Raw genomic sequence first — 57,671 nt, forward strand, 5'->3', positions numbered from 1 at the left:
CCCCATCCCCCTCCACCGCCACCAACTTCACCCCAGGACTCACCCGCTCCCCCTGCAAAAAACTCCTCGGCGGCCCGTCGTTCAAACTCAAAATCGCCACCGCCCCACGACTCCCCGCCATCACGCCACTGACCTTGATCTCCACCGGCGCCGTGCGGTTGGAAAACCACTGCAACGCCGGGTTATCGCTGCGCGCCGCGAGCAGTTGCGGGGTGGCGGCCGGGGTGTGGGATTCGGCGGTGGTCAGGAGCAGGGATGACCAGGTGGCGATGCCGACCAGGGCGGCCAGCAGTGCGGCGGCCTGGATGATTTGGGGGGGTGAAAAGCGTGCGGTGTATCTCATGGGCTGAATCTCCTTTTAGTCCCGGTGACCAGACTACGCGGCAATTCTCACGGTTTTATTTCACACGCCTTACATGTTGGCCGTGCAGGATGGTTTTTTGGGACGGGCTGGACGCAAGGGAGTGCGCATTCGATGAACCGGAGCAGGCAGCAGGGTTTTACGCTGATCGAGTTGATGGTGGTGCTGGTGATCATCGGGATCGCCAGTGCGGCAATCAGTTTGAGTATCAAGCCCGATCCGTTGCAGTTGCTGCGCAAGGACGCCGAGCGCGTGGCGCAGTTGCTGCAGATTGCTCAGGCTGAGGCGCGTGCTGATGGGCGGCCGATTGCGTGGTTGAGCGATGGCAAGGGGTTTCGGTTCAGTCGGCGCAGTGACAGTGGCAAGGGTTTTGATCATTTCGAGCGGGACCCGCAGTTGCGGCCGCGTCCCTGGCAGAGTCCGAAGCTTGAGGTGCGGGTGGAGCCGAAGCAGAAAGTGGTGCTGAACGCGGAGTGGATCAATCCGCCGCTGCAGTTGACGCTGTCTGACGGGCTCAATCGGTTGAGTGTGCTGCGCGATGCTTCGGGCCGGATCAGCGTGCAATGAACAGACAACAAGGTTTTACGCTGATCGAGGTGATGGTCGCGATTCTGTTGATGGCGGTGGTCAGTCTGATTGCCTGGAAGGGGCTGGACAGTGTCACCCGCGCCGACAGCCATTTGCAGGCCAGTGGTGAGCAGAGCGACAGCCTGTTGCGGGCGCTGAATCAGATGCAGCGGGATGTGGAGATGCGTGCCGGGATCGAGCTGACGGAGCCGAAGAAGGTCGGCACCGAGGATGAACCGGCGACGGCGCCGCCTGCGCTTACGGTGCGCAGCAGTGACAGCAAGGGGTTTCGGCTGGACATCATTCGGAGCGCGGCGGATCAGCCGGGGGCTTTGCAGCGGGTTCGGTGGTGGCTCAAGGGGGACACGTTATATCGCGCGGTGGCGCCGGCGCGCAGTCGGTATCCGTTGCCGGCGCCTACGGCTGGGGTGGCGGTTTTGAGTGAGGTGAGTGATTTGCAGGTGCGGGTTTGGGAGATGGACAAGGGGTGGCGGCAGTTGAGCGGGAATCGGCGGGAGGATCCGTTGGGGTTGGAGGTGCGGTTGACTCGGGAGACGGCGCAGGGGGTGGAGAAGTATCGGCAGGTGATGGGGCCGCTCCAATAACTGGGTTCTATGTGGTCCCTGTGGGAGCGAGCTTGCTCTGGGCGGCGATCCGACGAAGGGGGCTTCACATCCGACATCTCATTGCCTGAACTACCGCTTTCGCGAGCAAGCTCGCTCCCACAGGTTCTATGGCGTTTATGGGGGTTGTGTTAGTTAGCTGAGGACTACGACGCCGCCCGGCAGTTCGGTGCATTTGACGCCGTAGGCATCGCGGATCAATGCGCCTACGCCGGCCAGTTGATCGAGGGAGAAACGTGCTTGTACGCGGCGCTGGCCGAGTTCGCGGTTGAGCAGCAGCAACATGCCTGGGCGGTAGCGGTTGATCTCGTCGATCATCTGGCTGAGGGTCGTGCCGTTGAACACCAGCACCTGTTGACGCCAGTTGCTTACTGCGGCGGTGTCGACGCTTTGTACGCTGCCGACCCGTTGTGCGTCGTAGGTCAACTGCTGGCCCGGTTCCAGTCGCAGACTTCGGCCTTCGACTTCCACGTCCACCGCGCCATCGAGGCACGTCACGCACACCTGTTGATCGAGGTTGCGCAGGTTGAACCGCGCCCTGCTCGCCCGCAACCAGCCGCCACCGGCCTGCATCGCCATCGGCAGGCGTGCGGTCCGCACTTCGACTTCGCCGCTGACCAGTTCAAAACCCTGCACGCCCTCATCCACCGAACGCTGGTTGATGCGGGTCTGGGTGTTCAATTCCAGGCTCAAGCCATCGGCCGGTTCGACCCGACGTTGCTGGCCGACTTCGGTGATGTAATCGGCGCCAAGGCCGGAGAATCCGCCGGGTATCGTGCCGCGCACCAGCAAGAACGCCGCCGACGCGGCAATGGCGCCGCCGAGAAAGGCCCGTCGCCCGAACCGTCGTGGTGCCTGCAATTCTTCCGCCGCCGGTTGCAGCAGATGCCACAACGCCTTGCACTCTTCGAAGGCGCGGGCGTGTTCGGGGCTTTGCGCGCACCACTGGCGCAGCGCTCGGGCGTCGGCGACCGTGGCGCGGCCGGAGGTCAGCAGGATCAGCCAGTCGCGGGCTTCGCTTTGCAGACGCTCGGCAGGCGTGGGCTCGGCAGGTGTCAGACGGAAGATGTTCAAACGCACAGGTACTCGACGGGTTGATCGGGAGCTTCATTCACTAGACGGTTTTCCGGCCCCGCGACCGAACCGCTGAAACACTTTTCTTTCCAGTTTGGCCGCGCAGTGTCCGAGGGCTGCCTTGATTTCCTTCTCGACCATGCGTGTGGAGATGCCGAAACGCTGGGAGATTTCCAGGTGCGGCGCTTCTTCCAGCCTTGCGGCGATGAAGATTCGGCGCCGCCGCGCGGGCAGTTCGTAGAGGGCGCTGAGCAAGGACTGGATTTCCTTCTGGCCGCCGACCACGCGCATCGGGTCCAGCGCTTCGTCGCTGACTTGCAGCAGTTCTTCGACTTCGCTGCCGGTGAGCAACCGCGCATCAGCCTGGCGGCGGTCGGCGGCGATGTTCAGGGCCATGCGATAGAGGTAGGCGTTGGGCCGCAGCAGGTTCGGCGGCGCTTCCATGCGGTCGACCCGCAGGTAGGTTTCGTGCAGCACGTCGTTGGCCAGGTCCTCCGAGCCGAGACGGCGTCGCAGACGCACCCGAAAGTCCTCGTAGGACGTCAGGAACAGCTGGACCATCGAACTTTGTCCGGCGTCTTTCATCCCCCGGAAACTCCTTCCCATTGTGTGCATTCCATGCGCTTTCCTGACGATTCGGGTAACAACAGCAACGTGACTGGCTGGCGCAATGCGCCGGGTGTGGGCCGGTCGATCTTGAGCGTGTGAAAACTGTCTACCAGCGCGGCATCGCGCCGAACATCGCCGGTCGATGTCACCAACCGGTTGTGCTGCACCACGCCGTCGCGACCGATCCACAACTGCAACACCGCGCGAAAACTGCCGGGCCGGGTCAGCGGCGAGCGGCACAGGTTGCGCTCAATCGCGGCCTGCACCGCCGTGGCGTAGCTGCGGTTGACGGCTGCGCTGGCGGGGGTCGGTTTCTCCGCCGGCAACGGCACATCCTCGACTTGCGCGACCTGCAAGGTGAACGCGTCGTCGCGGCTGTACTTGGCCATCAAGCCGCTGCCGCCGAGCATCCGGCGCAACGCTTCGGCAGCGGTGAATTCGCCATCCACCGCCAGGGAGCGGCGACCGCGACTCAACTGGCTGTCGACCAGCACCGCCATGCCCGTGGCGCGGCTGAACTGATCGAGGGCACGGGCCAGTTCCTGGGCCGGGATGTGCAGCGTCATGCGCATCGTCGCCGGCACCGGGTCGGCGCTGGCGCGGCTCAAAAACAAGCCAAGCAGCAGCCCCAGACAGAGCTGGCGCATGAGCGCTGAGCGCGCAAATTCCTCCCTGGCACGGCCTCGCTGCACGGCTGATGCACCCCTGAAAACCGTCATCCTGAGGGCTGTTTATGAATCTGGTGTGACGGCCACTGCAAAAAAACCATCACGGGATCGGCGCCGCCGTTGCACTAGACTCTTGAGTCAGAGCGGCCCCTTCGGGCCGGCCAGGAGGCAGGCATGAAATCAGTCTGGAAAGTCGCCCTCGGCGGATTGTTGCTGACGGTATTTAGCGCTGCACACGCGGAGGAGCCGCTGGGCTGCGTCGAGGTGACGGTGGGTGGCTACAAGGCGCCGAATTACGACTGCCTGAGCCAGCAGATGGGCAACAACCCCGACGGCGCGGCGGCTGCGCAGAAGAATCAGGAAGCGATGAATGTGCCGGTCAACAAGCGCCCGCCGAATCAGGTGGGACTGGCGACGCCAGCGGCCACCAGTACGCGGATGGGCAATACGTTTGGCACGTCGGTGAAACCGCAGCGCCCGCCGAATTAGCTTTGATCGTTCCCACGCTCCCGCGTGGGAATGCAGCCTGTGACGCTCTGCGTCACTGGACGCGGAGCGTCCCTAGAGGCATTCCCACGCGGAGCATGGGAATGATCAAAACCACAGCTACCGAACCAGATTTCACCTGATCATTCCCACGCTCCTGCGTGGGAATGCAGCCCGTGACGCTCCGCGTCACTGGACGCGGAGCGTCCCTAGAGGCATTCCCACGCGGAGCATGGGAACGATCAAAACCACAGCCACCGAACCAGCTTTCACCTGATCATTCCCACGCTCCCGCGTGGGAATGCAGCCCATGACGCTCTGCGTCACTGGACGCGGAGCGTCCCCAGAGGCATTCCCACGCGGAGCATGGGAACGATCAGCGTGTAGGGGGCGCAGCGATGGATGGCTTGTGATCAATCGCTGGGAATCTGACGGAAGCTCACCGCCAACCGATTCCAGCTGTTGATGGTGCTGACGGCCATGGTCAGATCCACCAGTTCGGTCTCGTTGAACTGTTCCCGCGCCTGCTGGTAAACATCGTCAGGCACCCGGCTATCGGCCAGCAGCGTGACAGCCTCGGTCCAGGCCAGCGCCGCACGCTCGCGCAGGTTGAAGAAGCCGCTGTCGCGCCAGACCGCAATGGCGTAAAGCCGTCGATCCGTCTCCCCTGCCCGCCGTGCTTCCACGGAGTGCATGTCGGTGCAGAAGGCGCAGCCGTTGAGCTGCGAGGCGCGGATCTTGATCAGGTGCAGCAACGGCGGTTCGATGCTCAGGCTGCTGGTCAGCGCTTCCAGGGCAATCATGGCTTTCATGGCTTTGGGTGAAGCGCTGTAGTAATCCAGACGCGGGGACATGGTCGGGCCTCGGGCAGCATAAGAGTGATTTCACGGTAAGCGCTGATGCGCCAGCGTTACAGCCCCAATTGCACGGAAAACCGGCAGACCACTGATCCAGGCAAAACACGAAACCTGTGGGAGCGAGCTTGCTCGCGAAAGCGGTGTGTCATTCACCTTTGACAAGGGCTGAACTGACGCCATCGCGAGCAAGCTCGCTCCCACAGGGTTTTGCGCCAATTTGGGGGATTTGCACTACGCAACTTCTGCCGATACCGCATTCGGGGGTAATCTGGCCGACACTTCAGTCGCCCCCGGGAGCCCCGTCGGTATGGAACTTCATGTCGTGATCAACGGCCGCAAGGATCTGGCCGGTCAGTTGTACCAGCAACTGCGCGGCGCCATTGAGTCCGGGCGTCTGGCTGCCGGCACGCAACTGCCGCCGAGCCGTCTGCTCGCCGAGCAATTGGGGATCTCGCGCAAGACCATTTCCGACACTTACGCGCAGCTGACTTACGAGAATTTCCTCACTGGCGTCATCGGCAAAGGCACTTACGTCAACGCCCGCTCGACGCCGGTGCAGCGCAAGCAAAGCCATTCCGAGCTGGCCAGTTCCGAGGTGATCGAGAGCTGGCGCAATCTGCCGGTGTTCCTGCGCCATCCGACGCTCGAAGGCTCGCTGCGTTACGACTTCATCGGCGGCGCCACCAGCAAGGGCCAGTTTCCCCAGGATGACTGGCGCCGCTGCGTCTCTCATGCCCTGCGGCAGATGGCCAATTCCAAGGGTTTCTACAGCGTGCCGGAAGGCCTGCCGGCGCTGCGCAATGCGATTGCCCGGCACATCGCGTTTTCCCGTGGCGTGAACTGTCAGGACGAAGACATCGTGGTGTGCAACGGCGCACAACAGGCGCTGGATCTGATCACCCGCGTGTTGATTCGCCCCGGCAGTCTGGTGGCGATGGAAGATCCCGGCTATCCGCCGGCGCGGCTGCTGTTCGGCACTCACGGGGCGACGGTGGTCGGCGTGCCGGTGGATGCCGAAGGCATTCAGGTTGAACGGATTCCCGAGGGCACGCGGTTGATCTACGTGACGCCATCGCACCAGTTCCCGCTGGGCATGCCGATGAGCCAGGCGCGGCGCGAAGCCCTGCTCGAACGGGCCTATGAACTCGGCGCGATCATCATCGAGGACGACTATGACAGCGAGTTCCGCTACGAGGGCCGGCCCACCGACTCGCTACACAACCTCGATCAGCGCGGTATCGTTGCCTACGTCGGCACCTTCTCGAAAACCCTGTTGCCGGAGCTGCGCCTCGGCTACGCCATCCTGCCGCCGGCAATTCTCGAAGCGGTGATCCGCGCCAAGCAACTCACCGATTTGCATGCCTCCACCCTGCCCCAATGGGCGCTGGCCAAGTTCATCGCCGAAGGCTGTCTGCTCAAGCACATCCGCCGCTGCCACACGATTTATGCCCAGCGCCGTGAACGGATTCTCGCGCGCATGGCCACTGACCTGTCGCCGTGGCTGGAGGCCGTGCCGCCCAGTGCGGGGTTTCACATGGCGGTGTTCTGCAAGGTGCCGATCGACTTGCCGCTGGTGATCGAACTGGCGAAAAAGGTCGAAGTCGGGCTGTACGCCATCAATGGCTTCTATCACCAGCAACCGGCAAAAAACGGGATGTACTTCGGCTTCGGTGCTATCGAAACGCTGGACATCGACATCGCGCTCGACCGCCTGCGCGACATTCTGCAACAGGTTGTTGGTTAGATTGGACTAAATGATTAACCGCCGATTGGTTATTGGTGATCCGGCGGCGCAGGCCTATTCTGCACAAGCGTTATCCCTCAATGAGCAGGATTCGTCCGGCCTGATTCAGGAGTGTGAGCAATGTCCAACGAAGTGATCAACACCGTACAGGTGCAGGCTGCCGCCGGCCGATCGGAGGAGCTGGGCAAGCAGTTGCAGAAGATCGTCGAAACCCTGCGCGAAACGCCGGGCTGCGACTCCTACCTGGTCGACCGCTGCCCCGAGGACAGCCACCGCTGGACGGTCAGCGCCCGCTGGCAGTCGGAAGCGGCAATGCAGGCGCATTTCAATCGCCCGGAAGCCCAAGGCTTCATCGACCTGATCGACAGTCGTCTGGCCAATAGCGTGGATTTCAACAGCTTTCCTATCGTCTGATCCGACGCCTTCGTCGGAACGCCGCCCGGAGCAAGCTCGCTCCCACAGGGTTTCGTGCAGTTCACTAATAATATGAACGACACAGAACACTGTGGGAGCGAGCTTGCTCGCGAAGGCGTCATGGAAAGCACTGACATTCTTGAATCGAGCCCCCTGATATTGGTCACCTGAACTTCCCGAATATTGGCGGTGTGAATGGCCCGGATCGGGGACTACTGTGAAAGCCGACTCCCCCACTTCACTGGTGACCCGCCATGAAACTCCTGCACATTTTCGCCGCCGCTCTCGCCCTGTCTGTTTCTGCCGCCGCCATGGCCCACGACGCCTCCGAGAAAATCTCGGTCCTCCAGGACCAGATGCTGAAAGACGTCCCCGGCAAAAAAGCCATGATGATCGAAGTCGATTACAAACCGGGCCAGTCTTCCATCGCCCACAAACACGACGGCACGGCGATGGCCTATGTGCTCGAAGGCGAAGTGACTTCTCAGGTCAAGGGCGAACAACCGATCACCTACAAGAAGGGCCAGTACTGGTACGAGCCGGCCGGTTCCGAACATCTGGTGTCGAAAAACGCCAGCAAAACCAAACCTGCCAAGTTGCTGGTGTTCATGGTGTTGTCGCCAGACGAGCAAGTGCTGATCCCATTGAAAAACTGATGGTTGTTCAAGCAGCCATAAATAAAAGGCGCAAATGATTGATTTGCGCCTTTTTTATTACTCGCGGCAATTAATCAAAAACGCTTACAGCCAATAAAACTATTGCATGACAGTCATTCAGCAAATTGTCAGGTTGTTTTCAGTTTGGCGGGAGTAGTCTGAGGCAACTGTCGCCGGTTGCATTTAATCAACCCCGACATCTCTGACTTTCCGACTGAAGTTGCTTCACGGGAGACTCACCATGAAACTTGCCTTTGCCAGTACCTTGGCGATATCGGTTTTAGCGTTGTCAGCCTGTTCTGTTCCTACCGCCCCGAAAGCGGTTTCCTCCCTCGACACCCTGTTCACCCAACCGGTGGGTCGCAGCAGCGCCACCCAGGTCAAAAGCGGCCCCGGTGTCTCGCTGGGCGTCGTCTACAGCCCGAGCACCCAGACCAACCGCGAATACCTGCGCGACTACCAGGCCAACGCCGGCACCGGTTTTGGTCAGAGTCTGCTGGTGCAGCCGATTCATGACGCCTACGTCGCCACTTCAAAACCGGACATGGCGGTGGATTGGGTGAAAGCCTCGCTGCAACGCCAGTTCGGCTCAGTCACGGTGTACCCGGACATGCAGAGCCTGCGTGCGGCGAATCCGGATGTGGTGGCGATCGTCGATACTCACAGCCAGTTGATTACTTCACGCAGTTCGGACATCAAGGCCGATGTGAGTGCGGATTTCTATGACGGCAAGTTCAACTATATCGGGACGGCGAAAGGCTCCGAGGCGAAAGAGTTGACGCCGATTTGGGCGGACTTCAAGCGTTCGGAGGAGATTGTTGCGGATATTAATCAGCAACAGGAAGTTCAGGTTCGGGCGTTGCAGAAGTTTGACCAGTCGCTCAGCAATTTACTGACCAGACCGGCAGATAAAGTGTCGATGCTTGATAACAAACAAACACATAACTTGCAGTGAAAAACAGGGCCTAATCGACTTGCCAGCGATGAGGCCGGATCAAACAACACAAATCCAGCCGCCATGAAAAAGCCCCGGCATCTCTCGATGCCGGGGCTTTTTCATTCAACGGTTACTCAAGCAAGCTCAAGCTCCGCAGTCGCCGCAGCAGGCACAACCGCCTGACCGCTCAGCGCCACGTCGTTCAGCTCACGGTTGGCCACCGCGTACATGGCGTAATCGGTGCCGCTGGCGGCACGGATTTCCACCAGCATGGCGCGCCAGCGTTCAATCATGGCGTCGTTTTGCTTCATCCACAGTGCCAGACGGGTTTCCACGTCCGAATCACCGCCGCCGGCTTGCAGAACGGCGATGGTGATCGCGCGTTGCTGCCAGTCGACGTCGTCGCGGAACGCTTCGCGGGCCAGGGCTTGCCAGTTGTTTTCAACCGGCAAGGCGCTGATCTGCGAAATGTACCAGGTGATGTCCAGCGCGCTGCCCACGGCGAAGTACGCCTTGGCCACTTCGGCTGGATCCTGACCGGTGACATCGGCCGCTTCGATGATCGGCAGCAGCGTGTAGAGGTGGGTCGTACCCGCCACCATACGCGCCAGCAGTTCCGGTACACCGGCAGCCACGTAAGCCTGATAACGCTGTTGCCAGTTCTCGCGGATTTCGCCGCTCAGCAGCTCGTCCAGCTTCAGGCCCAGCTCTTTCAGGTGCGGACCGAAATGCGCGACGTCACGGGCAGCGTTCTGCTCGTTGCGGCGGGCACGCAGGAACCAGCGCGTAGCGCGGCGGCCCAGACGCATCAGCTCGTCCATCAGCTCCAGTTGCACGTCAGCGGAGACCTGATAGTCCAGCGCTTCGATCTGACGGAACCAGTGCGGGAGGTGGAAGATGTCGCGCACGATCACGTAAGCGCCCGCCACGTTCGCCGGGGTCATGCCGGTGGACTCTTTGAGTCGCTGAACGAAGGTGATGCCCATGTGGTTGACCAGATCGTTGGCGATCTGGGTGCTGACGATCTCGCGCTTCAGGCGGTGACGACGCATGGCTTCGGAGAACTTGCTGACCAGGGTCGGCGGGAACGCCGTTTCCATGTCGCGGGTCAAGTAGTCGTCGTCCGGCACCAGGGAGCCCAGCAGCTGCTCCTTGAGGTCGATTTTGCTGTACGAGATCAGTACCGACAGTTCAGGACGGGTCAGACCGTGGCCTTCGGCAACGCGTTCGGCCAGTTGCTCTTCGGTCGGCAGGAACTCGATGGCGCGATCCAGCTTGCCACGGGCTTCCAGGTCGCCCATCAGACGTTTGTACTCGGCGATGCGTGCGTAGGCACGACGGGCCGCCAGGGACAGGGCCTGAGTCTGCTTGTAGTTGTTGCCCAGCACCAGACCACCGACTTCGTCGGTCATGCTCGCCAGCAACTGGTTGCGTTGCTTGTCGGTCATGTCGCCGGCCTGAACCACTTCGTTCAGCAGGATCTTGATGTTGACTTCGTGGTCGGAGCAGTCCACGCCACCGGCGTTGTCGATGAAGTCGGTGTTGGAACCGCCGCCATTGAGACCGAACTCCACACGACCCAGTTGGGTCATGCCGAGGTTACCGCCCTCGCCCACCACTTTGCAGCGCAGTTCGTTGCCGTTCACGCGCAGCGCATCGTTGGCCTTGTCGCCGACATCGGCGTGGCTTTCGGTGCTGGCTTTCACGTAAGTACCGATACCGCCGTTCCACAGCAGATCCACCGGCGCCTTGAGCAAGGCGTTCAGCAGCTCGGTCGGGGTCAGCTTGTCGGCCTGGATGTCGAAGCGCTCTTTCATCTGTGGCGAGATGGCGATGCTCTTCGCGCTGCGCGAGAAGATGCCGCCGCCTTCGGACATGATGCTGGTGTCGTAGTCGGACCAGGCCGAACGCGGCAGGTCGAACATGCGCTTGCGCTCGACGAAGCTGGTGGCCGGGTTCGGGTTCGGGTCGATGAAGATGTGCATGTGGTTGAACGCAGCAACCAGTTGCAACTTGTCGGACATCAACAGGCCGTTACCGAATACGTCGCCGGCCATGTCACCCACGCCGACCACAGTGATGCTGTCTTCCTGGACATTGATGCCGCGTTCGCGGAAGTGACGCTGAACGCCAACCCACGCGCCCTTGGCGGTGATGCCCATTTTCTTGTGGTCGTAACCGGCCGAACCACCGGACGCGAACGCGTCACCCAGCCAGAAGCCGTAGTCGATGGCGATGCCGTTGGCGATGTCGGAGAAAGTTGCAGTGCCCTTGTCCGCCGCGACCACCAGGTACGGGTCATCGTCGTCATGACGCACGACGTTGACTGGCGGTACCAGTTTGCCGTCCTTCAGGTTGTCGGTGATGTCCAACAGGCCCGAGATGAAAATGCGGTAGCAGGCGATGCCCTCGGCCGCGATCTCGTCACGGCTGCCGCCCAGTGGCAGGCGACGCGGCAGGAAGCCGCCCTTCGCGCCCACCGGCACGATGACCGAGTTCTTCACTTGCTGGGCTTTTACCAGGCCCAGGACTTCGGTACGGAAGTCTTCTTCACGGTCGGACCAGCGCAAGCCGCCGCGAGCAACGTTGCCGAAACGCAGGTGCACGCCTTCGACGCGTGGCGAGTAAACGAAGATTTCGAACTTCGGAACCGGTTTCGGCAGTTCAGGGATCAAGTGCGGGTTGAACTTGAAGCTGAAGTACGACTTGTTCTGGCCGTTGGCGTCGGTCTGGTAGAAGTTGGTGCGCAGGGTCGCTTTGATCAGGTCAAGGTAACGACGCAGGATGCGGTCTTCGTTGAGGACTTGAACGTCGTCCAGCGCGGTCAGGATGGCCTGTTCCAGACGCTGTTGCTTGTCGTCCAGATCATCGCTGCCCAGCTTGCGGGCCAGATAGAAACGGGTCTTGAACAACCGGGTCAGTTCGCGAGCAATGTCGGTGTGGTTGTTCAGGGTGCTGGCGATGTAGCCGAGGTCGAAGCCCAGGCGGATCTGCTTCAGGTAGCGGGCGTAGGCACGCAGCAGCGCAACGTCGCGCCATGGCAGGCCGGCGGTCAGCACCAGACGGTTGAACGCATCGTTCTCGGCATCGCCACGGACGATGTGGACGAAAGCATCCTGCAGGGTGTCGTTGAGTTGCTGGATGTCCAGGTCCAGACCTTCGGCAGCGGTGAACGCGAAGTCGTGGATCCAGAACTCGCGGCCGTTGTTGTGGCGCAGGCGATACGGGAATTCACCGAGCACGCGCAGGCCGAGGTTTTCCAGAATCGGCAGCACGTCGGACAGTGCCAGCGGAGTATCGGCGTGATACAGCTTGCAGTGCAGCTCACGCGGGCCGGAGGCCAGCGGCTGGTAGAAGCTCATCGCCAGTGGCTTTTTCTCGCTCAGGTTCAGCAGGTGCTGCATGTCGACCACGGCCGAATGCGCAGCGAAACGCTCGCGGTAGCCGGCCGGGAAGCCTTTCGGGAAATCGGCCAGCACGTTGGTGCCGTTGGCTTCGCCGAAGGTTTCGACGGTCAGGGCGGCGTAGTCGTCCTGCCAGCTGCGGCAGGCCTGGATCACTTCGTTTTCCAGTTGCAGCGGGTCGATGTCGATGCGGTTTCTCGGGTCGACGCGCAGGATCAGTTGCACGCGGGCCAGCACGGACTCGGAGAAGAACGTCCAGAATTCGCAGTCGGAGGCTTTCAGACGCTCCATCAGCACTTGCTGGATCTTCTGGCGGACTTCGGTGGAGTAGATGTCGCGCGGCACGTAGGCCAGGCAGTAGCAGAAACGGCCGTACGGGTCTTTGCGCAGGAACACGCGGATCTTGTTGCGCTCCTGAATCTGCACGATCGACATCACGGTGCTGAACAGTTCGTCGACCGGGGTCTGGAACAGGTCGTCACGCGGCAGCACTTCCAGAACCTGTGCCAGTTCCTTGCCCAGGTGAGCCTTGGCCTGGAAGCCGGAGCGACGCTCGATCTCTTCGACCTTGCGGCGGATGAACGGGATGACACGCACGCTTTCGCCATACACCGACGAGGTGTACAGGCCCATGAAGCGGTGTTCCTTGATGACTTTGCCGTTGGCGTCGATTTCACGGATCGACACGTAGTCCGGGTAGGCCGGACGGTGTACGCGGCTCGGATGCGCGGCTTTGGCGAACGACAGCAGCGTCGGTTCACGCAGGTAGGCAACGGCGTAGTCTTCGATGTGGCGGTCTTCGTTGGTCAGACCGGTGCGCAGCATCTTGGTCAGGCCGAGGAAGGAGTTCTGGTCGTATTCGATGTGGCCGCCATCGGCCTGATCGACAACAGTGAATTCTTCGTAGCCGAGGAAGGTGAAGTGGTTGCCCACCAGCCATTCCAGGAAGCTTTTGATTTCGTTCTTTTCGTCGGCATCGACGGCGAATTCGCTGTTATCGAGCTTGGTGAGGATTTCCTGCACCTTGGCCTTCATCGGCTCGAAATCGGCGACCGCGACGCGGACTTCACCCAGGACCTGTTCCAGCTCCTTGGACAGCACATTCAATTCGGCCGCATTGGCGCAGCGGTCGATTTCCAGGTACATCAGCGACTCGTGCAGCACGCCTTCGCCGGTGGTGCCTTTTGGCAGGATTTCCAGCAATTCGCCCTTGTCGTTGCGACGCACGCTCAGCACGGTGGTCTGCAGGGTGTGGATGCTGTAGCCGCGACGGTTCAGCTCGGTACGCACCGAGTCCACCAGGAACGGCAAGTCATGGTGCAGCACTTCGACCGCGGTATGGGTCGACTGCCAGCCGTGACGTTCGTAATCGGGGTTGTAGACGCGCACTTGCGGTTGCGCGTGATCGAAGCGCTCAAGCAGGCGCCACGCAGAAAGAGTACAGCCAGCGAGGTCGGAGAGGCGACGTTGGGTCAGCTCGTCCAGGGAAATGATGCCGAAGAATTGTTCAGCGAACAGCGCCACTTGTGGCAGTGCCTGTTCACTGATGTGCTGCGCCAGTGCCGCTTGCAGTTGGTGCTGGAAGTCGGCTTTGCTGGCTGCGGTGAAGAACGCCATCTGTGGTACTCCGCTTGGGCTTGTTATTGATGGAAAGCGTCGCGTACAAAACCCCTTTCGGGGCGTTCCGTCGCCCTGTTCCTGAATCTCGGGCAGAGGAAACAGGGTGACAGGTGGGTGAAGCTGGACGAGACACTCAGGTCACATTCACCTTCCATGAATGGGCATCTGCAAAAACGACTGCCTGGCGCCGCTCGCGGGGCCATGGCAATGCCTTTACGGGTGCTCATCCGTTGCGCAGCTTAATGGGTGCGACAATGTGTCTGCTTGCGGTGCTGCGACATATTCGGTCATTGGCACGTAAACCAAGGCCTGCGCATCGGTAAACACTAGCATTCATGGGGCAGAACGCCGGTCTGAATGCCCGTTTTTACGGTACAGGCGTGCCCGGAATGACCATTGACCTGTGTCGCGTTCACGACACATCCTCTGACACTCTCACATGCAGAAATTCCCGAGGGCTGGCAGAATCGCGCCCAATTGCGACCAACAAACCCGCCGAGGCAGGAATTCCCCCATGCAAATGACCACCGCCCTTTTGATCGTCAACCCGTGCGACGACGAAGAAGACAACATGGCCATGCTCTGCTGCCACAGCGATAAGGGCGAAATGTTCCTGATGAGCCGCTACCCGGACGAGGACGAACTGGAGATCACGCTGGACGGCGAGCCGTCGACCCTCGACGGGGTCAAGGCCACCCTGAGCAAGACCCAGTTGAAGATCGAAATCGCGGCCGCGGATGCCGATGCGTTGAATGGCGATGATGTGCTTGAAATCACCTTCAACCCGGACATGGTGGACTTGGCTGAAGTCGAGGAAACCCTGAAGAACATTCTTGAGGGTACTGGCACCTTTATCAGCCAGATTTGAGGGTGTCCGCACTGGCCCCTTCGCGAGCAAGCTCGCTCCCACAGTGACCGCGCTCTGCCAGGAGAATATGGTCCATTGTGGGAGCGGGCTTGCCCGCGAAAGGGCCCGAAAGAACACTGCACTTCCCCCGCCCTACAAAATTCCAACAAATCCCCCGATCATTTCCCGCACTTTGCGCAAAATGCCGTTAGTCGCCACCCCCTGCGATGGATTAAAGTAACGCCCCCAGCCCCGGCGTTATCCGAACGCCTGTGGCCACCCTTTCCAGGAACAGTCATCGATGGAACATCGTGAAGCGCTGCTGGCGCTGCGAACCTTTCTTTCAACGCAGATTCTCGGCCAGGAAAAACTCATCGAGCGCTTGCTCATCGCCCTGCTCGCCGACGGCCACATGCTGGTCGAGGGCGCTCCGGGTCTGGCCAAGACCAAAGCGATCAAAGAGCTTGCCGAGGGCATCGAAGCCCAGTTCCATCGGATTCAGTTCACCCCCGACCTGCTGCCCGCCGACATCACCGGCACCGAAATCTACCGCCCGGAAACCGGCAGCTTTGTGTTCCAGCAAGGCCCGATCTTCCACAACCTGGTGCTGGCGGACGAAATCAACCGTGCCCCGGCCAAGGTGCAATCAGCCTTGCTCGAAGCAATGGCCGAGCGCCAGGTCAGCGTCGGACGCAGCACTTACGAGCTGTCGCCGCTGTTTCTGGTGATGGCCACGCAGAACCCGATCGAGCAGGAAGGCACCTATCCGCTGCCCGAAGCCCAGCTCGACCGGTTCCTGATGCACGTGAAAATCGGTTTCCCGGACGCTGCCGTCGAACGCCGGATTCTGCAACAGGCCCGGGGCGAAGCCCTGAACGGTGAAACCAAGCCCGAGCGCCGGGTCAGCCAGCAGGCGATCTTCGCCGCGCGCAAGGAAATTCTCGGTCTGTACATGGCGGACGCCGTGGAGGAATACCTCGTGCAACTGGTCATGGCCACGCGCAACCCGGCCAAATTCGATCCGGAAATGGCCGAGTGGATCGCCTACGGCGCCAGCCCGCGCGGCTCCATCGCCCTAGACCGCTGCGCTCGCGCCCATGCCTGGCTGGCCGGACGCGACTTCGTCAGCCCGGAAGACATCCAGGCCGTGCTGTTCGACGTGTTGCGTCACCGCATCATTCTGTCGTTCGAGGCCGAAGCCGCAGGCATCGACCAGGATCGGGTGGTGCAACGGATTCTCGACGTCGTAGCCGTCGCTTGACACCGATGAACGCCACCCTGCCTTCCGAACCGGGCATCCGCATCAGCCTCGCCGAGCTGATCGAGATGCGTCACCGCGTGCGCGAAGTGCAGCTGTTTTCCACGCCGAGCCAGCGCAGCCCGCTGATCGGCCTGCATCACTCGAAATTCCGTGGTCGTGGTGTCGACTTCGATCAGGTGCGGGTCTATCAGGCCGGTGACGACGTGCGCACCATCGACTGGCGCGTGACCGCGCGGACGCAGGAACCGCACACCAAACTGTTCCATGAAGAACGCGAACGGCCGATTTTCATCATGGTCGAGCAAAGCACGCGGCTGTTCTTTGGCTCCGGTCTGATGTTCAAGTCGGTGCTCGCGGCGCAGGCGGCGGCGCTGATCGGCTGGGCGGCGCTGGGTCACAACGATCGGGTTGGCGGGCTGGTGTTCGGCGACAACGAGCATTACGAAATCAAACCGCGCCGCAGCAAGCAGAGCCTGTTGCAGCTGCTCAACCGGTTGGTGAAGGTCAATCAATCGCTGCACAGCGAGCGGGAGCCGGATCGCGATGCGTTCGGCGTGGCGTTGCGCCGGGCCCGCGAAGTGCTGCGACCGGGCAGTCTGGTGATCGTGATCTGCGACGAACGCGCGCTGTCCGACAGCGCCGAGCAGCAATTGAGCCTGTTGTCGCGCCATTGCGACCTGCTGATGCTGCCGCTGTCCGATCCGCTGGATCACGCCCTGCCCGCTGCCGGGCTGCTGAGATTCGCCGAGCGCGGCGCGCAGCTGGAACTCGACACCCTGAATTTCGACCTGCGCCAGACCTACCGCGCCCAGGCCGAAGCGCGGATCGCCCGTTGGGAATTGCTCGCGCAGAAGCTGCGCGTGTTGTTGATGCCATTGAGCACCCAGAGCGAAATGGTCGAACAGATGCGCGAATTCCTTAACCCGCAACGTCCGGGGAAAGGTCGATGAACGGCCTCGAACAACTGCAACCGCTGATCTCCCCGCCACCGATTGCCTTCTGGCCGCCGGCGCCGGGCTGGTGGCTGCTGCTTTTGCTGGTGCCGGTGATCGGGTTTGCGGTCTGGCGTCTGCGGCGTTTCATTCCGATCAAGAAAAAACCGATCGTGCGCGCCGAACTGCCGCTCGACCCGGTGCGCATCGCCGCACTCGCCGAACTGGCGCAGATGCCCAAACCCTACGACGGCGCCCCGGCCGGGGCCTGGCTGCAGCAACTCAACGGCCTGCTCAAGCGCCTGTGCCGCAACCACTATCCCTATAGCCAGAGCCACACCCTCAACGGCCGTAAATGGCTGGCGTTTCTCGACAACCGTTGCCCCGCCGCCGGCCTGACCCGCTGGATGGTGCTCGTCGAAGGCGCCTACAAACCCGAGTGCAAACTCGACGACAAAGCCATCGCCGGCCTTACCCAGGCGGTCGAGACCTGGATTCGCAAACATGTTTGAGTTCGCCTGGCCGTGGATATTTTTGCTGTTGCCGCTGCCGTGGCTGATGCGCCTCGTGCTGCCGGTGGCCGACAGCGGCGAGCCGGCGCTCAAAGTGAGTTTCCTGGGCGACCTGGAAGGCCTCGCTCGTCGTCGCGCCCGGGCCAATCTGCCAGCGTGGCGCCAGCAGGCACCGTTCATGTTGCTGTGGTTGTTTCTGCTGATCGCCGCCGCCCGCCCGCAATGGCTCGGCGAACCGCTGCCGATTGCCGCCAGCGGTCGTGATCTGCTGGTGGCAGTGGACGTGTCCGGCTCGATGGATTTCCCGGACATGCAATGGAACGACGAAGACGTCAGTCGCCTGTCGCTGGTTCAGCATTTGCTCGGTGATTTTCTGGAAAGTCGCGACGGCGACCGGGTCGGTCTGATCCTGTTCGGCAGCCAGGCCTACCTGCAAGCGCCGCTGACATTTGACCGGCGCACCGTTCGGGTCTGGCTTGATGAAGCGCGGATCGGTATTGCCGGCAAGAACACCGCGATTGGCGACGCCATCGGTCTGGCCCTCAAGCGCCTGCGCATGCGTCCGGCCCAGAGCCGGGTGCTGATTCTGGTCACCGACGGCGCGAACAATGGCGGCGAAATCGACCCGCTGACCGCCGCCAAACTGGCCGCCAGCGAAGGCGTGAAAATCTACCCGATCGGCATCGGCGCCGATCCTGAAGAAAGCGGCGCCACGGCACTGCTCGGCACCAATCCGACCCTTGATCTCGACGAACCGGCGCTCAAGGCCATCGCCGACGTTACCGGCGGCCGCTATTTCCGCGCCCGCGATGGCAAGGAACTGCAAGCGATCAAAGACACCCTCGACCAGCTCGAGCCCGTGACCCAGCAGCCGACCCAGGCCCGCCCCACACAGGCGTTGTATCAGTGGCCACTGGCGTTCGCGCTGCTGTTGAGCATTCTGCTGGTTGCCCGCGTACTGTGGCCCGACAACCTGCTGCAGCGTTTTTTCACCAAGGAGTTGTATCTGCAAAGCCCCTTGCCTGACTGGCGCGACCGCCTCAAACGCCTGCGTTTGCGGAGGCGCCGATGATCGCCCTGTGGCCGCACTGGTTCCGCCCCTGGTGGCTGTTGCTGCTGCCGGTGCTCGGCTGGCTGATCTGGCAGCTCTGGCACCGGCAGAAACGCGCCGGTCGTTGGCAAATGATTCTGCCGCCGGCCTTCCACGCCACGCTGCTCAGTGGCGGCAGCGGTCGCGACAGCAAGTTGCCGTGGGTCGCCCTGAGCGTGGCCTGGCTGCTGACGATTCTGGCGTTGCTCGGGCCAAGCTGGGAACGGGTCGAACAGACCAGCCAGAAACCCGCCGACCCGTTGGTGGTGGTGCTGGAACTGACCCCGGAAATGCTCGCCACCGACTCGCCGCCAACGCGACTGGAACAGGCCCGGCGCAAGCTGTTCGACCTGTTGCAGGTGCGCAGCGATGCGCAGACTGCCATCGTCGTTTATGCCGGCAGCGCCCATACGCTGGTGCCGCTGTCGGATGACCTGGCGACCAGTCGCAATCTGCTCGACGCGCTCAAGCCTTCGCTGATGCCGGAAAGCGGCCACCGCGCGGATCTGGCGGTGGGCAAGGCATTGGCGCTGCTCAAGCAGGGTGCGTTGGGTCAGGGGCGGATTCTGCTGATTGGTTCTTCGCTTTCCGAAGAAGAACGCCAGGGCATTCGTCATGCGCTGAGCGGCCAATCGGCGCAGTTGTTGATGCTCGGTGTCGGCACCGCCGAGGGCGCGCCGATTGCTCAGGAGGACGGCAGTTTCCTCAAGGACGCTCAGGGCGCGATCCGCGTACCGCAACTCGACAGCCCTGGCCTTGGCGCGTTCCTCAACGCGGTCGGCGGCGAGTACCGCAGCGCACGCCTGGATGAATCCGATCTGGGCGACCTCGGCCTGCTCGACGGCCCGCGCAGCCTGCGCAGCGATGGCCAGACCGTGCGTCTCGACACCTGGGCCGATCAGGGTTACTGGCTGCTGTTGCCACTGCTGTTCCTCGCCGCGTGCGCCGGGCGGCGTGGCTGGCTGTTCTGCCTGCCGTTGCTGCTGGCATTGCCGCAACCGAGCTACGCCTTCGACTTCGAAGACCTGTGGCTGCGTCCCGATCAGCAAGGCCTGCATCTGCTCAAACAGAAGCGTCCGGCCGAGGCAGCGAAGCATTTCGAAGATCCGCAATGGCAAGGGGTGGCGTTGTACGAAGCCGGCGACTACAGTGGCGCCGCTCAACGTTTCGCCGAGGGCAATGACGCCCACGCCCACTACAATCGTGGCAACGCACTGGCCAAAAGCGGCGAGCTGGAAGCGGCGCTGGACGCCTATGAACAGGCTCTGGAACGTCAGCCGGATCTGCGTCCGGCGCTGACCAACAAGGCGCTGGTGGAAAACCTGCTGAAACAGAAAAACGCCCCGCCGCCGGCCGAACCGCAAGACAAACCGGCGCAGCCAAACCTACCGGGCGACGAACCACCACCGACTGCTCCGGCGCCAGCGGTCAAGAGCGAAACCCACAGCGAGCCGCAAACCGGCGAGTCCGCCAACGAGCCTCCGCCGACTACCCCGCCGCTACCGGGCGCCAACGAGTTGCCGGACAGCGAACCGGGCGAGGAACAGAACACACCGCCGCTGCTGCGCCCCAGTGAGGACAACCTCGAAGGCGAACAACAGCAGGCGCTGGAACAATGGCTGGGCAAGATCCCGGATGATCCGGGCGAACTGCTGCGACGCAAATTCTGGTACGAACAGCAACAACATCAGGATCAGGAAAACATTCGATGACCCGTTTCACCGCTCTCTTGCTGCCCCTGCTGATCTGCACGGCCACCGCCCAGGCGGCCGAGCTGACGGCCAGTGTGGATCGCAGTCGCCTGAACTCCGGCGAGACGGTGGAACTCACCCTCGAATCCAACGATGTCACGCAGTTCGGCAAACCGGACCTGAGCCCGCTCGAGCCACTGTTCGAAGTACGCGGCACACGTCAGGTCAACCAGTTGAACACGCTCAACGGTGACAACCGCGCCACCACTCGCTGGATCATTACCCTGCTGCCCAAACAGAACGGCAGCGTTGAAATCCCGCCGCTGAAACTGGGCGAAGTCGAGAGCCAGCCGATCACCGTGCAGGTGATCGAGAGTGACAACCGCGAAGAGAACAATGCCCGCGAACCGGTGTTCATCGAGGCCAGCCTCGACCAGACCAGTGTCTACGTGCAGGCCCAGGCCATCCTCACGTTGCGCATCTACCATTCGGTGTCGCTGTACGACGACAGCAGCCTGACGCCATTGCAGATCGCCGATGCCCGCATCGAGCAACTGGGCGACATGCGCACCTACGAAAAAGACATCAACGGCGTGCGCCATGGCGTGATCGAGATGCGCTATGCGATCTATCCGCAGCACAGCGGTTTGCTGAGCATCGCTCCGCAGACCTTCAGTGCCACACTGGTCGATACCCAGCCCACGCAGGACGCCACGGCGCAGGGGCCGAAGCCGGGCAAACTGATGCGCGTCAGTTCCAGCGCCACGTCGCTGACGGTCAAACCCAAACCGATGACCTACCCCAGCGATGCGCCGTGGCTGCCGGCCCGCAGCCTGAGCCTGAGCGAGAGCTGGAACCCGGAGCCGGAGCACACTCAGGTCGGCGACTCCCTGACCCGCAGCCTGACCCTCAAGGTCGAAGGCCTGGCCAGTTCGCAACTGCCCGCCCTGCCCGCCACCGAAGCCAACGGCTTGCGCCGCTACCCGGATCAACCGGTGCTGAACAACCAGAGCAGCGATCGCGGGCTGATCGGCAGCCGTGAAGAACGCGAAGCACTGGTGCCGAGCCGCAGTGGCTCGATCGAGTTGCCAACGGTGGACGTGGTCTGGTGGAACACCTTCGAAGATCACCTGGAACACACCAGCCTGCCGGCGCGCACCCTGCAAGTGGCGAACAACCCGAGCCTGCAAGTCGACACCCCGGCGGGCAACGCGCAACCGCTCAGCGCCGCCGACAGCGAAGCCTTGTGGTGGTGGAAACTCAGCACGTTCGTTCTCGCCTGCACCACCCTGCTCGGCTTCGGCCTCTGGTGGCGTGCCCGTTGGCAACCGGCGATCCTGCGCGCCGCACAAACCGGCCCGAGCCCCCGCACCCTGCTCGACGACATCAAACGCGCCAGCCAGGCCAACGACCCCCACGCCACCCGCCAGGCCCTCGACGCCTGGGCCCGTCAGCAGCCGGAAACACTGGCGGACATGGCGGCGCGGTTTGTGCCGCTGTCGGATGCGCTCGATGGTTTGAACGGCGCGTTGTACAGCGAGACCGGGCAGCATTGGCAGGGTGAGGATTTGTGGCGGGCGATCCGGACGATTCCGACGGCGGAGCGGGTGCAGGATCCGGTTGGGGATAGTGGGTTGCCGCCGCTTTATCCGAAGTAGGATCGTCCCCGGGCGTCGATCAGTCGGCACCTGTCTTTGAAATACCAAACGCCCGATGCGATGCATCGGGCGTTGGGGTGAAACAGGTGTAAACCTATTTCAGGACTAGAAAAATCAACGAACGAAAAGTGTACGTTGCGTTGACCGGTTGAGCCCGCCGTCCCCTTTCTTTCCTTTCTTTTTTTCCAATACTTTCTGCCCTTTCTTGACCTAGACCGCCATTAGCTTTTACTCAGGGGGCTAAAATCATCAATAGACATATTTTTACTTTTCAATAAAGACACGACAAACTCCGAATCGAAAGTCATAAAAAACTCCAGGGCATCATAAATTTTCCAACGATGCACCTCTGGATGATCAATTATCGACAGAAGATACTGCTTTAGTGGCGCCAAGTATTCGATATAGTTTTCACGCCTAACAAAGCGAAGCATTTCGGAAATCTCGAAAGGCCTCACTCCGGCTAACGCAACAATCTTCAGAAGGAGATCGCAAACCTGTACCCTTGCGACTTCTTTCCCTTCTTTATCAGCGACATTTGCAAAGTACATTGTCACCGCCATTAATATATGGCGATAGGTATCATCATAACCATGTAACCGGTGAACATATAGCCCTTCAAAAACTTCAGATTTATTCATAAATTTTTCTAAGGCAACCAGGCCTTCACGAGCGCCCCAGCTCGTTAACAGCTTTGCAGCATAAAATCGTACTAATTCATCATTCGATTCACGAAGTAGCTCCTTCACAGAGTCGAGTCTATCCTGTGGAATATCCTCAACATCCAGATCTCCTGCTTCTGCGGCATAGTCTGCATTTTCTGGAATACCATTGAGTAATTCATAGATTCTCGGATCCATTATTAAACCTTCTACTTCACAATTTTAATATAGTCGGCCGGTACACAACCTTTGATCAAGCATTCACCGTCTCGTTTGGCATTCGACAGGTCTTCCTCTGCACGCCCCAAGGAGATCTCGTTTTTCGTTGAAGGGTTGTTCGTGTACTTCACCCGTGCTTCATCCACCTTAGACTGAAGCTCTTCGGTAACTTTTCGATTATCCAGGTATTTGGTATCTGGCAATGCTCCGGAATCAATATCCTGTTGCAAGCGCTTTACGTCGATCTCAATTTTACTGGAGCCATAGTCTTTCGGATTCGAGGCAGCGCTTGGATCCGTGGTAGAAATATAGGGCGTATTTTCAGGATTACTACCCCTCACATGCGTTTGAACACTGCCCGTTCCATTGATATTGGGGGGATTCAAATCACCGTTCTCATCGATGAATGCCTTGGGCTTTCCTTTATCATTGACGGTCGCAGAAAAATCATTATCGCTTCGCACCACGGTATCACCAGGGCCTTTGGTGCCGCCAGTGCCACCGCCAGTGGTTTTTGGCACATCCGCGATTTCAGGTCCTTCCTCTCTGGAAGGTCCCTTTTCATTGATCGCTTTACCCGGCTTGCCCGGCTTCGCCCCTCCCGCAACGCCTGCTAGCATTTCTGCAAATGCCGCCCATAACCCGGCGGTGTCGCCGTCACGCTGAATCACGACTTCATTAGTTATCGTATTTTGAGCTGCATCGTTGTTTTGCAGTACGACATAACCGATTGTTGTGGCGGCGCCTATTTGGCCATTGCGCGCGAGTTCCTCGGACAACGCGCGGATTTTTGGTTCGTCTGCTTGTAGCTTTTCAGAAATTTCATTACACGCACTGATGTTCTTCTGACAAAGATTGGCGAGCTCCTTATTCCTTTTCTCATCAAGGCTGGCGTACTTTTCACGCACTTCGTCCAGACAGGCCTGGGACTCACACTTCTTCTGTTCATCCATCATCTCAACGAGTTCATGGTGCAACAGGTAGTTGTAGTTGGTGGCGTCCTTCGCAATAGTCGCGCCTTCTTGAACGTTGCCATTGCTCACTGCCGCCGCAGCAACGCCTACCAACTGGGAAGACATCGACAACAGGTTGCTGTCGTTCTTCACCAAGACAGCTAACTGGGTTACCAGCGCTTCATTGGCGCCAGCGGCCAAGGCTCCGGTTTTAAAATCTCCTCCCGCTGCCTCGTTCAACAAACCGCCCACAACAGCGTGCAAGGCAATTTTTTCGAGACCTCCATCCTTCCAACCCTGACTTGCTGCAAAATCACCTACAGCATTGAATGCTGCCGCATTCAGAGTACTCAGCAGTGCCCCTGTCAGTGCATTCCCAAAATCTGTGTGCTGACCAAGTGCGCCACCCAATAACGTCGAAGTGGTGTTCTGCAAAAGCTGGTTGCCAGCGAAACGGCCGATGCCTTCCAGACTGCTCAGATCCGTCATGACTTTGCCGGTAACAGGATTCGTCGTTGTCTTCAGGACGCTATCGAAATACCCCGCCGTAAGACCAGCCGTTACCCCGGAAATCACATAGTTTGAAAGCGCGTCCGATGACGTCACGTCCTGGAATACGGCTCCGAGATTGCCGCCGTTATTGATAAAACTAGTCGTTGCGTTAGTCGCTGCCCCCGTTGCAACAGCCGCCAGACCCGCTGCCCATACCGGCCCCATCGCACTTAATGCACTCAATGCTGCCGGACCAACAAACGCCGCCATCACGATCGCAATAACGATCTGCGAGGCCGGACCAAGACCCGAGTTGCTGTATTTGAACGACTCGTGAATCTCCTTCACTCGCCGCCAATCAACATCCCCACGCGCTTCAGCATCCTTCAACCACGCCAACTGCGGATCAGCCTTGACCATGGTGTCGATGGTCTGGCTCACCGACTCCTGGTTCACATCCTTGATATCGATCTTCAGACCATCAACGGCCTTCAACACGATGTTGCCTTTGGCAATCATCTGGGTCTGACGCAGGGTCTCGTCGGTATTGCCTCGACCTTTGGAAGATACCCATGCTGCGCTGTTGTTGGTCTTGGTATGGCTTTCGTCATGAAAGTCCTTGACCCCTTCAAACGTGATCGCGCCACCACTGTCCAGCGTGATGTTGTTTCCGCTTTCCAGTTTGGCAACCTGATAAAGCTGATCGCCCTTGCTGGACAGCGTCAAATCACCGCCCGCCTTGATTTCAGAGCCGACATGCTTGATGTCGGTCACCTCATCGCGCTTCAACTTGAGCTTGCCGAAACTGCCCTTTTTCTTCTTGTCGTAGAGCGAGTAATCGGAATCCTGCGCAGCAAGAATATCGAGGTTGTCACCCGCAACCAGATAGGCCTCGTCGCCGGCAGTGATACGGCTGGAAATCACACTGAGGTCTTTACCCGCATCCAGTCTGACGTCGCCGCCTGCCGAAATGCCCGACATGACCTGGCTGACATGGTCCTCCTGAACGGTGAGTTTCTTGCTCTTGGACAGGGAATGGGTTTCATCCGCTGCCGACGTGATGACCACGTCTCCGGTTGCCTTGATCGCAACGTCACGTTTTGCATCGATCTGGCTTGCGATGACGTTGATATCGCGCTTGGCGTCAGCCTTGAAGTCACGACCAGCGTCGATTTCCGCACCCAGCTGGGTGATGTCACTGCTGTTGTGCCTGGCGTCTTGGTAAACGCTGTTGGTGACCTGAGCGGATGAGACGTTGATGTCACGCCCGGCATTCACGACCATGTCCTGGCCGCTTTTCATCACGCCACCGGCGATGTTGATATCTTTGGCCGCTTTGACGGTCAGGTCATTGGCCGCTTCGATCCTTGCCGCGTTGTCGGCGTAGTCATGATGCTGGGTGCCAAACCGGGTGCTGTTGTCGGAGGACGTGATCGTGCGTTCATTGATCACGTCCCCGGTGCGAGTGGTCAGGCTCACATCGCGCCCGGTGATGATGCCGCCGGACTTGTTGACGATGTCGTTGGTCGCCAGCAGATCCAGACGGTTACCCGCCTCGATCAGGCCACTGTTGACGATGTCCTTGCCCGCCGTCGCCGACAGATTATTCGTCGCCTTCAACGTCCCGACGTTATCCAGATTGCCGCCGGCAATCAGCGTCACATCGTTGCCGGCAATCAGCGCACCGGTCGGGCCGAGGCGGCCGTTGGCCTGGGCCAGGTACAGCACCGGCACCAGCACTTTTTCGCCGTTCACTTCGTGCTCTTCGAGCCAGACAATGTCGTGGGTCAGCGCCGCCACTTGTTCGGCCGTGAGGCCCACGCCCATCGACAGGTTGAGGGCGTCCTTGCTGGCGATGGCGTTGTCCATCAGGTAGCGGAACATGTCCTCGTTGTTGCTTCGGCCATCGATGAAGGCCTGGCCGGTGCGCGCGGTCACGGCTTGCTGTACCAGACGCTGCTCGAAGAGGCCGTCACCGAGGCGCTTGGCGCTCTGATCCGGGTCGTAACCGAGTTTGCCGAGCAAGTAGTCCGAACTCATGAACGACTTGAGATTGGTCAGGACCGGGTTGGTTTCGATCAGGTATTTGTGCGCATTGGACGGCGCCTTCGTGTCCGGCAGTCCGGCAACGCGTGTCACCGGACGGGTGTCGATCGACTCTCTGGCATCATTGCCGCGGTCCTTCATGCCGGGACCGGCCGACTTCACCGGCACGTTGACATCGACCGTACTGGCCACCGCCGTGACCACGCTCGGGGACCGATGGAATGTGTCAACCGCGCGCGTGCTATCGGAAACTGCGGGCGGTGCATCAATGAAAAGATTACGCGGGCCGCCACTGCTTCCAGCCACGACATGCCCCTCGGTAGCGACAACCTGCCCCCCCATCGTCCAGGTCGGTGCCGGGCCGGTTGTGCCAACGGGTGCGGTGTCAGCCGCGCCCTGACCGCTCAGACGGAACAGACCGTTTTCCCCGGTTGGCAGGGAGAAGCCTGGCAGCGACAGTGGATTGACTTGCTGTTGGGCGAGGTCTGGTGGCAGTTGGCTGTTAATTCGGATGACGGCTGTGCCGGAATTGCCGACGTTGGTGTTACCGACCTTGTTGGTACCTCCCGTCGAACCGTAGTCCTGATGGATAACGCTGTTTTCCAGATTCTGGGCGGCAATGATCGAGACGTTGCCACCCGCCTGGATGACGGCATTGCGACCCGTGTTGGTGCTGGCGGCACCGGTGCTGTCAACGGCGACCTCAGTGACGGACTCCGGTTTGTACTGGGTCAACTGGCCAGGAAGTTCGACCAAGTTGTTCGGGTCATACAGGGAGGGGGTTGTGGTTTCAAAGCCGTAGTTCACGTCTGGTATCGCGTTGCCCCATCCACGCAGCTTACTGACGACCGCGCCGGTTTCGCTGTCCTTGAGTGTTACAACGTCAAACCACTCACCGTCGCGCCCCCCTTCTCTGATACGCGTGGACGTGGGAATGGCCTTACGTATGCTGCCTCCCGCTCCGATGTAATAAACAAATGGAAAATCAGGGTTATTGCGCTGGTTGTAAGGCAACACGACACTGTCAAAGAACCGCTTGGTACCACCGTCGGTCATGCTGAGTACGTAAGTACTTGTGCGTTCGATGGTGCCGCTTTTCGCCCCGATGTTTTTGAGACTGTCTGCGGTGATATTGATATTGCCGCCAGCAGCGACGGTGCTTTTACTATTGAGAAACGTACCTCCCTGGAAAACAAAATCCTTGCCGACATTAAGCACTGCCGAGGGGCTGCTATCAGCGTCCGTACTTTGATAAAACTCTTTGGCCATCAGCGTGAAGACGTAATTGTCACCCTGGCAGTCATTGCAAATATTGGCGATATAACCCGACACCAATTTGCGGTCACCCGACATCACCGGACCTTCCGTACGGTTCTCGAAAACATCGGCGTTGATAGTGAACCCACTACCGCTCTCCATTGAGCCGGAGATGTTGTAGACACCCGCCGCCCGCGCGGCACCGCCGTAACCATTGATGGTCACGTTCCCTAATCCGTAGAAATCACCGTGCTGGTTGGTCAGGTTGCCGACATTCAGCGTCATGTCCTTGCCGCTGAAGATCAGCCCGCGGTCATTGAGCAATGAAGGGGTGTTGATGTTCAGGTTCTGCGCCGCACCCAACGTGCCGTAGTTGGCGACACTGCCGGCGTTCACGGTCAGATCTTCACTGGAGGTGATGCGGCCCGAGTTGACGAGCGATCCACCGGTACTGATCGTCGACGATCCGCCAGCGGCGATGCTGCCGGCACTACCGATGTTGACTTGCGCTGCACTCAGGTTCAGACCACGCTGACTCGACATCCGCCCATTGCCGCCATAGGCACCGGTCAGTTGCATATCGATCAGGCCATCACTGGCGAGCAGGCCGTCGTTGGTCCAGTTGCCCCCACGTATCTGCAGAAGATCGGAGGCCAGCAGCTTGCCGCTGGCGCTCTGGCTGAACTGGCGGACGTTCACGTTCAAACGCCCGGCCTGAATCACGCTGGAGTTGTTCCAGGTGTCGGCCGTCAGATCCAGCAGGCCGCCGGTGGTAATGCTGCCGCCGGCGCCGATGACGTTGGCCGTGGAGAGATCGAACTTGCCGCGACCGACGTGGTTGAGCTGCCCGCCACCGTTTAGGAAGCTGCCGACGGCCAGGGTCATGTCGGTGTTCGCGGTTTCCAGCACACCATTGCGATTGTCGAACTGACCGCCAATCTGGAACTCGGTCTTGCCCGAGTTGCCCAGCGAACGCAGGCGCCCATTCTGGTTGTTGACGCTCGCCGCTTTGACCGTCAATTGGGTATTGCTTTCAATGATCCCCGCGCCATTGCTCAAAGCGCCGCCGAGGCTGAAATCGATGCGTTCGCCGGCGATCTGCCCGGCGCCGTTGTCCAGACTGGCGCCATTGACGCTCACCAGTCCTTTGGCGTAGATCACGCCGTTGCGGTTATCTAATGCAGCGGTGGTGATATTCGCATCGGAGCCTTGCGCCGAGATGCGCCCACCGTTGTTGTCCAGACCGGCCAGTGCCGAAAGCTTCAGGCCCTGAGCCTGAATGACGCCGACCTGGCGATTGTTGTTCAGGTCGAAGCCATTGCGCAGGACACCGACGGTACGCGCCTCAAGCGCGCCCTTGATGCTGGCCAGAATTCCGCCGCGGTTATCGATGCTGGCTGCGCCGATCGTCACGTCGCCTTCCTGAGCGATGACTTTTCCGCTCTGGTTATCGAGATCGCCAGTAACGTCGAGTGTCAGGCCGGTCTGGCTCTGGATCGAACCTTTGCCGTTGGCCAGGCTTGCCGCCTTGAGTTGCAGGCTGCCGGTCTGGCTGTAGATCAAGCCGTCGGCATCGTTACGCACGGCGGCGCTGGCGGTAATCTGCAAGTCATCCTTGGCCGCAATGGTGCCTTTGCTACCGTTGTCCAGCGAGCCGGTCAGCAGTTGCAGCGAGCCTTGACTGGCGAGCTGGCCGTTGCGGTTGCTCAGATCGCTGACGCCTTTGATCACGACCGGACCGGTGCCCGCCAGTTTGCCGGCGTTGTTGTTCAGTTGCCCCGCCAGGTTCAGGGTGATCGCGCCGTTGGCCGCGAGTTTGCCCCCGTTGTTATCCAGGCTCGAAGCGTTGGCAGTGAGCGCCTGGAGCGCGTTGATAGAACCGCCTGCGTTGGTCAGTGCAGTGCTGGTGATGTCCAGTGCGGCGCCACTGTCGATCAGGCCGCCCTGATTGTTGTTGAGTGCGCCTTTGAGCGTGAGGGTCTGCCCTGCCGCACTGCTGAGGATGCCTTTGTCGCTGTTGTCGAGGCTGGCGGCATTGACGGTCAGATTGCCTTGCGAAACCAGAGCGCCGTTACCGCTGTTGAGCAGAGCGCCCTTGAAATCGACCGACACATCGCCGTTGCGGCTTGAGAGCGTGCCGTTGGCGCGGTTGTCCAGACTGTCGCCACTGACGCTCAACTGCTGCCAGCCCGAGAGCAAGCCGTTCTGGTTGGTCAGGGTCGTACCGCTGAGCTTCAGTTTCTCGCCGCTGATGATCTTGCCGGCATTGTTGTTCAACGCCCGGGCAATGACGTCGAACCCCAGGCTGCTGGAGATTTCACCGCTCTGGTTGTTCAGGTCGCGCAAGCGCTTGAGGGTCAACGGCCCCTTGGCCGTCAATAAACCATTGGTGTTGTCGAGGTCGCCATTGGCAAGATCCACGGTGACAGCTTTGTCGCCCAGCAGACGCCCGCCGTTCTGGGTCAGGGAGGTCAAGGTCAGGTCGATGTCACCGCCGGCGGAGACTTCACCGCTGTTGCTGGAGTCCAGCGATGTCGCGGTGAGCGACAGGTTGCCCTCACTGCTAATCAAACCTTTCTCGCGATTGTTCAGCGCCATCGCGTTGAGCGTGACGGCACTGACACCCTGCAATACACCGCCCTGATTGTTCAGGTCGGTACTGCGAATGCGCAGCGCTTGCGCCGCACTCACAAGGCCGTCGCTATCATTGCGCAGCAATCCATCTGCGGTCAGGTCAAGGTCGGCATGGCTGATCAGGCTGCCGCCACTGTTGTTAAGACTGCCGGCCCGGGCATCGATCGATGCTGCACCGATCATGCCTTTGACGTTGTCCAGTGCCTGGGCGATGCGCAGCGTCAGGCTCTGGGTGCTCAGCAATTTGCCATTGCCGTTGTCCAGATTTTGCGCCGCCACGGTAAAGGCTTCACTGCTGGAAATTTCTCCGCCCTGGTTGTTCACGCCATTGAGTTGCTTGAGCAGCAACGTACCGGGTGCATTGATCAAGCCATTCTGGTTATTAAGCTGGCCATTGTTCATGTCCAGGCTCAGGCGAGTGTTGCTGAACAGCTTGCCGCCCTGCTGCTCGAGCCCGATGATCGACGCCGTCAATTCCCCTTGGCTGCCAATCCGCCCGCCATCGCGGTTGGTGACCTTCCCCGCGACGAGGTTCAGGGTGTCGGCGCTGCTGAGCTTGCCGGTGCTGTTGTCGAAGTCGCCTGTGGTGACGCTGGCCGCGCCCTTGGCGCTGAGTGTGCCTGCCTGACGGTTGTCGAGGCCGGTGCTGTCGAGCGCCAGCGCCCCATCGGTGACTACCGCACCGCCCTGGTTATCAACGCTGCCGCGACTCTCGATTGTCAGGTCCGCAGCGCTGGAAAGGCTGCCCTTGATGTTGGTCAGTTGCGAGGTTTTGACCGTCAGCACGCTTTCGCTGCTGACCTTGCCCTGGCTGTTGTCGAATGCACCGCCCAGCGTCAGCCCCATGGCCTGCTGGCTCAGCAGTTCACCACCACTGTTGTCCAGCGATTTGCCGTGCAGATCGAACGAGGTGCTGGCATTGATCAGCCCCTTGTTGCGGTTGATCAATTGCTCGACAGTGAGCGTCAACGACTGGCCGGTGAAGATTTTGCCGGCGTCACTGTTGTCGAGTTTTTTGCCGGTCACCTGCAGATCGCTATTGGTGCTGATTTCACCGCCGCGGTTATCCAGATCCCAAACGTTAAGAGTCATGGTTCTGGTCGAGCCGAGCAGTCCGCCCTGACGGTTGTCGAGCAGGTCGGCATCGAGTTTGAGGACGCCGGTGGCGATCAACTGGCCGTCCTGGTTATCGAGCTTTTTCGCCTGCACGGTGGCATCCGACTTGCCGGCGATGCTGCCGCCACGGTTGTCCAGCGTCTGCGCCGTCAGTTCGAGTTTGCCGTCGGCAATCACCGTACCAAGCTGGTTATCCAGGGTGTTGTCGGTCGTCAGCGTCAGCGGGCCACGGCTGCTGATCAAGCCTTCATTGTTGTCGAGGCTGGCGCTGTGACTGTCCAGTGATGTACCGGAAATAACGCCTTTGGTGTTGTTCAGCGCCTGCGCAATGCGTACGGTCAAGCCTTGCTGACTCAGCAGTTTACCGTTGCTGTTGTCCAGGTCATGGGCGGTCAGTGCGAAAGCTTGCTGGCTGGAGATTTCACCGCCCTGGTTGTTCACGCCACTGAGTTGCTTGAGCAGCAATTCGCCGGGCGCATTGATCAAACCGTTCTGGTTGTTCAACTGGCCGTTGTTCAAATCAAGACTCAGGCTGGTCTTGCTGAACAGTTCACCGCCCTGCTGATCGAGGCCGGTGACCGACATGGTCATGGCTTGCTGACTGGCGATGCGGCCTGCAGCGTTGTTGACCTGTCCCGCCGTGAAGTCCAGCGTTCCACCACTGATCAGGCGCCCGCCCTGGCTATTGTCGACATCGCCGCTGTCGATCCGGCTGTTGTCCTTGCCGGAGATCAGGCCTTTCTGACTATTGTCGAGACTGGCGCTCTTGAGTTTCAGAGTGCTGTCGGTGCTGATGGAGCCACCCTGATTGAGCAGCGCGCCAAGGCTGGTCAACGCCAGGGCACCGGCGCTGGTCAGGTTGCCGGCATTGTTATCGACACGGCCGGCATTGAGGGTCAACGTGCCTTCGCTGCTGATGAGCCCCTGGCCGTTGAGCAGTGCATCGTCCAGTGTGATGACCAGGCCTTTAAAGCTATCGAACGAGCCACCGGTGTTATCCAGCGTGCTGCCGGTCAGTTTCGTCGCACCACTGGCGACGATCATGCCTTTGTTCTGGTTGATCAATCGGGTAACAGCAAGCTCCAGATCGCTGGCCGCGAGAATCTTGCCACCGTCGCTGTTGTCCAGACGCTGGCCCTTGATGTTGAGCAACAGGTTGCCCGATAGCTCGCCCGCTCGGTTATCGATGTCATCGACCGCGAGAGTCAGCGCTTTTTTGGTGCCGATCAGCCCGCCGTTACGGTTGTCGAGTGTGGTGCCGGTCAGGCTCAGATTGCCCTGTGCGACCAGTGCGCCGCCCTGCTGTTGCAGCAGACCGATGGTCGCGGTCAAGTCGCCCTGGCTGGAGATCCGCCCTTTGGCGTTCTGCACCTCGCCGGCCTTGATACCGACAGCGCCGACAGCGCTGACCAGGCCATTGCTGTTGTCCAGTCGCGTGCCCGAGTAGGTAACGCCGGCCTTGCCGATGATCAGACCGTTGTCGCGGTTATCCAGTCGATCAACATTCAGCGTCAGTTGTCCGTCGCCTTGCAGCGCGCCGCCACGGTTGTCTGCCGAATCACTTCGCAAGGCCAGTGTGCCTTTGCCGATGACCTTGCCGTCACGATTGTCGAGATGACCGGCCCGCGCATCGATGGCGCCTCTGGCAGTGATTTCGCCCTTGTTGCGGTTGTCGAGCAGACCACTGACCCGCACTACAAGACCGCCATCGCTGACCACGACCCCGGCGTCCCGGTTATCGAGGCTGCCGGCCCTGAGGTCGAGAGCAACGCCGGAACCGAGCATGCCGTCGCGATTGTCCAGGGCTGCACTGAGATCAATGTTGAGCCCCAGATCACCCAGGATCTGGCCGCCGACGTTGTTGACGGACGTCCCGCTGAGTCGAGTGATACTGGAACTCGAAACCTGGCCGTTGCTGTTGTTCAACTGACCGATCGTGGCCGTCAGGCTACCCTTTGCGTCGATCAAACCTTGGCTGTTGAGCACTTGATTGGCGGTTACGTTCAGCGCGCCGTTGCTCAGCACACTCCCGTCATTCTGGTTGTCCAGTGTCCCTGCAACGATGCTTGCGATCTGCGCAGCGCTCAGCGTGCCACCCTGGTTACTCAGCACCTGCGCGGCATTCACCGCCAGATTGCGGCTCGCCACCAGGCTCTTGCCACGGTTGTCGATGTTTTGCGCACTCAGGCTCAGATCGCCATTGGCATTACGACCGCCGTCAGCGTTGACCCCGGCTTCAATAGTCCCGGCGTTTGTGAGCTGACCGCCCGCACTGAGGCTGATGCTATCCCGCGCTGCAAGCGTCTGCCGGTTGGTCAGGTCGCCCTGGGTCTGCACGTTCAGCGAGGTGCCGGCGTAGACCGCCGAACGGGTTTCCAGGCTGGCGGCCTTGACGTTGACCGCGCCGGTGGCGGAGGTCTCGGCCAGGCTCAACTGACCGTTGGCGTCGAGCTGGATGTCACCGCCGCTGGCGATCAGTTTGCCGTCGAGCTTCACCCCGACCCCGGCCTCGGTGCCGACCAGTTTGATCGCCCCGGCGTACATGCCGCCCAGCGCCGAGGAGTCGATGGCCAGTTGCGGTTTGGCGCTGCCGTCGTCGGCGCGGGCCGTAGCGTTCAGGGTTTCAGCGTTGACGTCGTTACGCCCGGCAACGATGGTCAGGTTTTTCGCCTGGATCTCGGCGTTGATCTTCGCCGAGCGAGTGATGATTTCGAAGCGGTCGACATTGGTTGCGTTAAGCCCGGCGCCTTCGATGGCGACGCTGCCCTGATCGACCTGGAAACGGTCGAGGCGACCGCTGCCATCCAGCACCGGTTTGCCGGTGGTGAGGGTGACGCGGGGCGTGTTGATGAAACCGCAACCGTTGCAACTGATGCCGTAAGGGTTGGCGACGATCACCCGCGCCGACTGCCCCGCCACTTCGGTGTAACCGCGCAACTGGCTCGGGCTGCCACCGATGACTTCGTTGAGGATCGCCTGTGCCGAACCACTGTTTTTCAGGTGCGGGTTGTCAATGATGTAGCCGCCCAGCTGGGTGGACGAAGCCTGGTTGGCGCCGTTGTTGAGGATGACGCCCTGCGCCCCGACGTTGTAGTCATGGAACTGGTTGTGCGACAGACCGCTGCCGTTGGGCGTGGCGATGTTGATGATCTGCACGCCGTTGCCGGCGCGATCAAGGGTGGTGCCGGGGTTGGCCACCACAATGCCGTCGGCCTGGGCCCACATCGGTTGCCAGAACATGACGTTGGCCAGCAGAAAAGCGATCCCGCGCTTGGGCATGCCCAGAAAGGTATCGCGGCGTTCTACGGCCGCAGATGGCAGGCGAGCGAGGAAGGCGTACTGGCGAACGTCCATGTTGAAGTCTCTATGCAACAAACATAAATGAGCAGGCAGACCGCAGGCGCAGCACTTCCCGACGGGCATTCACACGACGCCGGTCGACCGAGAAGTGGGTAAGAGGAAAATTGCCGGGGCAACCTGGATATAGCGGGATCGGTCACGGAGCAGGCCGCAACACATCTGCCAGCTCCCTCATAGCAGCACACTGATGTCACAATAGTGGCGCGATATTAGATGGCCGCTATTTTGGCGTCAATAAATGTATGAACGGGTGCAGCGTTGCCGACGAACGGTAGCAATACAGTCATACCTTTCTGACGATGGTTTCTAAATTCCCTTCCGGCCCGCCTCTCGCAATAATCTGTAAACTCTCCCCTCTTTCGCCGCCCTCTCATCCCGGCGGCCATCACCTCTTTATATTGCGGAGTCAGCCTTGCGTCTGTTTCACACCTCCGACTGGCACCTTGGGCAGAACCTGCACGGCCAGGAGCGCGATTTCGAGCACGCCTGTTTTCTCGAGTGGCTGCTGCGCCAATTGAAGCTGGCGCAGCCGGACGTGCTGCTGATTGCCGGCGACATCTTCGACACGGTCAACCCGCCGGTCAAAGCCCAGGAACGCCTCTACGATTTCATCGTCAGCGCCCACGAACAGCAGCCGTCGCTGACCATCGTGATGATCGCCGGCAACCACGATTCCGGTTCGCGGATCGAACTGCCCGCGCCGTTGATGCGGCGTTTGCGCACCCATGCACTGGGCCGCGTGTTGTGGCTGGATGACGGGCAACTGGATGCGGAACGTCTGCTGCTGCCGCTGCCGAATGCGTCCGGCGAGATCGCCGCGTGGTGCCTGGCGTTGCCGTTCCTGCGGCCTGCCGAAGTGACCGGCGCGCATCTGGGCGATAACTATTTGCGCGGCATCGGCCAAGTGCATGAATGGCTGATCGAAGCGGCCAACGCCAAGCGCCAGCCGGGCCAGGCGCTGGTCGCCATCAGCCACGCGCACATGGCCGGCGGCTCGGTGTCGGAAGACTCCGAGCGCAGCCTGATTATCGGCAACGCCGAAGCCCTGCCTGCCAGTCTGTTCGGCCCGAGCATCAGCTACGTCGCCCTCGGCCATTTGCACAAGCCGCAGAAGGTCAATGGTGAAGAACGGATTCGCTACAGCGGCTCGCCGATCCCGTTGTCGTTTTCCGAAATCAGTTATCAGCATCAGGTGCTCGACGTCGTTCTAGACGGCGAAACCCTGGTCAGCGTCGAGCCAATGCTGATCCCCCGCTCCGTCAATCTGCAACGCCTCGGCCCTGCGCCGTTGGCGGAAATCCTGCTGCAACTGGCGGACCTGCCGAACATCGACCTGCTGGCCGAAACCCAGCGTCAGCCTTGGCTGGAAGTGCGGGTGCGCCTCGACGAGCCACAACCAGACTTGCGCCATCAAGTCGAAAGCGCCCTGCAAGGCAAGGCTGTGCGACTGGTGCGGATCGCCGCCGAATACGCCGGTAACCGTGGCGCTGACGGCGCCGAGGACGGCAGCGCGCTGATCGAACTGGACCAGCTCACACCACAGGAATTGTTCAGTCGCGCCTGGCTCGACAACTACGGCAGCGAGGTCGACGAGCAAACCCTCAAGGACTTCGCCGAGCTGCTGCAAGACGTACAGATGGAGGGCGAGCAGCCATGAAGATTCTCGCCATTCGCTTGAAGAACCTCGCCTCGCTGGCCGGCCCGTTCGAGATCGACTTCACCGCCGAACCGCTAGCCAGCGCCGGTCTGTTCGCAATCACCGGCCCGACCGGCGCCGGCAAAAGCACCCTGCTCGATGCACTGTGCCTGGCACTGTTCGGCGCCGTGCCGCGTCTGAACAACACCGGGCGTGACGCCAAGGTGCCGGACGCCGACGGCGAAATCCTCACTGGCGACCCGCGCACCCTGCTGCGTCGCGGCACCGGTGAAGGCTTTGCCGAAGTGGATTTTGTCGGCGTCGATGGCCGTCGCTATCGCGCGCGCTGGGAAGCCAATCGCGCCCGGGAAAAGGCCGGCGGCAAGTTGCAGGCCAGCCGTCAGAGCCTGCGCGACATCGATCAGGATCAACTGCTCGCCAGCCAGAAAGGTGAGTACAAGACTCAGCTCGAAGCCGCGCTGGGCCTGAACTTCGAACAGTTCACCCGCGCCGTGTTGCTGGCCCAGAGCGAGTTCAGTGCTTTCCTCAAGGCCGACGACAACGACCGCAGCGAACTGCTGGAAAAACTCACCGACACGGCGCTGTACACCCGTCTCGGCCGGCGCGCGTTCGACAAGACCAAAGAGGCCCGCGAAGCCCACAAGCAATTGCAGGATCAGGCCACCGGCGTGACCCCGCTGGCCCCGGAGGCACGCGCGGAACTCGACGAACGCTTCAACGCCGCCCAACAACAACTCAAGTTGCAGCAGGCGCAGCTCAAGCAGATCGAGCAACAGCACGACTGGCTCAAGGAGCTGCTGCGACTGCAAGACTCGCAACAAGCCGCCGCCGAACAACTGCGCAGCGCCGAGCACGAGCGAGAGTCGCTGGCCGGTGAGCGTCTGAAGCTCACCCGTCTGGAACAACTTGCCCCGCAACGTCACCAGTTCGCCCGCAAAACCGAACTGGATGCACAGCTGACGCCACTCGCTGCCCAGATCCACGCGCACACCCGGCAACATGGCGAGCTGACCGAGCGCCAGGCGCGACTGGAACAGGAGCTCGCCGCCGCGCAGATCGCCCTGACCCAGGCGCAAACGCAGCAAAGCGAAAGCGCACCGCTGTTGCGTCAGGCGTTCGATGAGCAAAGCACCCTCGCCCGCCTCGCCAGGGATGTAGCGTCGGGCAGCGAAGCAAAGCAAGCCGCAGAACAGGCCTGCACTCAGGGCCAAAGCGCGATCCAGACCCTGCTCGATCAGCAAAAACAGGTCGCCGATCGCTTGCAGCGCATTGCCGCCGATCTTGAGCAAAGCGCTCACTTGGCACCGTTGAGCGAAGCGTGGAATGCCTATCGCGACCGCTTGCAGCAACTGATGCTGATCGGCAACCGGTTGAACAAAGGCCAAAGCGAACTGGCGTCTCTCGAGGAAAACGCCACCCGCGCCGCCGAAGCGCTCACCACGCAGAAGCAGCAGCTGGAAGTGCTGTTCAAGGAGGCTGGCGCCGAGCCGGACGCAGTCGCCGAGCAGATCGGCATTCTCGGTACTCTGCTGCAGGACAACCGCAAACAACTGCGCGCCATCGAAGACCTGACGCGGCTGTGGGCCAGCCAGCAGGATCTGGACAAGCGCAGTGCCGAGCTGCAACAGCGTCAGCTCGATGCGCAACAGGAGCGCGAGCGCCTGACCCAGGACGGGGTGAAAACCAAGTCCGAGCTGACTGTCGCCGAACAGACCCTTAACGTCACCCGTGAACTGCTTGAGCGTCAGCGTCTGGCCCGCAGTGCCAGTGTCGAAGAGCTGCGTGCGCAATTGCAGGACGACCAGCCGTGCCCGGTCTGCGGCAGCAACGAACATCCGTATCACCAGCCGGAAGCCCTGTTGCAAAGCCTCGGCCGTCACGATGAAAGCGAGCAGGCCAGCGCGCAGCAAGCCGTCGATCAACTGAAGGAAAAACTCACCGAGCTGCGCGCCGATGTCGGTGGGGTGATTGCCCGGCAAAAGGAACTGCTGCAACAGCAGGAGCAACTGGCCGCTCAGCAACAATCGCTGACGCCGAGCATCGAAGCGCATCCGCTCGCGGCATCGTTGCTGAATCAGGACAGTGACAAGCGCACGGCGTGGCTCACCCGCCAGAACGATCAACTAAATCAAAGCATCACCCAGGACGAGCAGCGCCAGTCCGCCCTGCTCACGCTGCAACAGGACGCGGCGCGGCTGACCCAGCAATTGCGGCAGGCCGAGACGGCACACCAGCAAGCGGCGCAACAACTGAGCAATCAGCAACGCGAACTGAGCGCTGACCGCCAGCGGCTGGACGAAGAGCTGGCAGCCTTCGCCACGCTGTTGCCGAGCGACACCCTTGATGCCTTGCGCGCTGAACCGGCCGCGACCTTCATGCAACTTGACCGGCAGATCGCCGAACGTCTGGCGCAAGTCGAACAGCAAAAGGAAGAACTGACCGAACAGCAACAACGCCAGCAAACGCTCGAGAAGGAACAGGATCGCCAACAGGGCCGTGTCGAGCAATTGCAAAACGCTGAGCAGCAGCTCAACGCACTGACCGAACAGCAACTCGCCAGCCAGCAGAAGCTGGCGCAATTACTCGGCGATCACACCTGCGCCGAGCATTGGCAGCAGCAATTGGAACAAGCGGTGGAACTGGCGCGCAACGCCGAATCCACCACGACTCAGGCGCTCCAGGAAACGCGTACGCAAAGGGTGCAAATCTCCGCCGAACTCAAAGCGCAGCAAGAGCGTCTGCAAGCGCTGGAAACCGAAGACCGCGATCTGGCCGGCAAAATTGCCGACTGGCGCGCCCGTCATCCGGAGCTGGATGACGGCGGCCTTGAAGACCTGCTGCGGATTGATGACGCCCAGGTCGACGAACTGCGCCAGCGCTTGCAGCGCAACGAAAAAGCCGTTGAACAGGCCACCGTGTTGTTGCAGGAACGTGATCAGCGCCTGCTCGATCATCAGGCCCAACACAATGGCAACCTCGATGCGGAACAACTCGCCAACGCCCTCGCCGACCTGCAAAACCAGTGCGCGGCCAGCGAACAGCAATGTGCGGAACTGCGCGCCGAGCAGGCCGAAGACCAGCGTCGCCAGAACGCCAATCAGGCGCTGGCGCAGCAGATCGCCGACGCCTACGCCGAGTATCAGCGCTGGGCGCGGCTCAATGCGCTGATCGGCTCGGCCACCGGCGACACGTTCCGCAAGATCGCCCAGGCCTACAACCTCGATCTGCTGGTGCATCACGCCAACGTGCAGCTGCGGCAACTGGTCAAGCGCTATCGCCTCAAGCGCGGCGGCAGCATGCTCGGCCTGCTGGTGATGGACACCGAAATGGGCGACGAACTGCGCTCGGTGCATTCGTTGTCCGGCGGCGAAACCTTCCTGGTTTCGCTGGCGCTTGCACTGGGCCTGGCCTCGATGGCGTCGAGCACGTTGAAGATCGAATCGCTGTTCATCGACGAAGGCTTCGGCAGCCTCGATCCGGAATCCCTGCAACTGGCCATGGACGCTCTCGACGGCTTGCAGGCTCAGGGGCGCAAGGTGGCGGTGATTTCCCACGTGCAGGAAATGCACGAACGGATTCCGGTGCAGATTCAGGTACAGCGCCAGGGCAACGGTCTGAGCACACTGGAGGTGAAATGAACACGCTGTATTCCTTCCGCCGCTGCCCGTACGCGATGCGGGCGCGGATGGCCCTGCGTTATTCGGACGTGCCGGTGGACATCGTCGAAGTCAGCCTCAAGGCCAAACCGGCCGCGATGCTGGCGATCTCGCCCAAGGGCACGGTGCCGGTGCTGGATGCGAACGGTCAGGTGATCGATGAAAGCCTGGAGATCATGCGCTGGGCGCTGGCGCAGCATGATCCGGATGACTGGTTGCTGAATGGCGATTCAAGGATTGCCGAGTTGATCGAAGCCAACGACCAAGTGTTCAAGGTTCACTTGAATCGCTACAAGTACGCCGAGCGTTATCCGGAACAACCGATGGAGGTTTATCGCGCGGAAGGTGCGTTGTTTTTGCAGCGGCTCGATGAGCTGCTCGAAGGTCGCGATTATTTGCTGGCCGGGCATCCGAGCCTGGCCGATATCGCGCTGTTGCCGTTCGTTCGCCAGTTCGCTCACGTTGATCGTGACTGGTTTGCGCAGACGCCTTACGTGCGGTTGCAGGCCTGGTTGCAGCGGTTTCTGGAATCGGAGCTGTTCACCGATATCATGAAAAAGTAAGCGCGTTACGCCAGCACTTCACACATGCCGATCGCCGAGCAATCCACTTCGAACGGGCCGAGAAAACCGCTGGAAGTTTTCACCGGCGGATTGCCGGCCAGCAGCCCCAGCGCATTGGCCCGTTCGATGTTGTGCGCGATGTTGTGGTTGGCCTCTATGGCCCGGGCCAGCCCTCCGACCGAGCCCTGGCCGAATCCCAGAAGCGAGGCGCCGTTGGTCATGAACGCCAGTCCGGCAATGACCCAGAGTCTGTAGCCTTTCATGCTCCGCCGACTCCCGCGAGTTCAGTCGAATCCACCGCCGCGTTTTGCGAGCGGAGTTCGAACTGGATGCCGGGATGTGCAACGTCGATCGGTGCTTCGAAGCTGTGTTGCGACTGCGACGCCAGACTGACAAACAGCACCATGACCAGGTACAGACCGATGGCCACGTAGGCGCCGCGCTTGGCGGAAGTGATGATTGAACTGGCCATGATGTGTGCTCCGTGGACAATGTTTCGAGGTCCACAGAATCGATCAAAAAAGCCGGGGTAACCACTCAGCGTTTGCCATAGTAACCATCAGCTTCGTTGATTATTTAGCCGGTCTATTTCTCCGTTTGAAAATAGCTATCGCCGGTCGAACCGCAGATAAAAAACTGCCCAAGGCTGCGATCTTTTGATTTTGCTTTTTTAGAAACAAGATCAAAGGATCGCAGCCTTGGGCAGTTCCAGGGCGTGACGGAAATTTCAGTGTTGGGCTTTGTGATCCAGCGCGGCGTAGAAGTTGGCGCTTTGTTGCAGGTATTTCTGGGTGTAGCTCTGGGTATGGGATTTTTTGCTGCTGATTTCAACGTTGGCACTGGCTGGCAGGGCCACGGTGGCGGAGATGGCGGAAGCGGCAATCACGGAGAAGAGATTGAAGTTCATGGCGGTAACCCTCGTGTTCAGTTGGCTTGCTTGCCCGGTTGGGCCGTGAAGCAAACTTAACGCTCAAGGGTTAATCGCTTGAAATGCTTTGCAACATTACCTGTTATCAGCAGGATTAATACAAAGCTTCAGGCCCCGTAGACCGGGGCCTGCGGCTTATTGACGCACGAGAAACTTGAGGTCGCTCGGGGCGTCCATCGGCAGTTTTTGCACGGTTTTGCCCAGCAGACCGGTCTTGCCGTCGCGCTCGACCACGACAATCTGGTTGCTCTTCTGGTTGGCGATCAGCAGGAATTTACCGCTTGGATCGAGGCTGAACTCACGCGGGTGATCGCCTTCCACCGAACGTCGTTGCAATTCCTTTAGCTGGCCGCTGGCCGGGTCAATCGCGAATACCAGCAGCTGATTGGCGGTGCCACGGTTACTGACGTAAAGGAATTTGCCGTCGGCGGACGCATGCAGCGCCGCAGCGGCTTTGTCTGACGTCGGCTGGCCGGCCGCCAGATCAACCATTTGCGTCTGGGTCAGCACGCCGTCCTTGTAGTCGAATACCGCGACCTGAGCGCTCATTTCCATGGTCAGCCAGGCATGCTTGCCGTCCGCACTGAACAACAGATGACGCGGCCCACTGCCGGGTGGCAGTTGCACCGAAGCGGTTTTCGCCGGGGTCAGCGGCAGGTCCGGATTGGCTTTCGGGTCGAATTGGTAGATGAAGACTTTATCCGCACCGAGATCATTGGAGAACACATAACGACCGTCCGGCGAAGAGACCGTCGAGTGCACGTGGTTCGAGGCCTGACGCTCCGGATTGACCCGGCTCGCCGGGTGCGCGCTCATCTGCACCACCGGTTTGAGCTGGCCGTCGCTGCCCACCGGCAATACCGCGAGGGTGCCGCCCGGATCTTCGACCACGGAATAGTTGCTGACGAACAGATGACTGGCGTCGCCGCTGAGGCTCGAATGGGTCGGCTCGTTGCCCAGGCTCTGGACCTGATTGATCAGGGTCAGGGCGTGGGTCTTGGGATCGATCGAATAACTGCTGACGCGACCGACCGGATCTTTCTGGCCCGGACCGTTTTCGTTGACCACAAACAACCGGTGCTGATCCTTGGACAGGGTCAGCCACGACGGGTTTTCGCTCTTGATCACTTGCAGCGGCTTGGCGGCGATCTGGCCGGTGGCACTGTCGAAGCTCATCCGGTAGATGCCTTCGCTGGGGCCGGCAGTGTAGGAGCCCACCAAAAACTGGAAGCTTTCGGCCGAGGCACTGGAAAGGCCCATCGCGCCGACGCTGCCGGCCATCAGCAATGGCCAGAATTTACGCATGTTCATTCGGTTTCATCCTCGTCATCGGCGCTGCTCAGTACATCGCCGAGGCAGACCAGACGGTGTTCGCCAACGGTTTTGGTGTCGCTGGCAAAACCGACGATCAACCAGCTCTGCAGATCTTCATCAAACGTCGCCGCTGCAACTTGAGCCGGGGTGAATTCCCAATGCTTGGCGACCCGGCCATCGATGCATTCGATGTGCAGGTTGTCGTCTTCGTCGAGGGCGAATTCGAAAGCGTGCAGGCCGTCGATTTCGACCATACCGCAGTGTTCGAGGGCGTTGAGAAGGGTGTCGGTTACGGCAGTCATGGCAATCATGTCTTTCAGGGGGGAAAGGGCCAATGATAGCTCAAAGCTGTCGCTGGGCTCCTGTGGGAGCGAGCTTGCTCGCGAATACGGAGTGTCAGGCAATCAACAAGTGACTGGACGACCGCCTTCGCGAGCAAGCTCGCTCCCACAGGGATCTCGGGGTGGCTTAGAGGGCTTCGCGCGATGGCTTGCCGTCGACCAGCCGCTGAATGCGCAGCGGGTTGGCGTTTTTCAGCGGTTCCGGCAGCAGGCTGTCGGGGTAGTTCTGGAAGCACACCGGACGCAGGAAACGATCGATCGCCAAAGTGCCCACCGAGGTGCCACGGGCATCGGAGGTCGCCGGATACGGCCCGCCGTGGACCATCGAATCACAGACTTCGACACCGGTCGGATAACCGTTGAGCAGGATCCGCCCGACCTTCTGTTCCAACAACGGCGTCAGCTCCGGGAAGCGCTCGAAATCCGTCTGCTCGCCGATGATTGTCGCCGTGAGCTGTCCGTGCAGGCCCTGCAATGCCGCGCTCAGCTGCGCCTTGTCGGCCACTTCGACAATCACCGTGGTCGGCCCGAACACTTCTTCCTGCAGCACTTCATCGCCATCGATCAGCAGGCTGACGTCCGCCTTGAACAACTGCGGCTGCGCCTGATTGCCTTGCTGCGGATTGCCCGCCAGATGCTCGATACCGGTGTGCGCCAAGAGTTTTTCCAGGCCCTTGCCGTAGCTGCCAAGGGTGCCGGCATTGAGCATGGTTTGCGCCGGTTGATCACCGATCAGCGCCGCCACCTGCTCAACAAACGCGCTGAACTGCGGCGAGCGAATACCGATCACCAGACCCGGGTTGGTACAGAACTGGCCGCAGCCCTGCACCACCGACGCGGTCAGATCGCGGGCGACGGTTTCCGAACGCACGGCCAGCGCCTGGGGCAGCACGATCACCGGGTTGATGCTCGACATCTCGGCGAACACCGGGATCGGCTGAGGCCGTGCGGCGGCCATGTCACACAGCGCCCTTCCGCCTCGCAGCGAACCGGTGAAACCCACAGCCTGAATGGCCGGATGCTTGACCAGCCATTCACCGACGCCGCCACCGTAGATCATGTTGAACACGCCAGCCGGCATCGCGGTTTTTTCTGCTGCACGGATCAGCGCGTCGGCCACAAGTTCAGCGGTGGCCATGTGGCCGCTGTGGGCCTTGAACACCACGGGGCAACCGGCCGCCAGCGCCGACGCGGTGTCGCCGCCGGCAGTGGAGAATGCCAGTGGAAAGTTGCTCGCGCCGAACACCGCCACCGGCCCCAGGCCGATGCGGTACTGGCGCAGATCCGGACGCGGTAGCGGCTGACGATCCGGCAACGGCAAGTCGATGCGCGCACCATAGAAATCACCGCGTCGCAGGACTTTGGCGAACAGTCGCATCTGGCCGCTGGTGCGCCCTCTTTCACCTTGGATGCGCCCGGCAGGCAATGCAGTTTCGCGGCAGACCACGTCGACGAAATCATCGCCCAGCGCATCCAGCTCATCGGCAATCGCATCGAGAAACTGCGCGCGGCGTTCAGCGCTGAGGCTGCGATACGCCGGATAGGCCGCCGCAGCGGCCTTGGCGGCGGCGTCCACTTCGGCTTCCGTGGCCTGAATGAAGTCGTGAGGCAGTGCCTCGCCCGTGGTGGCGTCGACGCTTTGCAGCTTGACGTTGCCTGCCGCACTGCGACGGCCGCCGATGTAGTTGTGACCGAGAATCTGAGTCATGGGATCTCCTTAAAGGGTGCCGATGCTGTCCGGTTCGAATACCGCTGCGACCGGAGCGATGCCGTTGACCAGCGGTGCGCCGAATTCAGCCTGGCTGATCTCGAACACATCGCCCGGCTGGGTGCGGATGCCGTCGGCAAACGACAGGGTCGCCGTGCCGAAGAAGTGAATGTGCACATCACCGGGACGCAGGAACTGGCTGTACTTGAAGTGGTGATATTCGAGGTTCGCCAGGCTGTGGCACATGTTGGCCTCGCCGCTGAGGAATTCGTTCTGCCACAGCACTTGGCCGTCACGCAGGATGCGGCTGGTGCCGGCCAGGTGTTGCGGCAACTCACCCACGCGCAGCTCCGGACCATAGCTGCAACTGCGCAGCTTCGAATGGGCCAGGTACAGGTAATTCTTGCGCTCCATGACGTGATCGGAGAATTCGTTGCCCACCGCAAAACCGAGGCGATACGGCTTGCCGTCGTGGCCGATGATGTAGAGACCGGCCATTTCCGGTTCCTCACCGGCGTCTTCGGCAAACGGCGGCAGCGGGAATGGCTGACCGGGACGCACGACAATGCTGCCGTCGCCCTTGTAGAACCACTCAGGCTGCACGCCTGCCTGCCCCGCCGCCGGTTTGCCGCCCTCCACGCCCCACTTGAAGATGCGCATGGTGTCGGTCATCGCCGCGTCGTCGCCGACCTGCTGGTGCATCTTGTCCCGGGCCGACGCGCTGCCGAGGTGCGTGAGGCCGGTGCCACTGACCAGCAGGTGCGCCGGGTCCGGGTGGTCCAGCGGCGGCAGGATGCGCAGCTCTTTCAGTAACTGCGCGTAATCGTGGCGGGTGCCCAGCCCCAGGGTTTGCACTTGCTGCGCGAGGGTGCTGCCGGCCTCGATCGCGGCCAGGGCCAGATCACGAACGGTGCGCGCATCCTGCACTTCACGCACCAGACCGTTTTCGACCACCCCGACACGGCGCTCGCCGCTACTCAATTCGAATTGAACCAGATGCATAAATCCTCTCCTATTCCCTCAAAAACACCGCCGATCCCCGTGGGAGCGAGCTTGCTCGCGAAGGCGGTGCATCAGTCACCACAAATGTTGAATGTGCCGAACACTTCGTCGGATCGCCGCCCGGAGCAAGCTCGCTCCCACAGGGTCGGTGATAGTCATTCAGGTTCGGGTGGCGCCTCGGGCACTCGCTGCAAACTGCTCGACCGGCAGCACATGTTTGCGCTCCAGCAAGCGATAGACGACGCCCGTCAGAACCAGCCCGCACACCATCACCCCGGACAGGAAGTACAGGCCCGAAGCGAGGTTGCCGGTGTATTCCTTCAGCGCGCCGATCACGAACGGACCGATATAGCCGCCGAGGTTGCCCACCGAGTTGATCAACGCAATCCCGGCCGCCGCACTGGCACCGGCGAAGAAGCGACCCGGCAAAGTCCAGAACACCGCCGTGCAGGAAAACAGCGAGAACGCCACCAGACACAACGCCGCCAGTTGCGCCACCGGCAACGACAGCCAGGCGCTGAGGAACAGGCCGATCGCGCCCAGTACATAGAGCACCGCCAGATGACCGTAACGGTCATTCAAACGGTCGGAACTGCGCGGAATGATCAGCAGGCCGATGATCCCGAAGATGTACGGCACCGATGACACGAAACCGGTCACCAGATCGCTGCCGCCAAACTGTTTGATCAGGGTCGGCAGCCACAGGCCCAGGCCGTAAATGCTCAGGGTCACCGGCAGGTAGAACAGCGCCAGCAGCAATACGCGTTTGTCCTTGAGCGCGTGCAACGGATTGCCGTGACGGGTCTGGCCGTATTCCTGCAGGTCTCTTTTCAGCTCGCCGGTCAGCCAGTCTTTCTCGGCCTGATCCATCCATTTCACTTGCTGCGGGCCGTCCGGCAGCCAGCGCAATACCGGCCAGGTCAGCAGGATCGCCGGGGTGCCGATGACGATGAACAGCCACTGCCAGCCGTGCAGGCCGAGGATGCCGTCCATGCCCAGCAGACCGCCGGACACGGGGCCGGTGATCATCATCGCGATGGGTTGGGAAAGGATGAACAGCCCGAGGATCTTGCCGCGATGACGCACCGGGAACCATTGGGTGATGTAGTACAGAACGCCGGGAAAGAACCCCGCCTCCGCCGCGCCGAGCAGAAAGCGCATGACGTAGAAACTGTGCGGGCCCTGGACGAACGCCATGCCGATGGTGATTGCGCCCCAGGTGATCATGATCCGCGCGAACCAGCGCCGCGCACCAAAGCGTTCGAGCATCAGGTTGCTGGGAATCTCTAACAGGAAGTAGCCGATGAAGAACAGCCCGGCACCGAGGCCGTAAGCGGCATCGCCGATACCCACGTCGGCGCCCATGTGCAGCTTGGCGAAGCCGACAGCGGAGCGATCCACATAGGCGATCAGGTACAGCAGGATCAGGAAGGGAATCAGTTTCAGTGTGATGCGCCGGACAAGCCGCAGTTCCTGGCTCATGAGATCGGTCTCCGATTGTTGTTTTTATGGAACCTCGGGGGACGCCTCTCACGCAAAGCCGCCAGGGCCATCCCTCCGTCGAAAACGACTATATAGTAATACTAATTACGCAACAACACTTCCAAACCGTCGATTTTGAGCTTATGTTTAGCCAAAGCTCGCAAACAATAGTCTTACAATAAGAGAATCGATCATGTCTGATAAGAAACCCACCCTGCGCTCCGCCCAATGGTTTGGCACGGCCGACAAAAACGGCTTCATGTACCGCAGCTGGATGAAGAATCAGGGCATCGCCGACCATCAGTTCCACGGCAAGCCGATCATCGGCATCTGTAACACCTGGTCGGAGCTGACCCCGTGCAACGCGCACTTCCGCCAGATCGCGGAGCACGTCAAGCGCGGTGTGATCGAGGTCGGCGGCTTCCCGGTGGAATTCCCGGTGTTTTCCAACGGTGAATCGAACCTGCGCCCGACCGCCATGCTCACCCGCAACCTGGCGAGCATGGACGTCGAGGAAGCGATTCGCGGCAACCCGATTGACGGCGTAGTGCTGCTGACCGGTTGCGACAAGACCACCCCGGCGCTGCTGATGGGCGCGGCCAGTTGCGACGTGCCGGCGATCGTCGTCACCGGCGGGCCGATGCTCAACGGCAAGCACAAGGGCAAGGACATCGGCTCCGGCACCGTGGTCTGGCAGCTCAGCGAGCAGGTCAAGGCCGGCACCATCACGATTGACGATTTCCTCGCGGCCGAAGGCGGCATGTCCCGTTCGGCTGGCACCTGCAACACCATGGGCACCGCGTCGACCATGGCCTGCATGGCCGAAGCACTGGGCACGTCGCTGCCGCACAACGCGGCGATTCCGGCGGTGGATGCGCGGCGTTATGTGTTGGCGCACATGTCCGGCATGCGTGCGGTGGAGATGGTTCGTGAAGACCTGAAACTGTCGAAGATCCTGACCAAGGAAGCCTTCGAAAACGCGATCCGGGTCAACGCGGCGATTGGCGGTTCGACCAACGCGGTAATCCACCTCAAAGCCATCGCCGGACGCATCGGCGTCGAGCTGGATCTGGACGACTGGACCCGTATCGGTCGCGGCATGCCAACCATCGTCGACCTGCAACCGTCCGGGCGCTTCCTAATGGAAGAGTTCTACTATGCGGGCGGCTTGCCAGCCGTACTGCGCCGCCTCGGCGAGGCCAATCTGATTCCCAATCCGAACGCGCTGACCGTCAACGGCAAATCCATCGGCGAGAACACCAAGGACGCGCCGATCTACGGCGAAGACCAAGTGATCCGCACCCTCGACAATCCGATCCGCGCCGACGGCGGAATCTGTGTATTGCGCGGCAACCTGGCGCCACTGGGCGCAGTGCTCAAGCCGTCAGCCGCCACGCCGGAACTGATGCAGCACCGTGGTCGCGCCGTCGTGTTCGAGAACTTCGACATGTACAAGGCGCGAATCAACGACCCGGAACTGGACGTCGATGCGAACTCGATTCTGGTGATGAAAAACTGCGGGCCGAAGGGTTATCCGGGCATGGCCGAAGTCGGCAACATGGGCTTGCCGGCCAAACTGCTGGCACAGGGCGTGACCGACATGGTGCGCATCTCCGACGCGCGGATGAGCGGCACCGCTTACGGCACGGTTGTGTTGCACGTCGCCCCGGAAGCGGCGGCAGGCGGGCCTCTGGCGGCGGTGAAGGAAGGCGACTGGATCGAGCTGGACTGCGCCAGCGGGCGTTTGCACTTGGACATTCCCGACGCCGAACTGGCGGCGCGCATGGCGGATCTGCAACCACCGCAACAGCTGTTGGTGGGTGGGTATCGTCAGTTGTATATCGACCATGTGCTGCAGGCGGATCAAGGTTGCGATTTCGACTTCCTGGTAGGTTGCCGAGGGGCCGAGGTCCCGCGTCACTCCCACTGACCTTCCCCACTGATCGTTCCCATGCTCCGCGTGGGAATGCAGCCCGGGACGCTCTGCGTCCCATTCGAGAGCTGGAACGCGGAGCGTCCCTTTAGGCATTCCCACGCAGAGCGTGGGAACGATCATTGCGTAGGTCCAGATTACGCCGTGCCTGCTATGATGCGCGGCATCTCCATCGCTCAGGATCGCGCCGCTCCCCATGGATTACCGCAAACCTTCCGACCGTAAAAGCATGCACTCGCGCATCGTCCAGGAACTGGGCATGCAGATTGTTTCCGGACGCTTTCTGCCCTGCGACAAGCTGCCCGCCGAAGCCTTGCTCTGCGAGGAATACGCGGTCAGCCGGCCGGTGTTGCGCGAAGCCACGCGAGTGCTGGTCGCCAAGGGCCTGGTGTATTCGAAACCACGGGTCGGCACGGTGGTCAAGCCACGCCGCGAATGGCACATGCTCGACCCGGACGTGCTGCACTGGCTGATGCAAAGCAGCCCGCAGAACGAGTTCTTCAATGTCCTGACCAGCGTGCGCAGCATCATCGAACCGGCCGCCGCCGCCCTCGCCGCCCAGCACGCCACCGATGCCGATATCGCATCGATTGCCGAGGCTTACCAGCGCATGGAAGCCGCGCCGAGCCCGGAAGCCTTGCTGCAACCGGATCTGGATTTTCACAGCCGGATTGCCGACGCGACTCACAACGATTTGTTGGCGAACCTGTGCAACATGCTGTCGGTGGCGATTGCCGAGGCGTTGAAGCATTCGAACCAGCGACCGAATCTGCATGAACTGGCGTTGCCTCGGCACAAGGCGATTCTGACGGCGATCGAGAACCGGGATGCGTTAGGCGCGCGGCATGCGACGCTGGTGCAACTGGACGATGCACGGAGTGCCTTGAGCGTTGTGCTCGGCACCGAACTCTCCTGAACACAACTAAACCCTGTGGGAGCTGGATAACCAGCTCCCACAGGGTTAATCGTGAACTTCGCGACATAAAAAAGCCGCAACCCCAGGGTTGCGGCTTTTTCGTTTCAGGCTCGCCGATCAGTGAGCAAACAGGGAATTACCCTTCTGCCCCGCCAGCTTCTCCGGCTTGATCAGGAACTTCGCCAGTGCTGGCAGCAGCCACAGCGCACCGAACATGTTCCACAGCAGCATGAAGGTCAGCATCAGGCCCATGTCAGCCTGGAACTTGATCGCCGAGAAGATCCAGGTGCAGACGCCGATGGCCAGGCACAGACCGGTGAACAGCACCGCTTTACCGGTGGATTTCAAGGTCTGGTAATAGGCTTCCTGCAAAGGCAGGCCGGCACGCAGGAAGCTCTCCAGACGGCTGTAGATGTAAATGCCATAGTCCACGCCGATTCCCACACCCAGCGCCACCACCGGCAGTGTCGCTACCTTGACGCCGATGCCCATGAACGCCATCAGCGCGTTGCCCAGCACCGAGGTCAGCACCAGCGGCAGCACAATGCACAAGGTCGCGGCCCAGGAGCGGAAGGTGATCATGCACATGACCGCCACGCAGATGTACACCAGGATCAGGATGGTCAGCTCGGACTTCTTGATCACCTCGTTGGTGGCCGCTTCGATCCCGGCGTTACCGGCGGCGAGGATGAACTCCAGGCCTTCCTTGTTGTTTTCCTTGGCGAACTCCTGCACCGCATGCACCGCGCGATCCAGGGTTTCAGCCTTGTGATCGTTGAGGAACACCAGCACCGGCGCCAGCGAGCAACTGTTGTTGTACAGGCCGTCGGCCCGGGCGATGGAGTTGTTCAGCACGTCCGGGTTGCGCGACAGGGTTTCCCATTTCAGGTTGCCCTCGTTCATGCCCTTGATCATCTGCTTGGATACCGTCACCAGCGAGATCGCCGACTGCACGCCCTCGGTGTTCTGCATCTTCCACATCAGCTCGTCGATCGGCGCCATGGCTTCATAGCGCGAGCAGCCTTCGGACTTGGTCTTGACCATCACCACCAGCACGTCGGAACTGGTGGAGTAGTTGCTGATGATGAAGTTGTTGTCCTTGTTGTAGCGCGAATCCGGACGAAGCTCCGGCGCGCCCTGGTCGAGGTCGCCGATCTTCAGGTTCTGGCTGTACCAGAGACCGCCACCGAAGGCGACCAGCGCCAGGGCGATGGAAATCGGGGCGACTTTAGGGTTGGCGAAGTTCGACAGCAGGCGCCAGAACGGATGTTCGCGGTGCGCATCCTTCTTGCTCTTGGCAATGGCGCGCTTGCTGATGCCGACATAGGAAATCGCCACCGGCAGCAGGATCAGGTTGGTGAACACGATCACCGCCACACCGATGGACGCACCGATGGCCAGTTCGCGAATCACGCCGATGTCGATGATCAGCAGCGTAATGAAGCCGACCGCGTCCGCCAGAATCGCGATCATCCCCGGCAGGAACAGCTGACGGAAGGTCCGCCGTGCCGCCGTCAACGCGTTATCGGCCTCACCGGATTGCAGGGCGATACCGTTGATTTTCTGCACGCCGTGGGAAATGCCGATGGCGAAGATCAGGAACGGTACCAGCATCGAATAAGGGTCGAGGCCGAACCCGAAGAAGTGCATCAGCCCCAGTTGCCAGATCACCGCCACCAGCGTGGTGCTCAATACTGCCACGGTGCTGCGCAGGCAGTTGGTGAACCACAGCAGCAGGATCAGGGTGATGACGAAGGCGATGCCGAAGAACATCACCACCATCACCAGACCATCGATCAGGTCACCGACCTTCTTGGCGAAGCCGACGATGTGAATCTTGACGTTGGGGTTCTGCGCTTCGAACTTGTTGCGGATCTTGTCTTCGAGCTCATGGGAGAACTGGCGATAGTCCAGCGCCAGCAGCTTGCCCTGGTCCTGCGGGTCCGGGTAGGACTCCAGCAGCGGGATGTCGACGATGCTCGACTTGAAGTCGTTGGCCACCAGACGCCCGACCTGGCCGGACTTGAGTACGTTGTTGCGCAGCAGATCGAGGCTGTCCTGGGAGCCGTTGTAGCTTTGCGGGATCACTTCGCCGCCGGCAAAACCTTCCTCGGTCACTTCGGTCCAGCGCACGCTCGAGCTCCACAGCGACTTCAGACCTGAACGGTCGACGCCGGAGATGTAGAACACCTCGTCGTTGATCTGACGCAGGGTCTCCATGTACTCCTTGGAGAAGATGTCGCCATCCTTCGCTTCCACCGAAATGCGCACGGTGTTGCCCAGGTTCGCCAGATCGTTGCGATGCTCCATCATCTTTTCAATGAACGGATGCTTGAGCGGGATCATCTTTTCGAAACTGGTGGACGGGCGGATCAGCGTGGCCTGCCAGAACAGGAAAATGCTGACCAGCAGGCAGATCACGATCACTGCCGGGCGGTTGTTGAAGATCAGGCGCTCGAGAAACGTCGCCTTGTCCTGATGATGAGTGCTCAAGGAAGTCATAGCCCCGCCTTCTTATTATTGATTCGGCTCATTTGCCCAGCTCGGCGCCGTTCGCGGTCGTCACCCGAACGCCACCCTGCCCGCTCAGGATCAGATTGCCGTTGCCGGCGGCGGTGACCGACGACAGCGAGATGCGATCCGGACGGTTGAACACGCTGAAGGTTTCGCCGTTGTCACTGCTGCTGACCACCGAGCCGCCGTTGCCGACGATGACGATGGAGCCGTCGTCGAGCAGTGTGGCGCCGGACAGGCCGAACTCCAGCGAACCGCGCGCGGCTTTCAGTTCAACCTGCTCCCAAGTGCTGCCGAAATCGGTGGACCGGTAAAGATTGCCGCGCAGACCGTAGGCCAGCAGGGTTTGCGGTTGCGCCGTGCCGATCACGCCGAACAGCGAACCTTCGTACGGGCCTTCGAGTTTTTCCCAGGTCTGGCCCCAGTCGGCGGAGCGGAACATGCTGCCCGACTCGCCCACGATGAACAGGCCGGCGTCTTTTACGGCGCCGATGGCGTTGAGGTGGAACTGGTCTTCGTTGTCGAGGCGATCGCTGACGTCTTCCCAGTGCTTGCCGCCGTCGGTGGTTTCCAGCAGCGCGCCGTAGGCACCCACGGCCAGGCCACTGTTGATGTCCTTGAACCAGACGTCGAGCAGCGGTGATTCGCGTTTGAGGTCTTCGAACTGTTTGGTCCAGGTCAGGCCGCCGTCTTCGCTGGCAAGGATCTGTGCGTCGTGGCCGACGGCCCAGCCATGCTTGTCATCGACGAAATACACGGCGGTCAGCAACTGGCGGCTCGGCACTTTGGCCTGGGTCCAGGTCTTGCCCTGATCGTCGGAATAGAGAATGTGCCCGCGATCCCCGACCGCCACCAGCCGGGTTCCGGCGTGAACGACATCGAGCATCAGGCTTTTCGAGGCCTTGGCCGATTCGGTGGAATAGACCACGTCGGCTGGTGCTTCGGCCGCCAGGACAGGCGCCGACAAGGTGGCAAAGCCCAGCAGAGAGAGTGCTGTGGCCAGCAACGCGGTGTTGCGTAACGCCGGCGGGCGGCAACGACTCATAGACCTTCCCCTGTTTATTATTGTTGGTCATGGACCTTAAAGGGCGCCGCAAGGGTGCTCACGGTGACTGCCTGGTCACAAGCATAGTCCTGAAACCCGCCATCCAGAGCCCCTTCGGAAGCTGGCTCATCCTATCGGGCATTCGAAACGTCTGACAATCGGCGCAACGTTATCTTTTGTTAACCGAAAGGGACTACAGCAGCAGCTGAATGCGCGGGCATTCGTCCGACTGATGGCAGGGATTCTTGCGAGAGGGACTTGCACGATCGGTATTATGGTATACCATCAGACGCACAGACACTCTTTATCCCCTACGGAGCAGCTCATGAGTTTCGAAATTCGCAAGATCGTCAGCTATGTCGAAGAGACCTTCATCGAAGGCGGCAAGGCGTCCGACACCCCGGTGACCATGGTCGGCCTGGCCGTCGTCATGAAGAACCCGTGGGTCGGCAATGGCTTTGTCGAAGACCTCAAGCCGCAGATCCGCGCCAATTGCTCCGACCTCGGCGCGATGATGGTCGAGCGTCTGGTGGGCATCATCGGCGGTGCCGAGAAGATCGAGGCTTACGGCAAAGCGGCTGTGGTCGGCGCCGATGGTGAAATCGAGCACGCGTCGGCGGTGATCCACACCCTGCGCTTCGGCAATCACTACCGCGAAGCGGTCAAGGCCAAGAGTTATCTGAGCTTCACCAACAAGCGTGGCGGTCCGGGCACTTCGATCCAGATCCCGATGATGCACAAGGACGACGAAGGCCTGCGCTCGCACTACATCACTCTGGAAATGCAGATCGAAGACGCCCCGCGCGCCGACGAAATTGTCGTGGTGCTCGGTTGCGCCGACGGTGGTCGCCTGCACCCGCGCATCGGCAACCGTTACATCGATCTGGAAGAACTGGCCGCCGAAAAAGCCCAGTAATCACAATAAAAAAGGCATTGCAGGAGCGCTCCATGATTCGGCTCACCGCTGAACTCACCCCGGCCGGCACCAGTTATCTGGCGACCGGCCAAGGCCAACCCGTGGTGTTGATCCACGGCGTGGGTCTGAATAAAGAAATGTGGGGCGGCCAGATCGTTGGCCTGGCCACGCAATACCGGGTGATCGCCTACGACATGCTCGGCCATGGTGCCAGCCCGCGACCGGCCAGCGGCACTGCCCTGCTCGGCTATGCCGATCAGTTGCTGGAGCTGCTTGACCACCTGCAATTGCCCGAGGCGTCGGTGATCGGCTTTTCCATGGGCGGTCTGGTGGCGCGGGCGTTTGCCCTGCATTACCCCGAACGCCTGAAAAGCCTGGTGGTGCTCAATAGCGTATTCAACCGCAGCGAAGAGCAACGCGCCGGCGTCATCGCCCGTACCGCGCAAGCCGCCAAGCACGGGCCGGACGCGAATGCCGAAGCGGCGCTGTCGCGCTGGTTCAGCCGCGAATATCAGGCGGCCAACCCGGCGCAGATCGCCGCGATTCGCCAGACCCTTGCTGGCAATGATCCGCAAGGCTATCTGACGACCTACGAACTGTTCGCCACCCAGGACATGTACCGCGCCGACGACCTGGGCAGCATTCAGGCGCCGACGCTGATCGCCACCGGCGAACTGGATCCCGGATCGACCCCGGAAATGGCCGAGCAACTGGCCGCGCGCATTCCCGGCGCGAAGGTTGCCGTGCTGCCGGAGCAACGGCATATGATGCCGGTAGAGTCGCCACGGCTGGTGAACCAGACGCTGCTGGAATTTCTCGACACCGCACACGCCCGACAAAACCATATAAAGGGGATCGTTGCATGACGCTCGCACGCTTCCAGATGTGCATCGGCGGAGAATGGGTCGACGCCCTCTCCGGCAAGACTTTCGAAAGCCTCAACCCGGCGCTCGCCGAGCCCTGGGCCGAACTGCCCGACGCCGATGAGGCCGATGTCGAACGCGCCGTGCAAGCGGCACAGACCGCTTTCGACAGCCCGGCATGGCGTGATTTGACCGCCACCGCGCGCGGCAAACTGCTGCGCCGTCTCGGTGATCTGATCGCCGAGAACAAGGAACAACTGGCGCAGCTGGAAAGCCGCGACAACGGCAAGCTGATCCGCGAAACCCGGGGACAGGTCGGTTATCTGCCGGAGTTCTTCCACTACACCGCCGGCCTTGCGGACAAGCTCGAGGGCGGCACCCTGCCGCTGGATAAGCCCGATCTGTTCGCCTACACCGTGCACGAAGCCATGGGCGTGGTTGCCGCGATCATTCCGTGGAACAGCCCGCTTTATCTGACCGCGATCAAACTGGCGCCGGCGCTGGCAGCGGGCAACACGATTGTGATCAAACCGTCCGAACATGCCTCGGCGACCATTCTGGAGCTGGCACGTCTGGCCCTCGAGGCCGGGATTCCGCCGGGTGTGGTCAACGTCGTCACCGGTTACGGCCCGAGCACGGGCGCCGCCCTCACCCGTCATCCGTTGATCCGCAAAATCGCCTTCACCGGCGGCGCGGCCACGGCCCGGCATGTGGTGCGCAGCAGCGCCGAAAACTTCGCCAAGCTGTCGCTGGAGCTGGGCGGCAAGTCGCCGAACATCATCTTCGCCGACGCCGATCTCGACAGCGCGATCAACGGCGCCATCGCCGGGATCTACGCGGCGTCCGGGCAGAGCTGCGTCTCCGGTTCGCGACTGCTGGTGCAGGATGAAATCTACGACGAATTCGTCAGCCGGCTGGCGGAGCGCGCCCAGCGCATCCGCATCGGCAACCCGCAGGACGACAGCAGCGAAATGGGCCCGATGGCCACCGCGCAGCAACTGGCCGTGGTGGAAGGTCTGGTGGCCGACGCCATCGCTGAAGGCGCGCGTCTGCGTCTGGGCGGCAAGCGTCCGAGTGGCGTGGGCGATGGCTGGTTCTACGAGCCGACGCTGTTCGAGTGCGACCGCAACTCGATGAAGATCATGCAGGAAGAAGTCTTCGGCCCGGTGGCCTCGGTGATCCGCTTCAAGGACGAAGCCGAAGCGCTGGCGATTGCCAACGACTCGCAGTTCGGCCTCGCCGCCGGTATCTGGACTCGCGATCTGGGCCGCGCCCACCGTCTGGCCCGGGACGTGCGCTCAGGAATCATCTGGGTCAATACCTACCGCGCGGTGTCGGCAATGGCACCGATCGGCGGCTTCAAGAACAGTGGCTATGGACGCGAAAGCGGCATCGATTCGGTGCTGGCCTACACCGAACTGAAAACGGTGTGGATCAACCTCTCCCAGGCACCGATGCCTGATCCGTTTGTGATGCGTTAGGAGTCCTGCGACATGATCGAACCCGGCATTTACAAAGACGTCATGAGCTCGTTTCCGTCCGGGGTCACGGTGGTCACCACCCTCGACCCGGACGGCGGCATCGTCGGCATCACCGCCAGCGCCTTCAGTGCGCTGTCGATTGATCCGGCGCTGGTGCTGTTCTGCCCCAACTACGCCTCCGATACCTACCCGGTGCTGCGCGACAGCAAGCGTTTTGCGATTCATTTGCTGTCCGCTGACCAGACGGCCGAGGCCTATGCTTTCGCCGGCAAAGGCAAGGACAAGGCCAACGGCATCGAGTGGCATTTGAGCGAGCTGGGTAACCCGATCCTCGCCAAGGCCACGGCGATCATCGAGTGCGAACTATGGCGCGAATACGATGGTGGCGACCACGCGATCATCGTCGGCGCGGTGAAGAACCTGATCCTGCCGGAGCAACCGGTGACGCCGATGATTTATCACAAGGGCAAGCTCGGCGCGTTGCCGACCTTGGCTTGAGAAAATAACGCGAAACCCTGTGGGAGCGAGCTTGCTCGCGAAGGCGTAGTGTCAGTCGAAATCAATGTTGCAGGTGCTGACGCTATCGCGAGCAAGCTCGCTCC

Annotated in this window: 41 protein-coding genes; 23 read left to right on the forward strand and 18 right to left on the reverse strand. The window is 61.0% G+C overall.

The window, feature by feature from the left end:
• Nucleotides 1-343, reverse strand: a 343-nt coding sequence (locus tag CAF73_RS19750; protein WP_139834855.1) for a general secretion pathway protein GspC, incomplete at its 3' end; no start/stop codon positions are given.
• Nucleotides 344-475: 132 nt separating this feature from the next.
• Here CAF73_RS19750 and gspH point away from each other — a divergent pair.
• A complete protein-coding gene (gspH, locus tag CAF73_RS19755; RefSeq protein WP_085703557.1) occupies nucleotides 476-928 on the forward strand; it encodes a type II secretion system minor pseudopilin GspH in 453 nt (150 codons plus the stop codon).
• Nucleotides 925-1,533, forward strand: coding sequence for a prepilin-type N-terminal cleavage/methylation domain-containing protein (locus tag CAF73_RS19760; protein WP_085703558.1), 609 nt, complete (start codon nucleotides 925-927; stop codon nucleotides 1,531-1,533). The genes gspH and CAF73_RS19760 overlap by 4 nt, the downstream gene beginning before the upstream one ends.
• Before the next feature lie 153 nt (nucleotides 1,534-1,686).
• Here the strand turns inward: CAF73_RS19760 and CAF73_RS19765 are convergent, their stop codons facing one another.
• From CAF73_RS19765 to CAF73_RS19775, 3 genes are read right to left on the reverse strand one after another with little or no spacing between them, the layout of a single operon-like run.
• Entirely contained in the window at nucleotides 1,687-2,625 is a 939-nt protein-coding gene (locus tag CAF73_RS19765) for a DUF4880 domain-containing protein (protein WP_085703658.1), read from the reverse strand.
• Nucleotides 2,626-2,658: 33 nt separating this feature from the next.
• Complete coding sequence (locus tag CAF73_RS19770) at nucleotides 2,659-3,210, reverse strand: RNA polymerase sigma factor (RefSeq protein WP_011334580.1); 552 nt, start codon at nucleotides 3,208-3,210, stop codon at nucleotides 2,659-2,661.
• Nucleotides 3,207-3,881, reverse strand: a complete 675-nt coding sequence (locus tag CAF73_RS19775) for a secretin and TonB N-terminal domain-containing protein (protein ID WP_085698339.1) — start codon at nucleotides 3,879-3,881, stop codon at nucleotides 3,207-3,209. The genes CAF73_RS19770 and CAF73_RS19775 overlap by 4 nt, the downstream gene beginning before the upstream one ends.
• 195 nt (nucleotides 3,882-4,076) lie before the next feature.
• On the opposite strand from CAF73_RS19775, the gene CAF73_RS19780 reads away from it, so the two are divergent.
• Nucleotides 4,077-4,391, forward strand: coding sequence for a hypothetical protein (locus CAF73_RS19780; protein ID WP_085703559.1), 315 nt, complete (start codon nucleotides 4,077-4,079; stop codon nucleotides 4,389-4,391).
• A gap of 410 nt (nucleotides 4,392-4,801) precedes the next feature.
• Here CAF73_RS19780 and CAF73_RS19785 read toward each other — a convergent pair whose 3' ends face one another.
• Entirely contained in the window at nucleotides 4,802-5,242 is a 441-nt protein-coding gene (locus CAF73_RS19785) for a carboxymuconolactone decarboxylase family protein (protein ID WP_007959341.1), read from the reverse strand.
• Nucleotides 5,243-5,552: 310 nt separating this feature from the next.
• Here CAF73_RS19785 and CAF73_RS19795 point away from each other — a divergent pair, with 310 nt between their 5' ends.
• From CAF73_RS19795 to CAF73_RS19810, 4 genes are all read left to right on the forward strand, one after another.
• Complete coding sequence (locus CAF73_RS19795; RefSeq protein WP_085698336.1) at nucleotides 5,553-6,989, forward strand: PLP-dependent aminotransferase family protein; 1,437 nt, start codon at nucleotides 5,553-5,555, stop codon at nucleotides 6,987-6,989.
• 120 nt (nucleotides 6,990-7,109) lie between these two features.
• The gene (locus tag CAF73_RS19800) at nucleotides 7,110-7,403 is read left to right on the forward strand and encodes a putative quinol monooxygenase (protein WP_085698335.1); all 294 of its coding nucleotides are present in this window, start codon (nucleotides 7,110-7,112) and stop codon (nucleotides 7,401-7,403) included.
• 254 nt (nucleotides 7,404-7,657) lie between these two features.
• The gene (locus CAF73_RS19805) at nucleotides 7,658-8,059 is read left to right on the forward strand and encodes a cupin domain-containing protein (protein ID WP_085703561.1); all 402 of its coding nucleotides are present in this window, start codon (nucleotides 7,658-7,660) and stop codon (nucleotides 8,057-8,059) included.
• A 241-nt stretch (nucleotides 8,060-8,300) separates the two neighbouring features.
• A complete protein-coding gene (locus CAF73_RS19810; protein ID WP_085703562.1) occupies nucleotides 8,301-9,014 on the forward strand; it encodes an ATPase in 714 nt (237 codons plus the stop codon).
• A 116-nt stretch (nucleotides 9,015-9,130) separates the two neighbouring features.
• Here the strand turns inward: CAF73_RS19810 and CAF73_RS19815 are convergent, their stop codons facing one another.
• Nucleotides 9,131-14,017: an NAD-glutamate dehydrogenase gene (locus CAF73_RS19815; RefSeq protein WP_085703563.1), complete on the reverse strand. Its 4,887-nt coding sequence runs from the start codon at nucleotides 14,015-14,017 to the stop codon at nucleotides 9,131-9,133.
• A gap of 517 nt (nucleotides 14,018-14,534) precedes the next feature.
• Here CAF73_RS19815 and CAF73_RS19820 point away from each other — a divergent pair.
• From CAF73_RS19820 to CAF73_RS19850, 7 genes are all read left to right on the forward strand, one after another.
• The gene (locus tag CAF73_RS19820; RefSeq protein ID WP_085698331.1) at nucleotides 14,535-14,888 is read left to right on the forward strand and encodes a hypothetical protein; all 354 of its coding nucleotides are present in this window, start codon (nucleotides 14,535-14,537) and stop codon (nucleotides 14,886-14,888) included.
• Between the two features lie 280 nt (nucleotides 14,889-15,168).
• Nucleotides 15,169-16,128 (forward strand): MoxR family ATPase, encoded by a 960-nt coding sequence (locus CAF73_RS19825; RefSeq protein ID WP_007913915.1) that lies wholly within the window; start codon nucleotides 15,169-15,171, stop codon nucleotides 16,126-16,128.
• 5 nt (nucleotides 16,129-16,133) lie between these two features.
• Nucleotides 16,134-17,078: a DUF58 domain-containing protein gene (locus CAF73_RS19830; protein ID WP_085698330.1), complete on the forward strand. Its 945-nt coding sequence runs from the start codon at nucleotides 16,134-16,136 to the stop codon at nucleotides 17,076-17,078.
• Nucleotides 17,075-17,572 (forward strand): DUF4381 domain-containing protein, encoded by a 498-nt coding sequence (locus CAF73_RS19835; protein WP_085698329.1) that lies wholly within the window; start codon nucleotides 17,075-17,077, stop codon nucleotides 17,570-17,572. Before CAF73_RS19830 ends, CAF73_RS19835 begins: the two co-directional genes overlap by 4 nt.
• Nucleotides 17,565-18,644 (forward strand): VWA domain-containing protein, encoded by a 1,080-nt coding sequence (locus tag CAF73_RS19840; protein ID WP_085698328.1) that lies wholly within the window; start codon nucleotides 17,565-17,567, stop codon nucleotides 18,642-18,644. Before CAF73_RS19835 ends, CAF73_RS19840 begins: the two co-directional genes overlap by 8 nt.
• Entirely contained in the window at nucleotides 18,641-20,374 is a 1,734-nt protein-coding gene (locus tag CAF73_RS19845; RefSeq protein ID WP_085703564.1) for a tetratricopeptide repeat protein, read from the forward strand. Before CAF73_RS19840 ends, CAF73_RS19845 begins: the two co-directional genes overlap by 4 nt.
• On the forward strand, nucleotides 20,371-22,011 hold the full coding sequence (locus tag CAF73_RS19850) for a BatD family protein (RefSeq protein WP_085703565.1): 1,641 nt from the start codon (nucleotides 20,371-20,373) through the stop codon (nucleotides 22,009-22,011). Before CAF73_RS19845 ends, CAF73_RS19850 begins: the two co-directional genes overlap by 4 nt.
• Nucleotides 22,012-22,232: 221 nt before the next feature.
• Here the strand turns inward: CAF73_RS19850 and CAF73_RS19855 are convergent, their stop codons facing one another.
• Both CAF73_RS19855 and CAF73_RS19860 read right to left on the reverse strand, forming a co-directional pair.
• Nucleotides 22,233-22,871, reverse strand: a complete 639-nt coding sequence (locus tag CAF73_RS19855; protein ID WP_085703566.1) for a hypothetical protein — start codon at nucleotides 22,869-22,871, stop codon at nucleotides 22,233-22,235.
• Between the two features lie 11 nt (nucleotides 22,872-22,882).
• Complete coding sequence (locus CAF73_RS19860) at nucleotides 22,883-34,744, reverse strand: filamentous hemagglutinin N-terminal domain-containing protein (protein WP_085703567.1); 11,862 nt, start codon at nucleotides 34,742-34,744, stop codon at nucleotides 22,883-22,885.
• A 418-nt stretch (nucleotides 34,745-35,162) separates the two neighbouring features.
• On the opposite strand from CAF73_RS19860, the gene CAF73_RS19865 reads away from it, so the two are divergent.
• The 3 genes from CAF73_RS19865 to CAF73_RS19875 are packed head-to-tail and all read left to right on the forward strand — an operon-like array spanning nucleotide 35,163 to nucleotide 40,626.
• Entirely contained in the window at nucleotides 35,163-36,407 is a 1,245-nt protein-coding gene (locus CAF73_RS19865; RefSeq protein ID WP_085703568.1) for an exonuclease SbcCD subunit D C-terminal domain-containing protein, read from the forward strand.
• Nucleotides 36,404-40,045 (forward strand): AAA family ATPase, encoded by a 3,642-nt coding sequence (locus CAF73_RS19870; RefSeq protein WP_085703569.1) that lies wholly within the window; start codon nucleotides 36,404-36,406, stop codon nucleotides 40,043-40,045. The genes CAF73_RS19865 and CAF73_RS19870 overlap by 4 nt, the downstream gene beginning before the upstream one ends.
• Entirely contained in the window at nucleotides 40,042-40,626 is a 585-nt protein-coding gene (locus CAF73_RS19875; protein ID WP_085703570.1) for a glutathione S-transferase, read from the forward strand. The genes CAF73_RS19870 and CAF73_RS19875 overlap by 4 nt, the downstream gene beginning before the upstream one ends.
• A gap of 5 nt (nucleotides 40,627-40,631) precedes the next feature.
• Here CAF73_RS19875 and CAF73_RS19880 read toward each other — a convergent pair whose 3' ends face one another.
• From CAF73_RS19880 to CAF73_RS19915, 8 genes are all read right to left on the reverse strand, one after another.
• Nucleotides 40,632-40,889, reverse strand: coding sequence for a hypothetical protein (locus tag CAF73_RS19880; RefSeq protein WP_085698320.1), 258 nt, complete (start codon nucleotides 40,887-40,889; stop codon nucleotides 40,632-40,634).
• The gene (locus CAF73_RS19885; protein WP_085690322.1) at nucleotides 40,886-41,098 is read right to left on the reverse strand and encodes a hypothetical protein; all 213 of its coding nucleotides are present in this window, start codon (nucleotides 41,096-41,098) and stop codon (nucleotides 40,886-40,888) included. The genes CAF73_RS19880 and CAF73_RS19885 overlap by 4 nt, the downstream gene beginning before the upstream one ends.
• A 255-nt stretch (nucleotides 41,099-41,353) precedes the next feature.
• The gene (locus tag CAF73_RS19890; RefSeq protein ID WP_085703571.1) at nucleotides 41,354-41,533 is read right to left on the reverse strand and encodes a hypothetical protein; all 180 of its coding nucleotides are present in this window, start codon (nucleotides 41,531-41,533) and stop codon (nucleotides 41,354-41,356) included.
• Nucleotides 41,534-41,689: 156 nt separating this feature from the next.
• A complete protein-coding gene (locus CAF73_RS19895) occupies nucleotides 41,690-42,865 on the reverse strand; it encodes a lactonase family protein (protein WP_085703572.1) in 1,176 nt (391 codons plus the stop codon).
• Complete coding sequence (locus CAF73_RS19900) at nucleotides 42,862-43,170, reverse strand: DUF5629 family protein (protein WP_085703659.1); 309 nt, start codon at nucleotides 43,168-43,170, stop codon at nucleotides 42,862-42,864. Before CAF73_RS19900 ends, CAF73_RS19895 begins: the two co-directional genes overlap by 4 nt.
• 166 nt (nucleotides 43,171-43,336) lie before the next feature.
• A complete protein-coding gene (locus CAF73_RS19905; RefSeq protein ID WP_085703573.1) occupies nucleotides 43,337-44,917 on the reverse strand; it encodes an aldehyde dehydrogenase (NADP(+)) in 1,581 nt (526 codons plus the stop codon).
• Between the two features lie 9 nt (nucleotides 44,918-44,926).
• Nucleotides 44,927-45,919: an AraD1 family protein gene (gene araD1, locus CAF73_RS19910; protein ID WP_085703574.1), complete on the reverse strand. Its 993-nt coding sequence runs from the start codon at nucleotides 45,917-45,919 to the stop codon at nucleotides 44,927-44,929.
• A gap of 159 nt (nucleotides 45,920-46,078) precedes the next feature.
• Complete coding sequence (locus CAF73_RS19915) at nucleotides 46,079-47,401, reverse strand: MFS transporter (protein WP_085703575.1); 1,323 nt, start codon at nucleotides 47,399-47,401, stop codon at nucleotides 46,079-46,081.
• A gap of 193 nt (nucleotides 47,402-47,594) precedes the next feature.
• Between CAF73_RS19915 and CAF73_RS19920 the strand changes: the two genes are divergently transcribed.
• Both CAF73_RS19920 and CAF73_RS19930 read left to right on the forward strand, forming a co-directional pair.
• Nucleotides 47,595-49,331, forward strand: a complete 1,737-nt coding sequence (locus tag CAF73_RS19920) for an IlvD/Edd family dehydratase (RefSeq protein ID WP_085703576.1) — start codon at nucleotides 47,595-47,597, stop codon at nucleotides 49,329-49,331.
• Nucleotides 49,332-49,530: 199 nt separating this feature from the next.
• The gene (locus tag CAF73_RS19930; protein ID WP_085698314.1) at nucleotides 49,531-50,250 is read left to right on the forward strand and encodes a FadR/GntR family transcriptional regulator; all 720 of its coding nucleotides are present in this window, start codon (nucleotides 49,531-49,533) and stop codon (nucleotides 50,248-50,250) included.
• A gap of 117 nt (nucleotides 50,251-50,367) precedes the next feature.
• On the opposite strand, the gene CAF73_RS19935 is transcribed toward CAF73_RS19930, so the two are convergent.
• Both CAF73_RS19935 and CAF73_RS19940 read right to left on the reverse strand, forming a co-directional pair.
• Complete coding sequence (locus tag CAF73_RS19935; RefSeq protein WP_085703577.1) at nucleotides 50,368-52,752, reverse strand: RND family transporter; 2,385 nt, start codon at nucleotides 52,750-52,752, stop codon at nucleotides 50,368-50,370.
• A 28-nt stretch (nucleotides 52,753-52,780) separates the two neighbouring features.
• Nucleotides 52,781-53,809 carry a YCF48-related protein gene (locus CAF73_RS19940; RefSeq protein ID WP_085703578.1) on the reverse strand — a complete coding sequence of 343 codons (1,029 nt, stop codon included), beginning with the start codon at nucleotides 53,807-53,809 and terminating at the stop codon, nucleotides 52,781-52,783.
• Between the two features lie 325 nt (nucleotides 53,810-54,134).
• On the opposite strand from CAF73_RS19940, the gene CAF73_RS19945 reads away from it, so the two are divergent.
• The 4 genes from CAF73_RS19945 to CAF73_RS19960 are packed head-to-tail and all read left to right on the forward strand — an operon-like array spanning nucleotide 54,135 to nucleotide 57,567.
• Nucleotides 54,135-54,725 carry an amino acid synthesis family protein gene (locus tag CAF73_RS19945; protein ID WP_007957412.1) on the forward strand — a complete coding sequence of 197 codons (591 nt, stop codon included), beginning with the start codon at nucleotides 54,135-54,137 and terminating at the stop codon, nucleotides 54,723-54,725.
• Between the two features lie 32 nt (nucleotides 54,726-54,757).
• The gene (locus tag CAF73_RS19950) at nucleotides 54,758-55,591 is read left to right on the forward strand and encodes an alpha/beta fold hydrolase (protein ID WP_085698311.1); all 834 of its coding nucleotides are present in this window, start codon (nucleotides 54,758-54,760) and stop codon (nucleotides 55,589-55,591) included.
• A complete protein-coding gene (locus tag CAF73_RS19955; RefSeq protein WP_085703579.1) occupies nucleotides 55,588-57,069 on the forward strand; it encodes an aldehyde dehydrogenase in 1,482 nt (493 codons plus the stop codon). The genes CAF73_RS19950 and CAF73_RS19955 overlap by 4 nt, the downstream gene beginning before the upstream one ends.
• Before the next feature lie 12 nt (nucleotides 57,070-57,081).
• Complete coding sequence (locus tag CAF73_RS19960; RefSeq protein WP_064380424.1) at nucleotides 57,082-57,567, forward strand: flavin reductase family protein; 486 nt, start codon at nucleotides 57,082-57,084, stop codon at nucleotides 57,565-57,567.
• Nucleotides 57,568-57,671: the final 104 nt, after the last annotated feature.

Origin of the sequence: Pseudomonas sp. B15(2017) (genome assembly GCF_002113215.1) — a bacterium.
Lineage (GTDB): Bacteria > Pseudomonadota > Gammaproteobacteria > Pseudomonadales > Pseudomonadaceae > Aquipseudomonas.

Bases quoted from the DNA above. Each gene is read 5' to 3' on its own strand.
- gspH (WP_085703557.1), top strand. From the start codon at position 476: ATGAACCGGAGCAGGCAGCAGGGTTTTACGCTGATCGAGTTGATGGTG.
- CAF73_RS19760 (WP_085703558.1), top strand. From the start codon at position 925: ATGAACAGACAACAAGGTTTTACGCTGATCGAGGTGATGGTCGCGATT.
- CAF73_RS19770 (WP_011334580.1), bottom strand. From the start codon at position 3,210: ATGAAAGACGCCGGACAAAGTTCGATGGTCCAGCTGTTCCTGACGTCC.
- CAF73_RS19775 (WP_085698339.1), bottom strand. From the start codon at position 3,881: ATGCGCCAGCTCTGTCTGGGGCTGCTGCTTGGCTTGTTTTTGAGCCGC.
- CAF73_RS19780 (WP_085703559.1), top strand. From the start codon at position 4,077: ATGAAATCAGTCTGGAAAGTCGCCCTCGGCGGATTGTTGCTGACGGTA.
- CAF73_RS19785 (WP_007959341.1), bottom strand. From the start codon at position 5,242: ATGTCCCCGCGTCTGGATTACTACAGCGCTTCACCCAAAGCCATGAAA.
- CAF73_RS19795 (WP_085698336.1), top strand. From the start codon at position 5,553: ATGGAACTTCATGTCGTGATCAACGGCCGCAAGGATCTGGCCGGTCAG.
- CAF73_RS19800 (WP_085698335.1), top strand. From the start codon at position 7,110: ATGTCCAACGAAGTGATCAACACCGTACAGGTGCAGGCTGCCGCCGGC.
- CAF73_RS19805 (WP_085703561.1), top strand. From the start codon at position 7,658: ATGAAACTCCTGCACATTTTCGCCGCCGCTCTCGCCCTGTCTGTTTCT.
- CAF73_RS19810 (WP_085703562.1), top strand. From the start codon at position 8,301: ATGAAACTTGCCTTTGCCAGTACCTTGGCGATATCGGTTTTAGCGTTG.
- CAF73_RS19815 (WP_085703563.1), bottom strand. From the start codon at position 14,017: ATGGCGTTCTTCACCGCAGCCAGCAAAGCCGACTTCCAGCACCAACTG.
- CAF73_RS19820 (WP_085698331.1), top strand. From the start codon at position 14,535: ATGCAAATGACCACCGCCCTTTTGATCGTCAACCCGTGCGACGACGAA.
- CAF73_RS19825 (WP_007913915.1), top strand. From the start codon at position 15,169: ATGGAACATCGTGAAGCGCTGCTGGCGCTGCGAACCTTTCTTTCAACG.
- CAF73_RS19830 (WP_085698330.1), top strand. From the start codon at position 16,134: ATGAACGCCACCCTGCCTTCCGAACCGGGCATCCGCATCAGCCTCGCC.
- CAF73_RS19835 (WP_085698329.1), top strand. From the start codon at position 17,075: ATGAACGGCCTCGAACAACTGCAACCGCTGATCTCCCCGCCACCGATT.
- CAF73_RS19840 (WP_085698328.1), top strand. From the start codon at position 17,565: ATGTTTGAGTTCGCCTGGCCGTGGATATTTTTGCTGTTGCCGCTGCCG.
- CAF73_RS19845 (WP_085703564.1), top strand. From the start codon at position 18,641: ATGATCGCCCTGTGGCCGCACTGGTTCCGCCCCTGGTGGCTGTTGCTG.
- CAF73_RS19850 (WP_085703565.1), top strand. From the start codon at position 20,371: ATGACCCGTTTCACCGCTCTCTTGCTGCCCCTGCTGATCTGCACGGCC.
- CAF73_RS19855 (WP_085703566.1), bottom strand. From the start codon at position 22,871: ATGGATCCGAGAATCTATGAATTACTCAATGGTATTCCAGAAAATGCA.
- CAF73_RS19860 (WP_085703567.1), bottom strand. From the start codon at position 34,744: ATGGACGTTCGCCAGTACGCCTTCCTCGCTCGCCTGCCATCTGCGGCC.
- CAF73_RS19870 (WP_085703569.1), top strand. From the start codon at position 36,404: ATGAAGATTCTCGCCATTCGCTTGAAGAACCTCGCCTCGCTGGCCGGC.
- CAF73_RS19875 (WP_085703570.1), top strand. From the start codon at position 40,042: ATGAACACGCTGTATTCCTTCCGCCGCTGCCCGTACGCGATGCGGGCG.
- CAF73_RS19880 (WP_085698320.1), bottom strand. From the start codon at position 40,889: ATGAAAGGCTACAGACTCTGGGTCATTGCCGGACTGGCGTTCATGACC.
- CAF73_RS19885 (WP_085690322.1), bottom strand. From the start codon at position 41,098: ATGGCCAGTTCAATCATCACTTCCGCCAAGCGCGGCGCCTACGTGGCC.
- CAF73_RS19890 (WP_085703571.1), bottom strand. From the start codon at position 41,533: ATGAACTTCAATCTCTTCTCCGTGATTGCCGCTTCCGCCATCTCCGCC.
- CAF73_RS19895 (WP_085703572.1), bottom strand. From the start codon at position 42,865: ATGAACATGCGTAAATTCTGGCCATTGCTGATGGCCGGCAGCGTCGGC.
- CAF73_RS19900 (WP_085703659.1), bottom strand. From the start codon at position 43,170: ATGACTGCCGTAACCGACACCCTTCTCAACGCCCTCGAACACTGCGGT.
- CAF73_RS19905 (WP_085703573.1), bottom strand. From the start codon at position 44,917: ATGACTCAGATTCTCGGTCACAACTACATCGGCGGCCGTCGCAGTGCG.
- araD1 (WP_085703574.1), bottom strand. From the start codon at position 45,919: ATGCATCTGGTTCAATTCGAATTGAGTAGCGGCGAGCGCCGTGTCGGG.
- CAF73_RS19915 (WP_085703575.1), bottom strand. From the start codon at position 47,401: ATGAGCCAGGAACTGCGGCTTGTCCGGCGCATCACACTGAAACTGATT.
- CAF73_RS19920 (WP_085703576.1), top strand. From the start codon at position 47,595: ATGTCTGATAAGAAACCCACCCTGCGCTCCGCCCAATGGTTTGGCACG.
- CAF73_RS19930 (WP_085698314.1), top strand. From the start codon at position 49,531: ATGGATTACCGCAAACCTTCCGACCGTAAAAGCATGCACTCGCGCATC.
- CAF73_RS19935 (WP_085703577.1), bottom strand. From the start codon at position 52,752: ATGACTTCCTTGAGCACTCATCATCAGGACAAGGCGACGTTTCTCGAG.
- CAF73_RS19940 (WP_085703578.1), bottom strand. From the start codon at position 53,809: ATGAGTCGTTGCCGCCCGCCGGCGTTACGCAACACCGCGTTGCTGGCC.
- CAF73_RS19945 (WP_007957412.1), top strand. From the start codon at position 54,135: ATGAGTTTCGAAATTCGCAAGATCGTCAGCTATGTCGAAGAGACCTTC.
- CAF73_RS19950 (WP_085698311.1), top strand. From the start codon at position 54,758: ATGATTCGGCTCACCGCTGAACTCACCCCGGCCGGCACCAGTTATCTG.
- CAF73_RS19955 (WP_085703579.1), top strand. From the start codon at position 55,588: ATGACGCTCGCACGCTTCCAGATGTGCATCGGCGGAGAATGGGTCGAC.
- CAF73_RS19960 (WP_064380424.1), top strand. From the start codon at position 57,082: ATGATCGAACCCGGCATTTACAAAGACGTCATGAGCTCGTTTCCGTCC.